This is a genomic window from Citrobacter sp. UYEF32 (genome assembly GCF_040546205.1).
GTDB lineage: Bacteria > Pseudomonadota > Gammaproteobacteria > Enterobacterales > Enterobacteriaceae > Phytobacter > Phytobacter diazotrophicus.
Genome location: NZ_JBEPNI010000003.1, coordinates 403,279 through 460,949, shown reverse-complemented (window position 1 = coordinate 460,949; position 57,671 = coordinate 403,279). Strand labels below are relative to the sequence as shown.

Annotated in this window: 54 protein-coding genes (2 of these 54 only partly in view); 41 read left to right on the top strand and 13 right to left on the bottom strand. The window is 52.7% G+C overall.

Annotation, left to right across the window (positions count from 1 at the left end):
* Positions 1-958 carry the 5' portion of an ABC transporter substrate-binding protein gene (locus ABIB59_RS10440; protein WP_172600714.1) on the bottom strand. It extends 32 nt beyond the left edge of the window, so the window shows 958 of its 990 coding nt (coding positions 1-958); the start codon lies at positions 956-958; its stop codon lies beyond the left edge, outside the window.
* A 256-nt stretch (positions 959-1,214) separates the two neighbouring features.
* On the opposite strand from ABIB59_RS10440, the gene ABIB59_RS10435 reads away from it, so the two are divergent.
* From ABIB59_RS10435 to ABIB59_RS10415, 5 genes are all read left to right on the top strand, one after another.
* On the top strand, positions 1,215-2,228 hold the full coding sequence (locus ABIB59_RS10435) for a malate/lactate/ureidoglycolate dehydrogenase (RefSeq protein ID WP_107222525.1): 1,014 nt from the start codon (positions 1,215-1,217) through the stop codon (positions 2,226-2,228).
* A 481-nt stretch (positions 2,229-2,709) separates the two neighbouring features.
* On the top strand, positions 2,710-3,918 hold the full coding sequence (locus ABIB59_RS10430) for a SpoIIE family protein phosphatase (protein WP_354035331.1): 1,209 nt from the start codon (positions 2,710-2,712) through the stop codon (positions 3,916-3,918).
* Positions 3,919-3,926: 8 nt separating this feature from the next.
* Positions 3,927-4,508, top strand: a complete 582-nt coding sequence (locus tag ABIB59_RS10425) for a SiaB family protein kinase (RefSeq protein WP_041852240.1) — start codon at positions 3,927-3,929, stop codon at positions 4,506-4,508.
* Positions 4,501-4,917, top strand: coding sequence for a DUF1987 domain-containing protein (locus ABIB59_RS10420; RefSeq protein WP_071193932.1), 417 nt, complete (start codon positions 4,501-4,503; stop codon positions 4,915-4,917). Before ABIB59_RS10425 ends, ABIB59_RS10420 begins: the two co-directional genes overlap by 8 nt.
* Complete coding sequence (locus ABIB59_RS10415) at positions 4,911-5,675, top strand: GGDEF domain-containing protein (protein WP_041852242.1); 765 nt, start codon at positions 4,911-4,913, stop codon at positions 5,673-5,675. Before ABIB59_RS10420 ends, ABIB59_RS10415 begins: the two co-directional genes overlap by 7 nt.
* A 38-nt stretch (positions 5,676-5,713) precedes the next feature.
* Here the strand turns inward: ABIB59_RS10415 and accB are convergent, their stop codons facing one another.
* Positions 5,714-6,175, bottom strand: coding sequence for an acetyl-CoA carboxylase biotin carboxyl carrier protein (accB, locus tag ABIB59_RS10410; protein WP_041852243.1), 462 nt, complete (start codon positions 6,173-6,175; stop codon positions 5,714-5,716).
* A gap of 585 nt (positions 6,176-6,760) precedes the next feature.
* Positions 6,761-7,363, bottom strand: a complete 603-nt coding sequence (locus ABIB59_RS10405; RefSeq protein ID WP_041852244.1) for a cupin domain-containing protein — start codon at positions 7,361-7,363, stop codon at positions 6,761-6,763.
* Between the two features lie 208 nt (positions 7,364-7,571).
* Here ABIB59_RS10405 and ABIB59_RS10400 point away from each other — a divergent pair, with 208 nt between their 5' ends.
* From ABIB59_RS10400 to ABIB59_RS10300, 21 genes are all read left to right on the top strand, one after another.
* On the top strand, positions 7,572-8,123 hold the full coding sequence (locus ABIB59_RS10400) for a chromate transporter (protein WP_041852245.1): 552 nt from the start codon (positions 7,572-7,574) through the stop codon (positions 8,121-8,123).
* Entirely contained in the window at positions 8,120-8,650 is a 531-nt protein-coding gene (locus tag ABIB59_RS10395) for a chromate transporter (protein ID WP_169039746.1), read from the top strand. The genes ABIB59_RS10400 and ABIB59_RS10395 overlap by 4 nt, the downstream gene beginning before the upstream one ends.
* A gap of 282 nt (positions 8,651-8,932) precedes the next feature.
* Positions 8,933-9,772 (top strand): ABC transporter ATP-binding protein, encoded by an 840-nt coding sequence (locus tag ABIB59_RS10390; protein ID WP_071193935.1) that lies wholly within the window; start codon positions 8,933-8,935, stop codon positions 9,770-9,772.
* Positions 9,762-10,643, top strand: a complete 882-nt coding sequence (locus ABIB59_RS10385; protein WP_354035327.1) for an ABC transporter permease — start codon at positions 9,762-9,764, stop codon at positions 10,641-10,643. Before ABIB59_RS10390 ends, ABIB59_RS10385 begins: the two co-directional genes overlap by 11 nt.
* A complete protein-coding gene (locus tag ABIB59_RS10380) occupies positions 10,640-11,713 on the top strand; it encodes an ABC transporter permease (RefSeq protein WP_223878727.1) in 1,074 nt (357 codons plus the stop codon). The genes ABIB59_RS10385 and ABIB59_RS10380 overlap by 4 nt, the downstream gene beginning before the upstream one ends.
* Positions 11,714-11,760: 47 nt before the next feature.
* Positions 11,761-12,777, top strand: a complete 1,017-nt coding sequence (locus ABIB59_RS10375; RefSeq protein ID WP_041852249.1) for an ABC transporter substrate-binding protein — start codon at positions 11,761-11,763, stop codon at positions 12,775-12,777.
* A 42-nt stretch (positions 12,778-12,819) separates the two neighbouring features.
* On the top strand, positions 12,820-13,467 hold the full coding sequence (locus tag ABIB59_RS10370) for a TetR family transcriptional regulator C-terminal domain-containing protein (RefSeq protein WP_125125149.1): 648 nt from the start codon (positions 12,820-12,822) through the stop codon (positions 13,465-13,467).
* A 234-nt stretch (positions 13,468-13,701) separates the two neighbouring features.
* The gene (locus ABIB59_RS10365) at positions 13,702-15,090 is read left to right on the top strand and encodes an NAD(P)-dependent oxidoreductase (protein ID WP_354035324.1); all 1,389 of its coding nucleotides are present in this window, start codon (positions 13,702-13,704) and stop codon (positions 15,088-15,090) included.
* Positions 15,083-16,387: an NAD-dependent dihydropyrimidine dehydrogenase subunit PreA gene (gene preA, locus ABIB59_RS10360; RefSeq protein ID WP_317078126.1), complete on the top strand. Its 1,305-nt coding sequence runs from the start codon at positions 15,083-15,085 to the stop codon at positions 16,385-16,387. Before ABIB59_RS10365 ends, preA begins: the two co-directional genes overlap by 8 nt.
* A gap of 189 nt (positions 16,388-16,576) precedes the next feature.
* Entirely contained in the window at positions 16,577-18,025 is a 1,449-nt protein-coding gene (hydA, locus tag ABIB59_RS10355; protein WP_354035322.1) for a dihydropyrimidinase, read from the top strand.
* A gap of 24 nt (positions 18,026-18,049) precedes the next feature.
* The gene (locus tag ABIB59_RS10350; RefSeq protein WP_334749389.1) at positions 18,050-19,336 is read left to right on the top strand and encodes a Zn-dependent hydrolase; all 1,287 of its coding nucleotides are present in this window, start codon (positions 18,050-18,052) and stop codon (positions 19,334-19,336) included.
* 291 nt (positions 19,337-19,627) lie between these two features.
* Positions 19,628-20,866 (top strand): EAL and HDOD domain-containing protein, encoded by a 1,239-nt coding sequence (locus ABIB59_RS10345; RefSeq protein WP_041852254.1) that lies wholly within the window; start codon positions 19,628-19,630, stop codon positions 20,864-20,866.
* Positions 20,867-21,477: 611 nt separating this feature from the next.
* Positions 21,478-21,933: a winged helix-turn-helix domain-containing protein gene (locus tag ABIB59_RS10340; RefSeq protein WP_165159024.1), complete on the top strand. Its 456-nt coding sequence runs from the start codon at positions 21,478-21,480 to the stop codon at positions 21,931-21,933.
* 87 nt (positions 21,934-22,020) lie between these two features.
* A complete protein-coding gene (locus tag ABIB59_RS10335; RefSeq protein WP_165159025.1) occupies positions 22,021-22,608 on the top strand; it encodes a fimbrial protein in 588 nt (195 codons plus the stop codon).
* A 63-nt stretch (positions 22,609-22,671) separates the two neighbouring features.
* On the top strand, positions 22,672-23,262 hold the full coding sequence (locus tag ABIB59_RS10330) for a fimbrial protein (protein ID WP_354035319.1): 591 nt from the start codon (positions 22,672-22,674) through the stop codon (positions 23,260-23,262).
* A gap of 65 nt (positions 23,263-23,327) precedes the next feature.
* A complete protein-coding gene (locus ABIB59_RS10325; protein WP_354035318.1) occupies positions 23,328-23,900 on the top strand; it encodes a fimbrial protein in 573 nt (190 codons plus the stop codon).
* A gap of 65 nt (positions 23,901-23,965) precedes the next feature.
* A complete protein-coding gene (locus ABIB59_RS10320) occupies positions 23,966-24,532 on the top strand; it encodes a fimbrial protein (RefSeq protein WP_165159027.1) in 567 nt (188 codons plus the stop codon).
* A 183-nt stretch (positions 24,533-24,715) separates the two neighbouring features.
* Positions 24,716-25,297 carry a fimbrial protein gene (locus ABIB59_RS10315; RefSeq protein WP_354035316.1) on the top strand — a complete coding sequence of 194 codons (582 nt, stop codon included), beginning with the start codon at positions 24,716-24,718 and terminating at the stop codon, positions 25,295-25,297.
* Positions 25,298-25,343: 46 nt separating this feature from the next.
* A complete protein-coding gene (locus tag ABIB59_RS10310) occupies positions 25,344-26,063 on the top strand; it encodes a fimbrial biogenesis chaperone (RefSeq protein WP_354035314.1) in 720 nt (239 codons plus the stop codon).
* Between the two features lie 87 nt (positions 26,064-26,150).
* The gene (locus ABIB59_RS10305) at positions 26,151-28,778 is read left to right on the top strand and encodes a fimbria/pilus outer membrane usher protein (RefSeq protein WP_354035312.1); all 2,628 of its coding nucleotides are present in this window, start codon (positions 26,151-26,153) and stop codon (positions 28,776-28,778) included.
* A 268-nt stretch (positions 28,779-29,046) separates the two neighbouring features.
* Entirely contained in the window at positions 29,047-29,289 is a 243-nt protein-coding gene (locus tag ABIB59_RS10300) for a biofilm development regulator YmgB/AriR family protein (RefSeq protein WP_041852260.1), read from the top strand.
* Between the two features lie 280 nt (positions 29,290-29,569).
* On the opposite strand, the gene ABIB59_RS10295 is transcribed toward ABIB59_RS10300, so the two are convergent.
* Positions 29,570-30,889, bottom strand: coding sequence for a sensor domain-containing diguanylate cyclase (locus tag ABIB59_RS10295; protein WP_071193948.1), 1,320 nt, complete (start codon positions 30,887-30,889; stop codon positions 29,570-29,572).
* Between the two features lie 260 nt (positions 30,890-31,149).
* Positions 31,150-32,601 (bottom strand): MFS transporter, encoded by a 1,452-nt coding sequence (locus tag ABIB59_RS10290; RefSeq protein WP_317078129.1) that lies wholly within the window; start codon positions 32,599-32,601, stop codon positions 31,150-31,152.
* A gap of 273 nt (positions 32,602-32,874) precedes the next feature.
* Between ABIB59_RS10290 and ABIB59_RS10285 the strand changes: the two genes are divergently transcribed.
* Both ABIB59_RS10285 and ABIB59_RS10280 read left to right on the top strand, forming a co-directional pair.
* Positions 32,875-33,567, top strand: coding sequence for a heavy metal response regulator transcription factor (locus ABIB59_RS10285; RefSeq protein ID WP_041852263.1), 693 nt, complete (start codon positions 32,875-32,877; stop codon positions 33,565-33,567).
* A gap of 9 nt (positions 33,568-33,576) precedes the next feature.
* Positions 33,577-35,016: a heavy metal sensor histidine kinase gene (locus ABIB59_RS10280; RefSeq protein WP_354035309.1), complete on the top strand. Its 1,440-nt coding sequence runs from the start codon at positions 33,577-33,579 to the stop codon at positions 35,014-35,016.
* Between the two features lie 41 nt (positions 35,017-35,057).
* Here ABIB59_RS10280 and ABIB59_RS10275 read toward each other — a convergent pair whose 3' ends face one another.
* The gene (locus ABIB59_RS10275; protein ID WP_354035307.1) at positions 35,058-35,312 is read right to left on the bottom strand and encodes a YdgH/BhsA/McbA family protein; all 255 of its coding nucleotides are present in this window, start codon (positions 35,310-35,312) and stop codon (positions 35,058-35,060) included.
* Between the two features lie 423 nt (positions 35,313-35,735).
* Between ABIB59_RS10275 and ABIB59_RS10270 the strand changes: the two genes are divergently transcribed.
* On the top strand, positions 35,736-36,077 hold the full coding sequence (locus tag ABIB59_RS10270) for a helix-turn-helix domain-containing protein (protein ID WP_041852265.1): 342 nt from the start codon (positions 35,736-35,738) through the stop codon (positions 36,075-36,077).
* A gap of 71 nt (positions 36,078-36,148) precedes the next feature.
* On the opposite strand, the gene ABIB59_RS10265 is transcribed toward ABIB59_RS10270, so the two are convergent.
* Together ABIB59_RS10265 and ABIB59_RS10260 are read right to left on the bottom strand one after the other, a co-directional pair.
* Positions 36,149-37,711 carry a methyl-accepting chemotaxis protein gene (locus ABIB59_RS10265; RefSeq protein ID WP_354035305.1) on the bottom strand — a complete coding sequence of 521 codons (1,563 nt, stop codon included), beginning with the start codon at positions 37,709-37,711 and terminating at the stop codon, positions 36,149-36,151.
* Positions 37,712-38,070: 359 nt separating this feature from the next.
* Positions 38,071-38,385: a PTS sugar transporter subunit IIB gene (locus tag ABIB59_RS10260; RefSeq protein ID WP_041852266.1), complete on the bottom strand. Its 315-nt coding sequence runs from the start codon at positions 38,383-38,385 to the stop codon at positions 38,071-38,073.
* Between the two features lie 378 nt (positions 38,386-38,763).
* On the opposite strand from ABIB59_RS10260, the gene ABIB59_RS10255 reads away from it, so the two are divergent.
* Positions 38,764-39,024 carry a DUF2534 family protein gene (locus ABIB59_RS10255; RefSeq protein WP_354035303.1) on the top strand — a complete coding sequence of 87 codons (261 nt, stop codon included), beginning with the start codon at positions 38,764-38,766 and terminating at the stop codon, positions 39,022-39,024.
* 145 nt (positions 39,025-39,169) lie between these two features.
* Here ABIB59_RS10255 and ABIB59_RS10250 read toward each other — a convergent pair whose 3' ends face one another.
* Positions 39,170-40,075, bottom strand: a complete 906-nt coding sequence (locus ABIB59_RS10250; RefSeq protein ID WP_071193951.1) for a LysR family transcriptional regulator — start codon at positions 40,073-40,075, stop codon at positions 39,170-39,172.
* Positions 40,076-40,177: 102 nt separating this feature from the next.
* On the opposite strand from ABIB59_RS10250, the gene ABIB59_RS10245 reads away from it, so the two are divergent.
* The 4 genes from ABIB59_RS10245 (at position 40,178) to ABIB59_RS10230 (ending at position 47,346) form a co-directional block, all read left to right on the top strand.
* Positions 40,178-41,248: an SDR family oxidoreductase gene (locus tag ABIB59_RS10245; RefSeq protein ID WP_354035301.1), complete on the top strand. Its 1,071-nt coding sequence runs from the start codon at positions 40,178-40,180 to the stop codon at positions 41,246-41,248.
* A gap of 642 nt (positions 41,249-41,890) precedes the next feature.
* The gene (locus ABIB59_RS10240) at positions 41,891-44,500 is read left to right on the top strand and encodes a bifunctional diguanylate cyclase/phosphodiesterase (protein ID WP_354035299.1); all 2,610 of its coding nucleotides are present in this window, start codon (positions 41,891-41,893) and stop codon (positions 44,498-44,500) included.
* Positions 44,501-44,778: 278 nt separating this feature from the next.
* Entirely contained in the window at positions 44,779-46,428 is a 1,650-nt protein-coding gene (locus tag ABIB59_RS10235; protein ID WP_354035297.1) for a methyl-accepting chemotaxis protein, read from the top strand.
* Positions 46,429-46,641: 213 nt separating this feature from the next.
* Entirely contained in the window at positions 46,642-47,346 is a 705-nt protein-coding gene (locus ABIB59_RS10230; protein WP_354035295.1) for a DUF2076 domain-containing protein, read from the top strand.
* 68 nt (positions 47,347-47,414) lie between these two features.
* Here ABIB59_RS10230 and ABIB59_RS10225 read toward each other — a convergent pair whose 3' ends face one another.
* Positions 47,415-47,957 (bottom strand): RNA polymerase sigma factor, encoded by a 543-nt coding sequence (locus ABIB59_RS10225; protein WP_354035293.1) that lies wholly within the window; start codon positions 47,955-47,957, stop codon positions 47,415-47,417.
* A gap of 5 nt (positions 47,958-47,962) precedes the next feature.
* Positions 47,963-48,349, bottom strand: coding sequence for a hypothetical protein (locus ABIB59_RS10220; RefSeq protein WP_041852289.1), 387 nt, complete (start codon positions 48,347-48,349; stop codon positions 47,963-47,965).
* A gap of 666 nt (positions 48,350-49,015) precedes the next feature.
* On the opposite strand from ABIB59_RS10220, the gene arnB reads away from it, so the two are divergent.
* Genes arnB through arnF form a run of 7 tightly spaced genes read left to right on the top strand, consistent with a single transcriptional unit; the run spans position 49,016 to position 56,392 of the window.
* Positions 49,016-50,155: a UDP-4-amino-4-deoxy-L-arabinose aminotransferase gene (arnB, locus tag ABIB59_RS10215; protein WP_354035290.1), complete on the top strand. Its 1,140-nt coding sequence runs from the start codon at positions 49,016-49,018 to the stop codon at positions 50,153-50,155.
* Positions 50,156-50,157: 2 nt separating this feature from the next.
* Positions 50,158-51,141 (top strand): undecaprenyl-phosphate 4-deoxy-4-formamido-L-arabinose transferase, encoded by a 984-nt coding sequence (gene arnC / locus ABIB59_RS10210; protein WP_041852291.1) that lies wholly within the window; start codon positions 50,158-50,160, stop codon positions 51,139-51,141.
* Entirely contained in the window at positions 51,138-53,120 is a 1,983-nt protein-coding gene (gene arnA, locus ABIB59_RS10205) for a bifunctional UDP-4-amino-4-deoxy-L-arabinose formyltransferase/UDP-glucuronic acid oxidase ArnA (RefSeq protein ID WP_317078137.1), read from the top strand. The genes arnC and arnA overlap by 4 nt, the downstream gene beginning before the upstream one ends.
* Positions 53,117-54,016, top strand: coding sequence for a 4-deoxy-4-formamido-L-arabinose-phosphoundecaprenol deformylase (gene arnD / locus ABIB59_RS10200; RefSeq protein ID WP_041852293.1), 900 nt, complete (start codon positions 53,117-53,119; stop codon positions 54,014-54,016). The genes arnA and arnD overlap by 4 nt, the downstream gene beginning before the upstream one ends.
* The gene (gene arnT, locus ABIB59_RS10195) at positions 54,013-55,674 is read left to right on the top strand and encodes a lipid IV(A) 4-amino-4-deoxy-L-arabinosyltransferase (RefSeq protein WP_041852294.1); all 1,662 of its coding nucleotides are present in this window, start codon (positions 54,013-54,015) and stop codon (positions 55,672-55,674) included. Before arnD ends, arnT begins: the two co-directional genes overlap by 4 nt.
* Positions 55,671-56,006 (top strand): 4-amino-4-deoxy-L-arabinose-phosphoundecaprenol flippase subunit ArnE, encoded by a 336-nt coding sequence (gene arnE / locus ABIB59_RS10190; protein WP_041852295.1) that lies wholly within the window; start codon positions 55,671-55,673, stop codon positions 56,004-56,006. The genes arnT and arnE overlap by 4 nt, the downstream gene beginning before the upstream one ends.
* A complete protein-coding gene (gene arnF / locus ABIB59_RS10185) occupies positions 56,003-56,392 on the top strand; it encodes a 4-amino-4-deoxy-L-arabinose-phosphoundecaprenol flippase subunit ArnF (RefSeq protein WP_041852296.1) in 390 nt (129 codons plus the stop codon). The genes arnE and arnF overlap by 4 nt, the downstream gene beginning before the upstream one ends.
* Here the strand turns inward: arnF and ABIB59_RS10180 are convergent, their stop codons facing one another.
* Positions 56,393-56,827, bottom strand: a complete 435-nt coding sequence (locus ABIB59_RS10180; protein ID WP_041852297.1) for an EamA family transporter — start codon at positions 56,825-56,827, stop codon at positions 56,393-56,395.
* Positions 56,828-56,905: 78 nt separating this feature from the next.
* Positions 56,906-57,671, bottom strand: the 3' portion of a protein-coding gene (locus tag ABIB59_RS10175; RefSeq protein ID WP_354035285.1) for an ABC transporter ATP-binding protein. 269 nt of this gene lie beyond the right edge of the window; only the last 766 of its 1,035 coding nucleotides appear in the window; the start codon falls outside the window, past its right edge; the stop codon is at positions 56,906-56,908.

Here is a 57,671-nt window from a genome sequence, read left to right as displayed (position 1 = left end):
AGAAATAGTCTTTCCAGGAGTCGGCTTTGTTTTTCAACACGCCCAGCTCATGAAGTTTTTCGGCGTATACACCCGTACGTTCAGGCGAGACGGTAAAGCTGATTTCCGGGTCATTAACAATTTTTTGTACCAGCGCCAGCGGCAGGCGAGATTTCTCTACCCGAATATAGGTTTCTGCGGCTGCATTTTTATCGGCATTAATAATTTTTGCCGCTTCGACCAGCGCACGATAAAACGCTTTATAGGTTTTTGGATTCTCATCATGGAATTTTTGCGTGGTGTACAACACGTTAAATGTCGCCTGTCCGCCAAGCACATCATAAGAGCTGAGAATTTTATGTACGTTGCTGTGTTCCAGCGCCTGATACTGGAATGGCGGGCTGGAGAAATGAGTTGTAATTTCCGAGCCACCGGCAATTAATGCGGCACTGGCATCCGGGTGTGGCAAGCTGACGCTTATATTATCGAAACGTTTGAAATCGGCGTTGCCATATAATTTGGCGGTTTCAATTTGCAAGGTTCGCGACTGGAATCCCACCCCTGCTGCGGGTACTGCGATACGGTCTTTATCGCTAAGATCTTTTATGGTTTTCACCGCCGGATTATTGCTGAGCAGGTAGTTAGGCATCGATCCTAATGAGGCAATCGCCTTCACATTTTGTTTGTCTTTGGTGCGATCCCACAGGGTCAGAAGCGGTGGAACCCCGGCAGATGCCACATCCAGCGCGCCGGAAAGTAGCGCTTCATTCATGCCTGTCGCCCCGGAAATGGTGCGCCAGTCAACCTCAATATCGAGCCCCTCTTTTTTCCCCTCTTTTTCGATAAGCTGTTGGTCACGCACCACATCAAGAATCAAATAACCAATACCAAACTGCTGTGCAATGCTGATTTTTCCTTCTGCCAGCGCCGATGCGCTAATACCGCTCAGCGCGACGGTCAACATTGCGCTGGCGATCATTTTCATTTTATTCATGTCCTTTCCCCGGAGGTTTCATAAGTCATATCCGGAAAATGATTGGCTGGCGGGGCATTAAAAAGGAAATGATTTTATTCGCAATGCTTAGCTAAAAATTCACAATAGAGATTTGCGGTGTTTTATGGAGATGAATAGTTAAAAAGTGGCAAAGCTAAGTTATTTTTGATGGTTATGTAAAAAAAGCATCCTCGCTATAGTCAAAATACACTCAATAACCCTGCTTGCGGTAAGATTAATTATGCCCGTATTAACCCACCAGCAATTGCGCACACTACTGGAACAGCATCTCGTGCGTGTAAATACCCCACCAGACATTGCCCGCCAGGTCGCTGACAACCTCGTCGACGCCTCGCTAAAAGGTCACGATTCACACGGCGTTACCCTGCTTCCACGCTATATCAGCGCCATTCTGGCGGGCGATTTACAACCGTCGGCGCAGTTGCGGCTGATTCGCGATGCTGGCCCCCTGCTCTCTTTTCATGGCGGCTACGGTTTTGGCCAGGTTCTCGGCAGGCAGGCGATGGCGGCGGGTATTGAACGCGCGCAGCAATATGGCGTCGCGCTGGTAAGCCTTGCAGATTCACACCATCTGGGGCGTATCGGCGCCTGGGCCGAACAGGTCGCCGCGGAGGGGCTGGTGTCGATCCATTTTGCTAATGTCGCCGCGCCGTCTGCGGTATTACCGTTTGAGGGACGCAACCCGCGCCTTGGCACCAATCCCTTCTGCGTGGGCGTGCCGGTCAGCGGGCGAGCGCCGGTGATTCTGGACTTCGCCACCAGCGCCATCGCCGGGAATAAAGCGCGCATTGCCTGGAATGAGGGGCGCGCCATTCCGCCAGGCTGTGCGGTGGATGCAGACGGTAATCCCACCACCGATCCGCGCTGGCTAATGGAGGAGCCATATGGCGCGCTGCTGGCCTTCGGCGGGCATAAGGGCGCAGGGCTGTCGCTGATTTGCAGCCTGTTGGGGGCCGCGCTAACCGGCGGCGAGACCGAGAGCCATCAGATCCCGCCACGCAAGGGCATCATCAATAATATGCTTTCTATTATTTTCGATCCTGCCCGGCTGGGCGCGGGCGAGAATTATGTTAAGGAGGTGATGGCTCAACTGGACTGGATGAAGCACGACCAGCAGGGGCACGATGTTCTGCTTCCCGGCGAACCGGAAGCCCGCGCCAGGCAACAGCGGCTGGAGAACGGAATCTACGTTGACGAGGTGAGCTGGAAACAGTTTGAGGCGCTGGGGCTGTAGGTTTTCCCGCAAAGGGACCTTTTCCCCTCACCCTAACCCTCTCCCCAGGTGCTAGGAAGCCGCTTTTCCCCCTCTCCCTAACCCTCTCCCCAAAGAGGAGAGGGGACCGATCGTGCTCGCATTTTTGTGGGGATTCCTCACCCCTTGAGGGAGGGGGAACAGCCGCAGACCCCTCCCCGCCACTTTTTTGAAAGTTGCACAAAATTTGGGGTTGATAACAAAGATGATAAAGATTATCTTTCTCATCACCGAGTAGTTGAGTAAATCGCTCAGGTATTCGGTACGACATTGCTCACATTGCTTCCAGTATTATTTGCCCGCACGTCACGTGCGGGCTTTTTTTTTGCCTCTGGCAAAGTGGCTGTGATTTGCCTTTAGGAACAATAATCTACCGTAATAATCATCTGTAATCCGCTGCAATGAAACCGTCACAATCAGGCTTTATCCTCAGATTATTCTTATCAAGGAAAACAGCAGGATCATGGATATACCTCTTTCATCGCGGCAGCTTACTGCGGGCGTGTTACGTATTGCCGTTCCGCACGTAACCCCCGAAGCAAATAATGTGCAGGTCATGTCGATGTTCTCCGAACATAAGTCACTGATTGGCTTACCCGTTCTTGAACAGAATCGCCCTATTGGCATGATTAACCGCCACATTTTTCTTTCGCAGATGAGCCGTCCGTTTTTCCATGAACTGTATGACCAGAAAAGCTGCATCGCGTTTATGGATAAAACGCCGCTCATTGTCGAGGCTGACGCAGGCCTGGATTACCTGGCCGAGCGCGTCATCGAAACGGGCGATAAAGCGATTACCGAGGGGTTTATCCTGACCGAAGATAACCAATACATCGGTATTGGCCTCGGTCTTGATCTGATTCGCACGGTATCGGATTTGCAGGCGAAACAGCATAGGCAAATCATGCAAAGCATTGAATATGCGCGCATCATTCAGGAGTCCATGCTCAGCCGCTCACGGCAAAACATTGAGCAAACGCTGAATGACTGGTGTCTGTACTGGCACCCACGTGATTGTGTCGGCGGCGATATTTACGCCTTTCAGCGCTGCGAAAACGGCTGGCTTCTGGTGCTGGCCGACTGTACCGGGCACGGCGTTCCCGGTGCGTTTATGACCTTTATTTTTTCGTCTGCGCTCGAAAAAGCGCTGACTCAGGCGCAGGCCCACGAGCCAGATCGCCTGCTCGCGTCAATCAACCATTATATAAAACAGACGTTGAGCCAGAGTCATCCCACCGCAGATATGGGCCAGTCCAACGACGGTTGTGACGCCATCGCCGTGTTTGTCGATACGCAAAATGAGCAGCTCATTTGGTCTAACGCGCGTATGCATGCCTTTATGCTCGGCGCGGACGACGAAGAGGTCGTTAATCTTGACGGCGATCGCAAAGGTATCGGCTATTCAGATACGGCCAAAGATTATCAGTGGCGTCGTCATCAGCGTCCGTTACGTCGCGGCGATCAGTTGTTGATCGTAACCGATGGCGTAACCGACCAGATTGGCGGTCCGCGGGAAATAATGTTTGGTAAGAAGCGTATTCAGTCATTGTTATTGCAGCAACGTGCGCTGCCAATGTCGTCCATTTCCGAGGCGCTACTCCTGGCGCTGACGAGCTGGCAGGGCAAGCAATCCGCGCGTGATGACATGACCTGGTTTGGTTTCCGTTGGTGATAAATTAAATGAAAATAAGCGACCTGCAGGTCAAAGAAGCGGTTTTGCTCCCCCTTTTCACTCTTCAGCGGCAAAGCGCTGTCGAGCTTTTTTACACGGGCTATTTTTCCCAACAGCACATTGTGTCGATGGGTGACGTGATGCGCACGTGGCTGGATAAACATGAAGCCTCCTCAGCGACGCGTCGCAAATTATTCTCTGTCTTTATCGAGATGGGGCAAAACATCGTTCGCTATTCATCGGATGAACGCTTTCTGTGCACGGGCCAGGATGAATTGCGCTATGGTTCACTGTGTTTTCACACCGACCAGGCAAATTATTACCTCGAAACCGCAAATCTGGTTGGCCCGGAAGAATCCTCTTTGCTAAAAACAAACCTCGAAGTCCTGCGCACAATGACACAGGCGGAAATCCGCAATGCCTGGAAACAGGGATTACGCAGTGAAGCGCCTGCCACAAGCAAGGGCGCGAACATTGGTTTGTTGACCATGGCGCGGGATACCAGTGAGCCACTGGAGTATCGCATTCATCCACTGGCGGCCAGTCCGTTGTCCGCCTTTCACCTAAAGGCAACGTTTTGCCATGACTGATATGACATTAACCTCTTCCATTGAGCAGCCCGCAACCCAGGCCACACCGGAAGTGAATTTTGATTTTTCAGCACATCGTCTGGTGCTTAAAGGTGAAGCCTATCCTGAAAATGCCGCGGCGTTCTTTCGTCCGCTGTTGCAGGCCATTGAGAACTGGCTGCAAGACAAACCGGCCACCGATGAACCGGTTCGTCTGCATGTCGCACTGAGCTATTTCAATAGCTCCAGCACCAAGCTGTTATTTGAACTGTTCGAGTGTCTGAATGGCTTTGCGAAAGGCGGTATCGCCTGCGAACTGCACTGGTACTATGACGAGGAAGACGATATTTCCGAAGAGTTCGGTCAGGAGTTACGTATCGACTTCCCATCCCTGGCGGTCTTTCTTATCCCGGATCTTGACGCATGCTAGATATTAATGAGCTTTTCAAGGAGGAATATTCCGTACTCGAAGAGGCTCGCCTGGCAGCGGCAGACGCCACGCTGCCCGCAGACGCCTGTCGTGAAAAACTGTGGAGCGTGGCGAAGCATTATCAACGCCTGATCCGCGAATCCTACCGCGTGATCAGCCGCAGCGACCGTGCGGAACGTGAACTGAACCGTATGAATGAGCAACTGCAAAAACTGGCGGCCCAGCTTGAGTATGAGGCCACGCACGACCCGCTCACCGCCGTCTTTAACCGCAGCGCCATCATCAACCACATCAATAAATCCCTGACGCAGGCAAACGTCGCTCTGATCCTGCTGGATATTGATCACTTCAAACGCATCAATGATGAATATGGTCACCCCACGGGTGACAGGGTGATTTGCGCGCTGGTATCGCGCATTCGCCGCGCGCTGCCGGAAAGTGCGTCCATTGGTCGCGTCGGCGGTGAAGAGTTTACGATTTTACTGCCGGAAGCCCGCATTGAAGATGCGATGATCATTGCCAGTTACATTCACTCTTCCCTGAATGCATCGCCGCTGGATGTCTTACCGCAACAACTGGTGACCGCCAGTTTCGGTGTCAGCCTTGGCATGAAAAACAGTGACTTTGAAAACCTGTACAGCGCCGCCGACGCCGCGCTTTATACAGCGAAAAAGCGCGGGCGTAACCAGGTTGCGCTGCATGAGGACTTTTTTCGCCAGGCCCCCCCGGTCCAGGCGAACATCGCACTCGTCCGTTAGGGTAGCAGGGCATCCTGATATGCCGGTCGTCAGTCGCGTTATTCGATGACGACCAGCGGCTCGTCAAACTCAACCGGCTGACCACTTTCCGCCAGAATCGCCTTCACTACCCCTGCTTTGTCCGCTTCGATCTGGTTCATCATTTTCATCGCTTCAACAATGCACAGGGTATCGCCCACATTCACTTTTTGGCCGACTTCACAGAACGCTTTGGCATCCGGGCTCGGCGTGCGATAGAAGGTCCCGACCATTGGGGAACGCACGATGTGACCACTGATTTGTGCGGCAGCAGACTCTGCCGCCACTGTGGTTACGACTGGCGCAACCGCGTTTGACTGTGCTGGTTGCGGCATGACGGGGAGGGTATACGTATGCTGTGTCGCAGGGGTAGCGACCGCGCGACTGATACGCACCGACCCTTCGCCTTCGGAAATTTCCAGTTCGGAGATGCCTGACGCTTCGACCAGTTTGATCAGTTGCTTGATTTTCTCAATATCCATAGGGGTTCTCAGTGGTTCAGTGCCGGATGTCGCGCAAGTGTAACGACGTGAATATGCAGTGTATAGAAGAGGTTATTGCAAAGCGCAACGATAAACAGGATCTCCGGCGATCGAAGGGGAATAACGAAATGCGCAGGGTGAAGAAAAACAGCGGCGCTAAAAACGATTAAGCCCTGGCAGATGCCAGGGCCTGGTGTTTTAAATCGAGCAAATACTTCAAGTTTATTTACCCTCCCGGCGCTTATCTCCGGCACTCACTATCTATTGTGGCGTTAGCTCTGTCTGGGGGTGAAGCCATAGTAGTCTATCGGAAAATTCCTGGCAATAAGCAGATCATACCAGCTTTTCAGAATTATGACGGCGATCATAATTTCCTAAAGGTTCCAAAAAAACCCGCTAAATGGCCAAAAAAAAGCCAGCTCTCACGAGCTGGCCGCAACATGTCCAAAACCTTTTATCCAACAATGTCTTTCAATAGAGAAGACCATCATTACATACACAGAGAGCTTTGCATTCCTAATGCGCTTTAAGCGTAGACCGCAAAGTTAGCCCTGCCATAAAACAAGAAAATTCCTGGCAACACGATTAAAGCCATTGCTCTAAAAGCAATCCCTGCGCGCCAAAAACCGGGTCGCTATGAGGAAATGTCGCACTGGCAATCGCGGCTAACCTTTGCGCATCGGCTGCATCACGGCAGAGATCGAAATCCTGCCCTGGTGGATACGCGCCGACGACGGAAAAATCCGCGCTACTGCCGAGATTACAGTGCCCCGTCCCGGCAGGTAATACCACCACATCGCCCGCCCGCACGGTCAATTCTTTACCGCCCGGACCGCCCAACATCAACCTGGCTTCACCGCCGACAAAACCCAGCACCTCATGCGCCGTGCTGTGGTAGTGGTGGTAATCAAACACCCCGTCCACCCATTGCGGCGGCCAGCCATTTTTCGCAAACAACTGCTGCGCGTCCTGGGCTGTTGCCCGCCCCGGAATCACCTGACGATACAGCAACACGGGCAACACAGGATTATTGGGTACCCACTCTTTTGGCGAAAGCAAGAAAGCCCCGGTCACGGGAGCCGAAGCTGCCGCGGACTGCCCCTTTTCAGCCGCCTCAAGCAGCCAGGGGGTCGTCAGCGCAGCGCCAGAGAGCATCTTCATAAAACAGCGACGATTCATATCAGCCATAGCACCTCCTGCATGTTGATCCATCTCCTTAGCGTAGATGAAATCCCACCATTCCTTCGCCCTCTTGCGATATCTGTCGCTGCGGATCCCGGCGGCGATCATTTTTCTGCCAATGAAATTCCTGTAATTTCATCAAGATTACAAATAGGTTATCGATCGCCAGGGATCCGGCCATTAAAGGTAGGTCGTTGTGCAAGAAAATAAGAAGATGTCCGCGTCGCCTGACGCGAAACCCACATTGGGGCAGCTCTGGCTGGCCTGTTTTATGTTAGGAGTGACCGGGTTTGGCGGGGTGTTGCCGCTTATGCACCGGGCGCTGGTGGAAAAAAAGCGCTGGTTATCAGAACAACGCTTTGCCGAACTGCTGGGGCTGTGTCAGTTTCTGCCTGGCGGAAATGCCGTGAATTTGTGTGTCGCCACCGGGGTGGAATTCCATGGCATAAAAGGGGGATTTATCGCGCTGGTGGGGTTACTGACCGCACCGCTGCTGGTTATCGTCTGTCTTGGCAATATCTGGCTGCTCTGGCATGACAACCCGCTGGTCGCCTCGGTCTTCGCCGGTATATCCGCCGCTGCCGCGGGGCTTATCATTGCTACTGGCCTGAAAATCCTGCGCTCAATGCCGCGTGCGCTGACATCGTGGCTTATTCTTGGCGGGATCATTGTTGCGATTGCCCTTTTCCGCCTGCCGTTGCTGCCAGTCTTACTGGTCGCCGTGCCGCTGAGTATTATGCTGAGCTACCGGAAACACACATCATGACAACGCTGTTTTCCCTCGCCTTCATTTTTTTACAGCTCTCGTTTTTAGCCCTGGGCGGCGGTAATGCCATTATCCCTGAGTTGCAACGCCAGGTGGTCGACGTGCACCACTGGATGACCTCACGGGAGTTCAGCGAACTGTTCGCTCTCGCCCAGGCCGCGCCTGGCCCCAATATGATGATTACCTCACTGGTCGGCTGGCGTGTGGCGGGTATCGCCGGGCTGATGGTGTCGACCGTTTGCCAGTTCGTCCCCTCCTCACTGATCGTGGTGGCGTGCGTGACCTTATGGAATAAGAACACCGACGAGAAAATGAAACGCGTATTAAACCATGCGTTAATCCCGCTGACGGTCGGGCTGGTTATCTCCGGCGGGGCGCTGGTCGCCGGAGCGGTGATCCATAATTATCTGCAACTCGCCACGATCGCGGTCTGTATTGTTCTGTTTTTGAAAACCCGCCTTTCGCCGCTGATTTTACTGGCCGCAGGCGGAATCGTCGGACTAATAGCCGCCCTATACGGGCTATAACCTCATCTGCCACACCGCCACATCCAGACTGTCACTCCCCCTTTGCGAAGGGGGCGTGTAACCTGCACACTACCGCTTCTTTTTTCACCGAATTCGCCCTGACTTCCCCACACCGCCTTGCCCCACGACCACGCACCAATGTCGACATTTGCACCAATTTAGCCATCAAAAAACCTTATTTTGCCGTCAAAAACCGCGAAAAACTGCCTTTTAACGCCTGGCACAAAAATGGCATAGAGAAACAAACTTAACCAGTTAGTCAAAAAACAGGGGAGGCCTGGAATGAGCCAGTTGATCTATGCAGAGGAATCTGCGGTCGTACCGTTAAAACCGGCAACCGCCACCGCAAGGCCTGCCATCAGGGTAAACCAGGCCAACGTGATTTATCCGGCAGCCGACCAGCCGGTACATGCGCTCAAAGACATTAACCTGACCATTCGCCAGGGGGAGTTTGTCTCGTTTATCGGCCCTTCCGGCTGTGGCAAAACCACGTTATTGCGTGCCATTGCAGACCTCGAACCCATCACCTCCGGCGAAGTGCTGGTTAACGATATGTCGCCTTCGGAGGCACGCCAGGCGGGGGCCTACGGCTATGTCTTCCAGGCCCCGGTCCTGTTGCCATGGCGCACCGTGCTGGCCAACGTCAAACTGCCGCTGCAAATCCAGGGCGTGCCGCCGGAGCGCTGCGACGAAATCGCCCGCGAGCAGTTGGCACGCGTCGGGCTAAAAGGCTTTGAGAAAAAATATCCGTGGCAGCTTTCCGGCGGCATGCAACAGCGCGTCTCCATTGCCCGTGCGCTGGGTTTTGAACCCAAAATTCTGATGATGGACGAACCCTTTGGCGCGCTGGATGAACTGACGCGCGACAACCTCAACCAGCAGTTACAACAACTGTGGTTTAACGAACAGCGCACGATGGTCTTTGTGACCCACTCCATTTCCGAGGCCGTCTACCTGTCGACCAAAATTGTGGTGATGTCGCCGCGTCCGGGCAGGATTGTGAAGGTAATTGACTCCCCGCTTCCCGCCGGGCGCTCCCTTGCCATTCGCGATACCCCCGCGTTTTTACAGCTCGCCGCCGATGTGCGCGAAGCACTGGTGGAGGGACATCATGACCATTAGTCAGCGTCTGCATCTGCACGTTCTGCCCGTCGGCAGCGTATTGCTGGTGGCGTTGATCCTCTGGTACGTGCTGGCTTTCGCCCTGAATGCTTCCGGGGTGATCGACCGTGTACTGACCCCGCGCGGCCCCTGGACAAGCACAGACCTGATTGCAGCCTCCCTCAATGCCACCCGCCCGCTGCTGCCTGCGCCGCATCAGTTGGTTATTGATATCTGGAACAGCATCACCCAGTGGCCGCTCACTTCGCCGCGCAACCTATTACTGCATACCTGGGTGACCGCCAGCGCCGCGCTGACCGGTTTCGCCATGGGCGTGGTGTTAGGCGTACTGCTGGCGGTGTGCATTGTCCATTCACGGACGCTCGATAAAGCGCTGATGCCGTGGATTGTCGCCTCGCAAACCATTCCGGTACTGGCGATTGCCCCCATCGTGCTGATTATTCTCGGCAGTCTGGGGGTAACGGGTCTGCTCCCCAAAGCAACCATCGCCATGTACCTGTGCTTTTTTCCGGTCACCATCGCCACCGTGCAGGGGCTGCGTTCGCCGCAAAAAATGGAGATGGAACTGGTGCATACCTATGCCGCCAGACGGGTCGATATCTTCTGGATGGTGCGTCTGCCCTCCTCGTTGCCCTATCTCTTTCCGGCCTTTCGCGTCGCCATTGCCAGTGGTCTGGTCGGCACGATGGTGGCGGAGCTGCCCACCGGCGCACAGGCCGGGCTGGGGGCAAGGCTGCTCACCGGCTCCTATTACGGCAACACCATTCAGATCTGGTCTGCGCTGGTGATGGCCTCCCTGCTGGGCCTGGCATTAACCGGGCTGGTAACCCTGACCGAACGGCTGGTGATGCGCCAGCGTAAGGGGGCATGATGAAAAAAAATACAACGCCAGGCACCCTGCTATTAGTCAGCGCCTTCATTGTTGCCGTTCTGTCGCTGATTCAGTTAAGCGGAGACAGCGATGCCGCTTATGGGCTTCGTTTCCATGCGCTGTTGCTTGTTGTCTGTTCGCTGCTGGCCTGTTCACAGACGGCATTACGTAGCGTGCTGTTCGCCGCTGCGCTCGCAGGCAGCGCACTCTGGCTTGCGCTGTTGCCGTTTAATGGCCTGAGCACCCTCGCCCTGGCGCTGCTTGCCGCCGTCAGCGTACAGCGACTGGCGAGCGCCCCGGTCCCGCCTGCCGCCGTCGCCGCGCTGCTCGGCATCTGGCTGCTGTGGTTCTGGCAGATTCTGGTCACCGGCTTTGCCGTTCCGCAGGTCATCCTGCCTGCGCCACTGGATATTCTCACGGCGTTAGTCGACGGCGTCTCGCTGCTGGCGGGTGACCTGGTACAGACGGTCCTCAAATCGGTGCTGGTGGGATATCTGCTGGGTTGTGGTTTAGGCATTGGCGTGGCGCTGCTTATCGACCGCTTACCCTTCCTGCAACGCGGGCTGCTGCCGGTCGCCAGCCTGACCAGCACCGTACCGCTGGTTGGCGTCGCGCCTATCGCGGTGATGTGGTTTGGTTTCGACTGGCCGTCAAAAGCTGCCGTGGTCATTCTGGTGACCTTTTTTCCGGCGCTGGTCAGCACGCTTGCCGGGCTGAAAGCAAGCGGCAAGCTTGAGCAAGAGCTGATGTATTGCTACGCCGCAACGCCCCACCAGCAGTTGCGCATGCTGCGCCTGCCCGCCGCACTGCCTTTTATTTTTAGCGCCCTGAAAGTGAACGCCACCCTGGCGCTGATTACCGCCATCGTCGCCGAATATTTTGGCTCACCGACCGCCGGGCTTGGTTTTCGTATTTCCACAGAATCGGCGCGCATGCATATGCCCATCGTGTGGTCAGCGATTGTGGTGTCGTCGCTGGCCGGTTCGCTGATTTACACCTTGCTGGTCCGGCTCGATCGCCGCGTAAATTTCTGGCATCCCTCGATTCGCGGGATGGCAACGGAAAAGTAAAACAACATAAAAACATGATGATGCACACTAACCCGAGGAGTTATCCCATGATGAAACGTTCCGCTTTTCGCCGGGGGTTGTTGCTGGCGGCAATGTCTGTGGCTTTTACCTTTTCAGCACACGCAGCAGAGAAAGTCACGCTGCAGTTGAAATGGGTACCGCAGGCGCAATTCGCTGGCTACTACGTGGCGCAGGAAAAAGGGTTTTATAAAGAGGAAGGACTGGATGTCACGATCAAACCCGGCGGTACGGATATCTCCCCGGTTCAGGTGATTGCTGGCAAATCCGCAGATGTCATCGTCAACTGGCTGCCGGATGCGCTGGCCTCACGCGAGGCGGGCGTGCCGCTGGTGAACATTGCCCAGGTTTATGATCGTTCCGGGATGATGCTGACCTGTAAAAAATCGAGCGGCATTAAAACGCCTGCCGACTTCAAAGGTAAAACGCTGGGCGTCTGGTACGGCGGCAATGAGTACCCCTTCTTCAACTGGATGAGCAAACTGAACCTGAAACCGGGCAAAGACATTACCATCCTCAAACAGGGCTTTAACGTTGATCCACTGTTGCAGGATCAGGCAGCCTGTATCTCCACCATGAACTACAACGAATACTGGCAGTTGATCGACGCAGGATTGAAAGAAGCGGATCTGATCACCTTCCCGTATGAGGATCAGGGCGTTTCTACCCTCGAAGATGGCCTGTATGTGCTGGATTCCAGCCTGAAAGACCCGGCGTTCGTCGCCAAAATGGCGAAGTTCCTCAAAGCCTCGTTCAAAGGCTGGGATTATGCGGTGAAACACCCACAAGAGGCGGCGAAAATCGTGGTTGCTGAAGATGCGTCCGGCGCCGCCACCGAAGAGGTACAAACTCGCCAGATGGAGAACGTGGCGAAGCTCATCACTAACGCCAACACACCGAAAATCGGCTATCTCGACCCGGCGGCCTACCGTCGCACCATTGATGTTTTACTGCACAGCGGTGGCGATACCCCGGTAATCAAAAAAGATCCGGGTGACAGCGCGATGACCCATACCGTCTGGGATGCCGCGGCGAAGCTGAAATAACCCCTCCCCCGCCAGGGAGGGCGGATTTCACTGGAGCCTGTCATGAACGAAAGCCTGCTGAGCGGCATTGCGGTCTCGCTGGAGAAAGGGCGTATTCGCCAGGATAACGAGGCGATCATTATGCCCGCAGCCGAACGGGTCTTCGCCCGTTATGGATTTCGCGGCACCACCATGCAACAGATTGCCGATGCCGCCGACCTGCCCAAAGCCAATCTGCACTACTATTTTGGCAATAAACAAACCCTTTATTTGCGCGTGCTGGAGTGCATTCTGCACGACTGGCTGGCGCCGCTGGAGGGGATCTCTGCCAGCGCCGATCCCAAAACCGCGCTGGAAGAGTATGTCCGTAAAAAGATCGGCTTTAGTTTCGCCCGCCCTGAAGCCTCCCGCCTGTTCGCCAATGAGATCCTGCAAGGCGCGCAGGTGGTTCACCCGCTGCTAAAGACCCAACTTCGACAACTGGTCGCGGAAAAGGCCCGCATCCTGGATGGCTGGATTGCGCTCGGCAAGCTCTCTGCGATGGACACCACCCACTTCTTTTTTACCGTCTGGTCGATGACCCAAACCTATGCGGATTTTGATATTCAGATTGCCGCCGTGCTGGGAGAGGACTCACACAGCAAGACGGCACAGCAACGGGCGACAGAACATGTTTTGCGTTGCGTCTGGCGGATCTGCGGCCTCGAATGAATCCTGCCGCAAAATGCAGCAATCAGCGTCAAATAAGGTGCGAAATGCACCAAAAAACAGCAGTAAAAGTCCGGTTATTTTATTCATGTTTCTCTGGGTCCCTGAATTTACGCATCATGCAGCAAACTTGTCGTAAATGGCACGTAATTAGCATGGTTATTACGCGAAAACTTAACCATCTGGTCAGGATTTTAACACGGGGAGAGATAACCCCACTGACAATTCAGGAGAAGCATGATGAGCAACGATTCAGGTAGCCACGCCCAGGGGATCCAGGCCGCACGGCTTGCTCCCGACGCGTATGCCCGCGAGTTTGCGGACTGCGCGCCCCCGTTAACGGCCACCCAGGCGGTGATTGAAGCAGAACGCTGTTACTACTGCTTTGACGCCCCCTGCTCCCGGGCCTGCCCGGCGGATATTGATGTGCCGAGCTTTATCCAGCGCATCGCCCAGAGCAACGATCGCGGTGCGGCAGAGGTCATTTTACGCGCCAATGTGTTAGGCGGGATCTGCAGCCGCGTCTGCCCTACCGAAACCTTGTGTGAACAGGCCTGCGTACGTAACGCTCAGGATGGTCGCCCACTTAATATTGGCCTGCTTCAGCGCCGCGCCACCGATCATTTTTTTGCTAACCCCGGTAAACCGTTGTTCGTTCGCGGGCCTGAAACTGGCAGGCGTGTTGCCGTGGTCGGCGCCGGTCCCGCCGGGCTTACCGTCGCTCATCATCTGGCGATAGCAGGCCACAGCGTGGATCTCTTTGATGCCCGCAGCAAAGCAGGCGGCCTGAATGAATACGGCCTTGCCAGCTACAAAGTGACCGACGATTTCGCCGCTCGCGAAGTAGCCTGGTTGCTCTCCATCGGCGGTATTACGCTGCACACGGGTCAAACACTGGGCGAAGATTTCAGCCTCGCGCAGTTACGGGCCAGCCACGATGCAGTATTTCTCGGCCTTGGGTTGGCGGGTGTTAACCAACTGGAAACCGGGGACGCAGAACCTGAAGGCGTTTGTGAAGCGGTAGATTTTATTGCCAGGTTGCGCCAGTGCGCGGATCTCAGCGAGCTCCCCGTTGGCCGCAAAGTGGTGGTGATTGGTGGCGGAATGACCGCCGTCGATGCCGCCGTTCAGGCGAAAAAGCTTGGCGCTCAGGAGGTCACGCTGGTCTATCGCCGTGGCGAAGCACAGATGAAAGCTTCAGAAAAAGAGCGCCAGTGGGCACAGCTTAATGGTGTAACGATACGCCTGTGGGCCGCCCCTCTGCGCTTCGAGCAGCACAATCGCCAACTGACCGGCGTGACGTTCAGCGTGGTGCGGCAAGGGGAAGTCAGCGATGAGACCTTCACGCTGGAAGCCGACATGGTGCTTAAAGCCATCGGTCAGACCTTCGACAGCACCCCTGTCGGGCAAGCCATCCAACTTAAACACGGGCGTATCGCCACCGACGAGTGCGGCCGCACCTCGCTGGCGGACGTCTGGGCCGGAGGTGACTGCTGTGCGGGCGGCCTTGACCTGACTGTCGATGCCGTACGCCAGGGCAAGCTCGCCGCCCGCTCTATCGCGCTGGCCCTCACTATCTCCGACGCCGCTAACGCCACCTCATTTCAGGAGCACTCTCATGGCTAGTCTGCATACCGATTTTCTGGGCATCAAAAGCCCCAATCCGTTCTGGCTGGCGTCTGCGCCGCCTACCGACAAAGAGTACAACGTGGAACGCGCCTTTCAGGCGGGCTGGGGCGGCGTGGTGTGGAAAACGCTCGGGCTGGATCCGCATGTGGTGAATGTCAGCGGGCCGCGCTACGGCACTCTACTCGGGACCGATCGGCGCGTTCTGGGGCTGAATAATATCGAGCTCATCACTGACCGTACGCTGGCCATCAACCTTGAAGAGATTACCCGCGTCAAAAAACGCTGGCCCGACCGGGCGGTAGTGGTGTCGATCATGGTGCCCTGCGAAGAAGAAGCGTGGAAAACCATTCTGCCGCAGGTAGAAGCCACGGGGGCAGACGGTATCGAGCTTAACTTCGGTTGCCCGCATGGCATGAGCGAGCGCGGGATGGGCGCGGCGGTCGGCCAGGTACCGGAATATATCGAAATGGTCACCCGCTGGTGCAAACAATATTGCAGCCTGCCGGTGATCGTCAAACTGACGCCGAATATCACCGATATTCGTTACCCGGCGAGAGCCGCGAAAGCGGGCGGCGCGGATGCCGTGTCGCTTATCAACACCATCAATTCGGTGATTGGCGTCGATCTCGACCAGATGTTGATGTCGCCGCATACCGGCAGCCAGGGTTCACACGGCGGCTATTGCGGCCCGGCGGTGAAGCCGATTGCGCTGAATATGGTCTCGGAAATTGGCCGCGACGCGCAAACCCGTGGACTGCCGATTTCCGGCATTGGCGGCATCTCCACCTGGCGCGATGCGGCGGAGTTTATCGCGCTGGGGTGCGCAACGGTGCAGGTCTGTACCGCCGCGATGGTTCATGGCTTCCAGATTGTGCGCGACATGATAAGCGGCCTTGAGAACTACATGGACCAGAAAGGATTCCGGACCCTCGAAGACTTTCGCGGCATGGCGCTGCCAAGCGTTACCGACTGGCGCTATCTCAATCTCAATCACGTAGATAAAGCGGTGATCGACCAGGCGTCGTGCATTAAGTGCGGGCGCTGTCATCTGGTGTGTGAGGACACGTCGCACCAGGCGATTTCCGCCACCACGGGTGACGAACGGCGTTTCGAAGTGCGCGAAGAGGATTGTGTCGGCTGCAACCTGTGTGCCTCGATTTGCCCGGTGGAGAACTGCATTTCACTGCGCAGTCTGCAACCCGGCGAAGTGGATAAGCGTACCGGCAAGGTGGTGACGGACCAGTATGCCAATTGGACGACGCACCCGAATAACCCGATGGCCGCCACGGCGTAGTTGACGGTGTGCGGCCTGCTCCCCCTCACCCCGACCCTCTCCCTCAAGGGAGAGGGAGAAAAGCAGGCCCGGCGCGAATCCTGTCACTCAGTGAGAGTGGGCTCGATCCAGTCCCCTCGCCCCTTTGGGGAGAGGGTTAGGGTGAGGGGAAAAGAACATAACTAACCAAAGCACTACAGGAGAAAACGAATGCGTAACCTGTTGATCAAAGGCGGAACCGTCGTCAACGCCGACCATCAGCGTCGTGCCGATGTGCTCTGTGTCGACGGCGTCATTGCGGCCGTCGGCGATGCATCCCAATGGGACATCCCCGCCACAACCGAAACCGTAGACGCGGGCGGGCTGTATGTCATGCCCGGCGGCATTGACCCGCACACCCATATGAATTTCCCGTTTATGGGCACCACTACGGTCGATGACTTCTACAGCGGCACCGCTGCCGCACTGGCGGGCGGCACAACCACTATCATCGATTTCGTCATCCCTAACCCACAGCAACCGCTGATGGACGCTTATCAGCAATGGCGCGGGTGGGCAGAAAAAGCGGCATCCGATTACAGCTTCCACGTCGCCATAACCTGGTGGGACGAAAGCGTACGCCAGGACATGGGCACGCTGGTCCAACAGGAAGGCGTTAACAGCTTCAAACACTTTATGGCCTACAAAAACGCCATCATGTGCGATGACGAAACCCTGATGAATAGCTTCCGCCGCTGCCTTGAACTGGGGGCGATGCCGACAGTGCACGCGGAAAACGGCGAGATGGTTTACCTGCTGCAACAAGAGATGCTCAAGCAAGGCATCACCGGGCCGGAAGCCCACCCCCTCTCCCGCCCGCCGGAAGTGGAAGGCGAAGCCGCCAACCGCGCCATCACGGTCGCCAGCATTATGGGGGTGCCAATTTACGTGGTACATGTCTCCTGCCGCGAATCCGCTGAAGCCATCGCCCGCGCGCGTGGTCGTGGGCAGCGCGTCTATGGCGAAGTTCTCGCCGGGCATTTAGTCATTGACGACAGCGTCTACCGCCATCCGGACTTTAGCTTTGCCGCCGCTCACGTCATGAGCCCGCCGTTTCGCGATAAATCCCACCAGTCAGCGCTGTGGCACGGCCTGCAATCCGGTCAGCTCCACACCACCGCCACCGACCACTGCACGTTTTGCGCCAACCAGAAAGCGGTGGGCCGCGATAATTTCACAAAAATTCCCAACGGCTGCGGCGGCGTGGAAGAACGAATGGCGGTCATCTGGGATGCGGGAGTCAACAGCGGACGCCTGACACCGAGCGAGTTCGTGGCGATTACCTCCGCCAATACCGCGCGCCTCTTCAATATTTATCCGCGTAAAGGCTGTGTGGCACAGGGTGCCGATGCAGACCTGGTGCTCTGGGACCCGGCGGGCAGCAAAACGCTCTCCGCCAGCACTCATCATTCGCGCAACGATTTTAATATTTTCGAAGGCCGCACGGTAACCGGCGTACCAGCTTTCACCATCAGCCAGGGCCAGTTGGTATGGGCTGATGGCGACCTGCGCGCCCGCGAAGGCGCGGGGCGCTATATCAAACGTCCGGCGTTCGGCCCGGATTTCAGCGCAGCGGCTGCATGGGAGCGCCAGCGCGCCCCGCAGGCCGTCGCCCGCTAATCACCTGACATTGAGGAAAGAATCATGAGCAGTGAAGTCATTTCACCAGATACGAACAGCATCGATATCAGTGACCTGCGGGTTGATGGCGAGCGTTTGTGGCAATCGTTAATGGACCTCGCGCAAATTGGCGCTACCCCCAAAGGCGGAGTCTGCCGCTTAACGCTGACCGACCTCGACCGTCAGGGTCGAGATTTGGTCGTCGGCTGGGGCAAAGCGGCTGGGTTGACGGTCGAAATAGATCAGATCGGTAATGTCTTCATGCGCCGCCCAGGCCGCAACAATGCTCTGAAGCCGATTGTCGCCGGTAGCCATATCGACACCCAGCCAACCGGGGGCAAGTTCGATGGCAACTTTGGCGTGCTCTCTGCGCTGGAGGTTATTCGAACCCTGAACGATCGCGGTATTGAAACCGAAGCGCCGGTAGAGATGGTTTTCTGGACTAACGAAGAAGGCTCACGCTTTGTGCCGGTCATGATGGGCTCCGGCGTCTTCGCGGGCATCTTCCCGCTGGAGACAGCCTATGCCGCAACCGACACCGAAGGAAAATCGGTGAAAGATGAGCTGTTCAAAATTGGTTATGCGGGCGACGTTGTACCGGGCGACCACCCTATCGGCGCCTATTTTGAAGCCCATATCGAGCAAGGCCCCATCCTTGAGGATCAGGACATCACCATCGGCGTGGTGCAGGCAGTGCTCGGTATTCGCTGGTATGACTGTACCGTCACGGGGATGGAGTCCCACGCCGGACCAACGCCCATGGCGATGCGCAAAGACGCCCTGCAAGTTGCCACACATATCATGCAGGAAGTAGTCAATATTGCCGGGCAATTTGCGCCTCACGGACGCGGGACCGTGGGCATGGTACAGGTGCATCCTAACAGCCGCAACGTCGTGCCCGGCAGTGTGAAATTCTCCATCGACTTTCGCAATATGACCGACGCCGAGGTGGACAAAATGGATGCGGCCTTAAAAGCCTACATTGCGCAGATTGAACAACAAACCGGGCTGAGCGTAGCGCTGCAACAGGTCTCCCACTACCCTGCCGCGCCTTTCCACCCGGATTGTAAAGAGGCCGTACGACGGGCAGCGCAAAAATTAGGCTACTCTTCTATGGATATTGTCTCAGGCGCCGGACATGACGCGGTGTATATGAGTATGCTCGCACCTGCTGGCATGATTTTTATTCCCTGCAAAGATGGCATCAGTCACAATGAGATAGAATATTCCGCGCCGGAACAGGTCACGGCCGGGGCAAATGTCTTGTTACACGCTATGCTGGAAAAAGCCGGAGTTGTCTCCCGGTCATAACCGGGTTCCCCTCATTAAAAACCCGGTTGCAGGCAATCGGGTTATTTTTTTAGCGAACTGAACATTTTTTCAGAAAACCGGTTCAATAATGCCCTGTAAACGTAGATGGGATTTGACTTAAGTCCCTAAGAAGTTTACAAAAGATACTGCCTTCTGTAAGACCCACATGCGTCTTTGCCATTTTCGTCCAGGCTTCCCTTTCATCGGTAAGAGAAAATGCTGGGGGATTAACCGGTTACATACCTGTTTAACCGGGTTTTGATATCTACAGGCATCTGTATGGAGTATCCAATGTTTTCTTTTGTCGCCCGCCAGGCGATTTTTGACGAAAATATGAACACAGTCGGTTATGAGCTGTTGTTCAGAGACAGCATGACGAACCGGTTTCCCGACGTTACTCCGGAATATGCCACTGCCCAAATTATCGTAGAACAATTTCTTGGTGCGCCGCTGGGCCGTCTCAAGGAATACAGCGCGATCTTCGTTAACTTCCCCTATGAACTGTTAATACAGGGCATGGCGGAGACCTTGCCCAAAGATCGCGTGATTGTGGAAATACTCGAAACGGCTGAACCCACGCCACGCCTGCTTAAGACCGTAAAACAGCTTTATCAGCACGGTTTTCGTATCGCCCTGGACGATTTCGAACTCGGCGATACATGGAACGATTTTCTGCCCTATGTCAGCATCATCAAATTTGATGTGCGCATGAGCACGCCGGAAGAGATCAAAGAGTACATTGAAAGCAAAGCCGAGCTGCTCAAGGGCACAGTCTTTCTGGCCGAGAAGGTTGAAACGCAGGAAGAGTATGAGTGCTACCGCAACCTCGGCTGCACCCTCTTTCAGGGGCACTTTTTCAGCAAGCCGGTCATTCACGCTAACAACAAGCTTATCCAGAATCAGTCCGTAACCTTAAAGCTGATGAAGGAAGTGAACACTGACTCACCGGACTTCGCCAGAATCGAAGCGCTGCTAAAACAGGACCTTGCGCTCTCTTTCAAGCTGATGCGTTATGCGCAGAACATCGTCTTCAACGCGCGCGGCATTAAAAACTTTCGCAGCCAGTCGCTCAAAGACATCATCTTTTATCTTGGCGCCAATGAGCTACGCCGGTTCGTGCTGGTGGCTTGCCTGACGTCGGTGAATGTCGGCAAGACCGATGAAATCTACCACCGCTGCCTGATTCGCGGAAAGTTCTGCGAGCTGGCTGCCGCCCGTTCCATCAGCCGTCATTCATCGGACGATGCCTTTATTGTGGGCCTGTTCTCGCAACTGGACGATATTTTCGAAATGCCGATGGCGGATTTGATTGGCCAGATTGACGTCTCGAGCAATGTAATGATGGCGCTTAAAGAGAAACGTGGCCCGCTCTATCCTTATCTGCACCTGGCGCAACTGTATGAAAACCATAAATGGGAAGATGTCAGCGCGCTGGGCCATCGGCTCGGCTTCAACCGCAGCGTGGTGGCTGAATTGATCACCACGGCAACACAGTGGGCAGATGATATCCCAACGGGAATTACCAGCTAACTTCCCCGGGTTTGTAAGCAGTTCGCATTGAAACATGTTTTACAAACCCACCTCTTTTCCACTCCCACAACGCTCGTTTCTATTTCATTAATAAATAGATGTACAACTTCTATTCACACTAATGGATCAAAAATGCTATTCACTCTGTTTTCGCTTCCTAATTATTACGGGAATCGCTATTCTTTACTGCCCCTGAAATATATTCAACACATCAATACATTGAATACCAATATAATCTCCATTTATTTACCCTATTTAATTATTAACGCAAACAAAACAATTCGAATTAAAATCCATTAATAGGCTAAAAAACAGGATAATTATTTTAGTATAAAAGGATGAAGATTTTGTGAGTTCAGACACGATTAAAATCAATCTCGCCATATAAAGCTTCACTTGTTACAAGATAAATAAAATTTTACACTAGAAAGAGTCAATAACTTAGTATTCCACCTTGATTCTATGGTTTAATGAAATAAAGTTGATTAACGAACGGAAAAATCAATAACATTCACCCCGTCAGCAACACAGAGAAGAATTATGATTAAGCAGGCAGGAGCGCCAGTCAGTCTTAATCAGCCCTTCCAGGATGAGAAGGAAGATTAAGGACAATGGTCAAACTCACAGTGTATGGATATCGTCTTGGCGAACGCAACGAAGTTGAGTTCCTGCCGTTTAAAAGATGTCTACTGCTCCCCGAAACACCGGGAAAAGCGGTTGAATACCTCAGACCAACCATGGCAAACCTGCTGGAGTACCTGTTGGCACATGCCGTTGGTGAAATTGTCCCGGATAAAACCCTGCAAATCCAGGTCTGGGAAAATAACGGGCTGAGCTGTTCCAGCCAGCGTTTGTGGCAGGTGATGCATAATCTGAAAAATAAATTGGCGCTGGTTGGTCTGCCGGATAACTTTATTATGCGTATTACCGGCAAAGGCTACATGATCGCTAACGAAATGGTGATGGAACTCTACTGTAAGCGCAGGCAGTTCTCTAAAAACGGCGCAGAGTATCCATTACAGCGTACAAAGACCTTTGAATCATCCATGAACAGAATGATTGAGTAGAAAACATCACAGCTTAAAATAAAACTATTACCCGAAAGTATCATCAATGATTAACTAATGGACAGGGTTAAATCAAAGGGAATATCGATGAAGAGCTTATTTTTAGCGCCGGTAGTCATAACAGCAATATCTTTGATAAACATTGCGAATGCCGCCACCAACGGTACGGTAAACTTTAGCGGTAAGCTCAACGATCAGACCTGCCAGGTTGTACTGAACAACGGAAGCAGTGCAAGCGGCATAGTGACATTACCAACAGTACCGAAAGAAAGTATTCCTAACAAGTATGATTCGACAGGTAAGACAGCGTTTACGTTAACATTATCTGGCTGCAAGGCCAGCTCAACTGAATTCGGCGTATTAGCCTATTTTCCGCCAACGGCGTATACAGATACAACAAATTCAGTTAATTATGGTGTCCTGAGAAATATTGAAACAGGCGCAACGGCGGCAGAGGGTGTCGCTCTTACAATAAATCAAATAATCGGGAGTAGCGAGAAGAGGATCAATGTGGGACTCCCCCTCACTAATCCAAACTATCGATACACCACCATTGCCGTCGGCACAACGTCAGCGACTCTAAGGTACAACGTAGCATATGTTAACGATACGACTGGGGCAATAAAAGCGGGTAAGGTTAAAGGCATAGCTGTTTACGAATTAGCGTATCAATAACCAGTAGAAAACGTATCTCTAATAATTAACTTACGGAATAGTAATATACCAAAGGGAATAGTGATGAAAAAATTACTTTTAGTGGCGTCTGTCACAGCAGCAATATCTCTGGTAAATACCGCCATTGCAGCTACCAGCGGTACGGTAAACTTTAACGGTAAACTCAACGACCAGACCTGTCAGGTTGTACTGAACAACAGTAGCAGTGCAAGCGGTACGGTGACATTGCCAACGGTGCCAAAAGAAAAGCTCGCCACGAGGTATGCTCAGGCTGGTAAGACACCGTTTACATTAAAGTTAACCGGCTGTAAGGCCAGCACAACATCATTTGGTGTATTGGCTTATTTCCCTAATAGTACATATATACAAACCACCTCTGCTTATGGCTTCCTGAAAAATATGGAAACCAGCTCAACGGCAGCCGATGGGGTTATGCTTACAATATATAAAAAAGACGGCACTACCGAGAAGCAGATCAATTTAGGAAAATCCATTACTGATTCCAGCTACCAATATACTACCGTTGCCGCCAATGCAACGTCTGCGACCCTTGAATACAACGTAAATTACATTAACTACCGTAGTACGGGCAGTTCTCCCGTAACAGCCGGTAAAGTCAAAGGTATCGCCATTTACGAATTAGCCTATCAATAACCAAAAGATAAAACGCATAACCGATGATCATTTAAAACGACAGGAACATATCGAAGAGAATATCGATGAAAAAATTACTTTTAGCGGCATCAGTCACTGCGGCAATATATCTGGTAAATGCTGCTAATGCAGCCACCAGCGGCACGGTAAATTTTAGCGGTAAACTCAACGACCAGACCTGCCAGGTTGCATTGAACAACAGTGGCAGTGCAAGCGGAACGGTAGAATTGCCCACAGTACCAAAAGAAAAACTGACTCCAGGAAGTGCAGCCGGTAAGACACCGTTTACATTAAAATTAACCGGTTGTAAAGCCAGCACAACAGCGTTTGGTGTAACTGCGTATTTTCCATCTAATCAATATTCAAGTGGAAACACAGGTACATTATTTAACCAAGAAGCAGGAGCAACAGCGGCCAGTTATGTCAATCTTCAGATACTTCAAAAAATTGGCGCGACCGAGACTGCGGTACAAATAGGAAAACCAGCCACTGATGCCAGTTACAAATACACCAGTGTGGCCGCCAATGCAACATCCGCGACATTGTACTATGCCGTACAGTATGTAAATACATATAGTGTCCCTGCAATAGCAGGTAAAGTTAAAGGCATCGCCATTTACGAATTAGCCTATCAATAACCAAAAGATAAAACGCATAACCGATGATCATTTAAAACGACAGGAACATATCGAAGAGGTTATCGATGAAAAAATTACTTTTAGTGGCATCAGTCACTGCGGCAATATCTCTGGTAAATGCCGGCAATGCCGCCACCAACGGTACGGTAAATTTTAGCGGCAAACTCAACGATCAGACCTGCCAGGTTACGCTGAATGATGGAAGCAGTGCGAGTGGTACTGTAACGCTTCGTACGGTATCTAAAACAGACCTGCCTAATCTTAATTCGACGGCGGGTAAAACCCCGTTTACGCTGAAATTAACCGGCTGTAAGGCCAGCACAACCGCATTTGGAGTAACAGCATATTTTCCTAATAATGAGAATATATACAATCAAAAACTGGTTAATAAGGAAACGGGGGCAACCGCTGCCACCGGCGTTAGCCTCCAGTTACTATACACACCAAATGGAACCGAAAAAACAATACCCTTAGGCTGGTCATTTGGTCAATATGATTATCAAACCATAGCTGCGAATACAACCTCAGCCACAATGAATTATGCCGTAAGATATATTAACACCGGTGGTTCTGGCTCAGTAAAATCCGGTAAAGTGACGGGTATTGCCATTTACGAGTTGTATTATAAATAATTTTTGCAGTACAAAACCATTCCATAAATACATAATTGGAAAGTAGGGAAAGCATTAGGTAGAAAAAGGATATCGCAGTTATTCATCCTGAAGTACTTAATAAGAAATTGATAATTACGCAGCGGTAATTATTGCTGATAATTATCATTCACAACGAGTAAGTTCATATCAAAGGGAATATTTATGAAAAAGATTCTGTTAGTCGCCTCTATTGCCTCCGCAATGTCTCTGGCGAATGTCGCAAATGCAGCAACTGGCGGTACCATTACCTTTACCGGTAAAGTCTCTGACCAGACCTGCCAGGTTGTACTGAATGGCGGCTCCAGTGCTACCGGCACCGTAACACTGCCAACTGTACCGAAAAGCGCGCTGGCTGCGACAAACAATACCGCTGGTCAAACTCCGTTCTCATTAGATCTGACCGGTTGTACTTCTGCCGCAACCGCGTTTGGCGTGACCGCGTACTTCCCGGATAACTCCACCAACATCGACACCACCACTTCAACGCTGAAAAACCTGGAAACAGGCGCAACAGCAGCAACCAACGTTGGCCTTGAACTGCTGCATGAGGCAGTAGCGGGCACTAAAACTGCAGTACCGTTGGGTAAAGCTATTAGCGATACTGGTTATAAATATACCTCCGTCCTTGCAAATTCCACTACGGCCAAGATGCAGTATCACGTGCAATACAAAAACAACGGTTCTGCAGCGGCGACAGCGGGTCTCGTGAAAGGTGTTGCCGTTTATGAGTTAGCTTACGAATAATTAAACACAGGGGGGGCTTCCCCCCTTTTTTCCAAAGGAACTGGATATGTCTTATTACGCCAAAATTATCTCCGTTGCACTAGGGGCAATATTGATGACGGGTCTCGGCAATATGGCCCTGGCCAGTATTGTGCTTGACGGCACCCGCGTAGTTTACCCAGCCGGAAAAAAAGAAGTCACGGTGACGGTATCCAATCAAAATAATAACCCGGTATTAATACAAAGCTGGATTGATAGCGGAAACCCGGATGATGCCGCCAGTCAAAACACCCCTTTTATTTTGACGCCGCCTATTAATCGCATTGACGCAGGTAAAGCGCAAACCTTGCGTATCAGTTACTTGGGCTCGGCGACAATGCCAACAGACCGCGAGTCTGTATTTTACTTAAACGTGCTGGAAGTCCCGGCAAAAGCTAAAGACATGGACGAGAAAAGTAAGCTTAATATTGCTTTTCGTTCACGTATAAAATTGTTCTACCGTCCGAATGATCTTCCTGGTTCAGCAGCGGACGCAATGGAAACGCTGCACTGGAAAATGAAAAGCGGCGGCGTAGAAGTGACCAATCCATCGAAATTCTACGTTTCCCTGGTCAATATTATATTTACCTCTGGCGGTAAAAAAATGGCCACCAAAGGCAAAATGATTGCGCCCGGCGCCACGGAGTTCCATGAAATTCAGGACAGCTCAATAACCAGTATCAATCAACTGAGTTATACCACGGTGAACGATTATGGCGGCTATAACGAATTTAAAGCCAAACCATAACACCCGCGACAAAAAATAATTAACGAAGAATGTTTTTATCACAAAAATAAAAATACATTCAGGGACGAAGACTTTTCGGGAGTTATTATGAAAATATCCACCGTACGCTATCATCCATTATTGTTTAAGGCTCGGTTATCGCCACTGGCTTTAATGTTAATGATGGCGTTTCCGGTCGGTATTGCGGAAGCGCAAGACGATAAACCCCGCGACTATGCACGACGCAACGTTGTGGAATTTGAATCCGACCTGTTACGTCTGGATAGCGGCAGTAAAGTCGATCTGAGCCGTTTCTCCTTTGGTTCCAGCGCCTCGCCCGGTATCTATCGGGTGAGTATCTTTATCAACGGCGCAGAAGCGGCCAATGAAGAGGTGGAATTCAAAGCCGACGACGACCGGCAAGTTTACCCGTGCCTGACACCGCGCCTGATTGAGCTTATCAACTTTAACGAAGACAATCTGCCGTCTGAAATGCGCCAGGCGCTCGCGACCCCGGCAACTTGCGCCAATCTGGAAAAAATTATTCCAGAGGCCAAGTTCGAATTTGACAGTAACAAGCAGGAGCTTTACATCGAGGTACCGCAGGTGTACGTCAACCGTATTGCCCGCGGTACGGTCAACCCGGAACTGTGGGATAGCGGCGTTCCGGCGCTCCTCTTCGGCTACTATGCAAACGCCTACGATTCAAAATACAGCAACGGTGGCAACAACCGTTCTGTCTATGCCTCGCTTAATGCCGGGTTAAATATCGGTGCCTGGTACTTCCGCCACAACGGCTCTTACAGTTGGCAGGATGGCATGGGCGGCGAATACCAGGTCTCCAATAGCTACTTACAGCGTGACATTAATGCTATTCGCGGCCGTGCGGTTGTTGGTGAATATAACACTACCGGGCAACTGTTCAGCTCATTGCCCTTCACAGGCGCGCAAATCGCCAGTGACGAACGTATGCTTCCGGAATCACAGCGCGGTTACGCACCGGATATTCGCGGTGTGGCCAAAACCAATGCCAAAGTCACCGTTAAACAGCTAGGCAATATTATCTATGAAACGACCGTCACCCCCGGTGCCTTCGTTATTAACGATCTCTACCCTGCAGGTTACGGCGGCGATCTGGAAGTCACCATACAGGAAGCCGACGGCAGCACTCAGCAATACACCATTGCCTACGCCTCTGTCGCTCAGTTGCTGCGCCCCGGCTCCCAGCGCTATAGCGTCACTGCGGGCAAATTGCGCAACGCTGGCGTCTCTGATGACCCCATGTTCTATGAAGCCACCTATACGCGCGGCCTGACGAATATTTTCACTGGCTATACCGGGGCACAAGTAAGCGAGCATTATCAGGCTTATCAGCTTGGGCTGGCGACAGGCAGCATAGCGGGGGCCATCAGCGTTGATGCCACCCATGCTATCAGCCAGTTGGGTAACCGGGCTGGCGGCAAGAAAACCGGCCAGAGCTACCGTATTAGCTACAGCAAACTGTTCAGTGAAACCAACAGTAACGTAACCCTTGCCGCCTACCGCTACTCAACGGCAGGCTATATGGAACTTTTAACCGCCTTACAAACCCGCGAAGTGGTGGCAAACGGCTACGATCCCAATAGCATCTGGCGCTCGAAAAACCGTTTTAACGTGAGCTTTAACCAGGGATTACCCGAAAAATGGGGCAGCCTGTTCGTCAGTGCCACGCTGGAAAACTATTGGAACAGTGACAAGAAGGGCTATAACAAACAGTACCAGATAGGCTACTCCAATAACTGGAAGCGGATGAATTACAGCATCAACGTTGGTCGCAGTAAAACCAACGACGGACGTGATCAGACATCCTGGTACTTTAACGTCTCTTTCCCTCTCTGGGAAAGCTGGGAAACGCAGGCGCCTTATTTCAGCCTGAACTACAACCAGGATAACAATGGCGGCAAGTCTGAGCAGGCCATGTTGTCTGGCTCTATGGGCAAAGACGGCAAATATAACTATAACCTTACCGCCTCACACGACCAGGGCGGCACATCAGGTAACATCAGCGGCGGTATGACAGGCAGCATAGCGACGGTGAATGGTGGTTATAGCACAGGCAGTGGTTACCACAGTATGTCGCTGGGTTTATCTGGCGCTCTGGTAGCACACTCCGGCGGGGTGACCTTTACCCCTTATAACAGTGACACCTATGCGCTGGTGGAAGCGAAAAACGCGAAAGGCGCCAAACTTAGCGGTTACGCAGGTACTAGCGTCGACAGCTTCGGTTATGCCCTCTTCCCGTCGTTGTCTGCGTATCAGATGAACCAGGTCGCCATTGACCCGGAAGGTTCGTCACTGGACGTAGAATTTGATAATACGGCGCAACGAATCGCGCCGCGTGCGGGCGCTGTAGTGAAAGTGAAATTCAACACCAACAAAGGGACACCGGTACTGATTGCCACCTCTTTTGGCGGCGAAAACTTACCTTTCGGGGCAGAGGTTCTTGATGAAAACAATACCTCTATCGGGGTCGTAAACCAGACCGGGGCAATCTATGCCCGCGTCAAGGAAGACAAAGGCACGCTGTTGGTCAAATGGGGCAATAGCACCGATGCAAGCTGTAAAGTGAACTATATGCTGGCGCCAACGAAGAGCGATGCCCAGACCAGCCATATCCAGCAGTTCACCAGTCCATGTCTGCCGGTGCAAGGCCCGATAACTAAAGATCCAAACACCGAACTGGCCAGCGCTCAGTAAACGAAAGCGCAGCAAACGGTTTTCGTCAAAGCATCCATAGTTGCCGCTATGGATGCTTTTCTTTTATTAACAATAAGTTATATATGCTTTCAACAACACCGCACTATATATAACTTCACGTTATATTAATAGATGAAAATTAACTGCATTTTTATAGTGTTCCCATTTGTAAAGATACCCTTCCCTGTCTACTTTTATCTGGCAAAACGAAACACTCCCGCCATCATCGGGAAAGTAATCAGCCTCTTTTTGACAGGTGCATTTGTTGATGAGCGTTCATGAAATGGATATTGAATCCCCCGCAGCCCCGCATCTGGACACTAACGATACCGGGCAGCAGATTATTGCCGGGATCCGTACAGCGCTATTGGCCCGTAAATCCATGGCCACAAATAAGGACATTATTCTGGAGTTGCTGGTCAGGCTGGAAACCGAAAAAGATATGGCAAAACTGGAAATTTACCGAAGTGCACTCGAACGCGTAGTGCATGCCACACCGGATGATATCTAAGCTCTGCGTCTCGTTTCCTCCACCTGCGGGTGGAGGTTTTTTCTACACTATTCCGGGTCTGACCACTCCCCTTTTCCCGCAACACGCAGAAGCCACACTTTTTATAAGAGATTAGTGCTCATCATCATTATCCATGAAAAATATTTATACATATGGCTTTTATAATCACGCTAATTATTTTTAAGAGGCTTTTGTAACGAATGGCCATATGGTCTCCCCTTCTGAAGCCATGGATTTATCTTCAGAAGGGGTATTTTTTGAACCGTTGATCGGTATCGACTCACCCTGCATGTGTCTCCGCAGCAACAACCCGATTACGTCCCTGCTTTTTCGCCGCGTACAGCGCAGTATCGGCTTTACCGATCAGCGCGCTGGCAATCATATGTTGCGGCTTGTCCTCAGAAAAGATGCTCTCACAATCGAGCGTTGCCACACCAATGCTGATCGTTAAGAAACCCATCGGGCTTGCGGCATGCGGCAATTTCAGCGCGTTGATTTGCTTACGCAGACGCTCGGCAATCGATAACGCAGCCGATTTATTGGTATCCGGTAATATCACCAGAAACTCTTCCCCACCATAGCGGCTGACATTGGCATCCGGGTGAACCAGGGAAGTAACCAGCGCCTTCGCCACGATTTGCAGGCATTCATCGCCCGCCTGATGTCCCTGGCTGTCGTTATAGAGTTTAAAAAAGTCGATATCCACCAGACAGATCGAGAGCGGAAAGTGGCCGTGATAAGAACGTGTGACTTCCGTCAGCAGGCACTCATCCATATACCGGCGATTAAACAAGCCGGTCAGGTGATCATGCTGAGCATGCCGCTGTAACACCAGGTTCGCGCCCGCCAGTTTTTGTTCAGCCTGACGACGCGCGGTGATATCCACCCAGGTAATCGACAGCCCCACAACATTACTGCTCGCATCTGTCACAGCAATAGATTGCGCATCGTAGCAGCGGTCATGCCAGATCATTTCACGACGGGGAATGGCCTCGCCCATGTCTGCCAGCGCAAAATCTTCCTCGAAAAGATGCCAGAACTCTGGCATATGCTCGGAAAGATAGCTCTCCGCAAGCTCATGCCCGTCATTATGCAGCAGATGGTTCATCGCTTTATTCGACATCACCAGGCGGCCATGACGGTCAATCATACACAGCGCCACGGGGGTGGTGTCGTAGATAGTTTCCAGTTGCAGTACGCGCTCGCCAAGGGTCGAGATATTACGATCCACACCCCGATAGCCGCGTAATTCACCGTTTTCATCAAAAAGGGGAACGCCGCTGGTTTCCAGTACCACAATGCGCCCATCGGCACGCTGGTTACGATTCACCAGACCTGAAAAAGCCCTTTTCTCTTGCACGATCTCCATAAAAGCGCGTCCAACGCGTTCGGCCTCGCCGGGGGGCATAAAATCGAATGGCGTCTTACCAATGACTTCACTCGGGGGATAACCGAGCAAGCTGGTGACCACATCGGAGGCCCAGGTATAACGTCCTTGCGCATCCACTTCCCATACCCAATCCGAATTTTGATTCAATAAATCATACAGATGCTGTACATCCACATCCTGGAGAGGCGACGGCTTTTTTTTATCGTTCATGAATGTTATCCGCATGTCCAAAAACCGCCCGGACAGCAAGGGCAAAGTGGTGTTGACGCCTGACTACACGTTTCAGCGAAGCGCTAAACTCACTATCATTGATACAGTAAATGTTAACGTTTTACTAATTCGCTGTAACGATAACAACGCAGAAAAAACTGAAACGGGCCCGGTCGCTAGCGAGATCTATGAAGCACCCGGTAAAGATTTTTCACTCACGATCAATGGATGCGCCTGCGAGGGGCTGTTTGCCCCTCTCTTTATTTCTTCGGTTTCTGCGAAACATTTCGCCCCGCCCCGCTTTCAAGGCGCGTCATGTCATACAGCCCAACCGCCGTAATAAGCGCAATCATCACAAACCCCAGCTTAAAGGCCATCCCCTGAATATCGCCATACCCCAGATTGTCGGTGATGAGCGCGCCTGCGCGAATACTCAGCGCCCCCAGCGTTACCCCCAGGCCGTTAGCCAGTTGCAACGAGGTACTAAAAAGGGTGTTCGCGGAGCTCATCTCTGCCGCCGGTACCTCGGCAAATGCCAGCGAACTGATGCCGGTAAACTGCATTGAGCGGCTCAACCCACCGATAAACAACAGCGCGAGGGTAAGCATCTGCGGTGAATTTGGCGCTAAAAAAGCGCAGAAAAACAGCGACAACACGCAGACAACACCGTTGCCAATCAACAGCTTTTTAAAACCGAAACGGTGAATCAGCGGCGTCGTGGCAGGCTTCATCGCCAGGTTACCGGCAAAGACCGCCAGCACCAGCGACCCGGCCTCAAACGCGCTCATCCCGAAGCCCACCTGAAACATCAGGGGCAACATAAAGGGCGCGGAACTGATAGTGGCGCGGAGAATAAACCCGCCGCGCATCGTAACGCGGAAAGAGTGTACCGACAGCGAACTCAGGCCAATCAGCGGCGCAGGCGCACGGCGCAAGTGATGAATACTCCACACCAGCGCCAGCAGACCAACGGCGAGCGTCGCCCCGGCGCTAACCATACTCATATGCTGCTGGCTCAACATCTCAAGCCCCGCCACCAGACACAGCATGGTCAGCCCTGTGGCGATAAAACCCACTACATCGAACGGACGTTTTTCATCAGCCGATAGTCCCGGCATCATTTTCAAGGCCAGAACGATAGCCACCAGCCCCAGCGGCACATTGAGGAAAAAGATCCAGTGCCAGCTCGCATAGGTGGTAATAAAGCCCCCCAGCGGCGGACCAATAATCGGCGCGACCAGCGCAGGCCAGGTCAAAGTGGCGATGGCTTTAATCAACTGTTCTTTCGGCGTGGTACGCAAAACAACGAGACGCCCTACCGGCACCATCATTGCGCCCCCCACCCCTTGCAGGATGCGCATCAGCACAAACCCGGTGACGTTATTTGTCAGGCCGCAAAGCAAAGATGCCACGGTAAAAATCAGCAGCGCCAGGCTAAAAACCGTCCGTGCGCCAAAGCGTTCCGCCACCCAGCCGCTGGCCGGAATCAGCATCGCCAGCGTCAACAAATAGGCGCTAATACCGATATTCAAATCGATAGCGGAAACACCAAAGGCTTTCGCCATGTCCGGCAGGGCAGTCGCAATCACCGTGCCATCAAGAAACTCCATAAAAAACGCGCTGGCGACCAGCAATGCCAACCCGGAAATCCGCCCGGAACGGGTCACTTTTTCCCGTGGCGTTTGCGTCTGGGTTGTCTCAGACGAGGCCATAACGTGTCCTCAACATGGATAACCTCTACTGTCTGGCAGAGGTCTGACAAGAATAGAAAGTTGTTATACCAAAAATGCAAACCGTCCGATAACCCAATTTATTGTTGATTGTCCGCAGATTGATATTTTGCAATTTATCGCTCTCCGTCTTCGTCGATTTCCTCTGGCGCAAGCTGACAAAAATGTCAGTAAAATGTCAGCCAGGTGTTGGCAATAACGCGATAAAATCCCCAGCATCATCACATTTGTCCTTTGCGACAAAGGAAGAGCACAATGCGACTTCTGCTGGTCGAAGACGAGGAAAAAACCTCGTCATATATTTATCGTGCGCTCAGCGAGCTGGGTTTTACCGTTGACGTCGCCGCCAGCGGTACAGAAGGTTTGCACCTGGCGGTTGAATTTGACTATGACGCCATCATTCTCGACGTCATGCTGCCAGGTCTTGACGGTTACAGCGTGCTAAAAGGGTTACGTGCCAGTAAAAACACACCGGTGCTGATGCTTTCTGCCCGTGGCTCCGTCGATGAACGGGTTAAAGGGCTGCGTCAGGGGGCAGACGATTATCTTCCCAAACCGTTTTCCCTGATTGAACTGGTCGCCCGTATTCAGGCCTTGTTGCGCCGCCGATCCAGTGATGGCGCTGACACCACGCAGTTGCAGATCCATGATTTACATCTCGACCTGCTCGCCCGTCGCGTCTCACGCGCCGGAGACCGTCTTGAGCTGACAGCCAAAGAGTTTGCCCTATTAAGCCTGCTCGCCCGCCATAAAGGTGAAATCCTCTCCAAAATGATGATTGCGGAACAGGTGTGGGATATGAATTTTGACAGCGATGCCAACGTTGTGGAGGTGGCGATTAAACGCCTGCGGGCCAAAGTGGACGCCCCCTACCCCGTAAAACTGCTGCATACCGTCCGGGGCATGGGATATGTCCTTGAAACCCGGCCCGAGAGCCCCGCTAAATAGAGTCAGTCTATGCTCAAACGTTCGATTTCAGGACGCCTTGCATTAATGTTTGCCCTCGCCTCCGTGCTTATCGTCTCGGCGATCGGTTTTCTGCTGCGCAGCACTCTGCATGAATCCTTACAAAAACAGATGCACAACGAGCTGCTTTTCAGGGAATCGCTGATGGAGCCGTGGCTGCTATCGCGCACCACGCTGCACAGTTGGCAAATGCTCGCCACCAAACTCGCCGATATGACCACGGCGGAAGGCGGACGCGTACAGTACTGGGTTCTCAGCGATGATCCCCGCTTTCAGGTGGGCGGCGAGCCACCGCAAGGGGTCAACTGGACGACACTCGCCGACGGATTTAGCGAAGCGCCGGGCGCCACGAAAGAGTCCTGTTCGCTCTTTATCCTGATCAAATTAATTCCGGCGCGGGGGGAACGTCCGGCGATCCGCTACGTGATTGCCATCGATTCCACGCCTTATATGGGCACGCTGGAAGAGTTCACCCGCACGCTGCTGCTGATCACCGCCCTTGGGGTGATACTGGTTGCCGTATTAGGTTTTATGATTGCACGGTTTGGAATGCGCCCGGTGAATACAATGAGCGAGCAGGCGCACAAACTTGCCCCCGGCGATCACGGACAGCGCCTCGACACCACAACCCTGCCGGATGAACTGCAAACGCTGGCGGAAGCATTCAACGGTGTGCTGGAACGCCAGGAAGTGGCCTGGCGGCAACTGGAAAGTTTCAACGCTGACGTCGCCCACGAGCTGCGCACACCGCTGACTAACCTGATAGGCCAGACACAACTGGGATTATCCCGCGAACGTTCCGTCAGTGATCTGGAAGATTTACTGGAATCCAATCTGGAAGAACTGGCGCGTATGACCTCGATTGTCAATGACATGCTCTTTCTCTCACATGCCCAGGCCGGGGAACATGCCACCCAGCTTACCGAGGTATCGCTGCGCGAGGAGGCGTGGAAAACCGCCGAATATGTCGAACCCTCCTTTGCCGAGAAGAACCTCACTATCAACGTGGAAGGCGATATCATTGCCTGTATCGACCGTCGGCTGTTCCACCGTTCACTGGCAAACCTGCTGGAAAACGGGGCTCGCCATGCAAAACCGAATACCACGGTCACCGTTTCCATTCGCCAGCGGCATGAGCATGCGATCATAGCCGTCGCCAACGTGGGTGAACCGATCGCCGCAGAACATCTGGATCGCCTGTTTGAGCGTTTTTATCGTATCGACTCGTCCCGCACGCGTAGCGATACGCATCATGGTCTGGGTTTATCCATTGTTCGTGCGGTCGCATTGATGCACCGTGGCGATGTGTTTGTTCGGAGTGAAAACGGCAGCAATACTTTTGGTCTGTCACTGGCAATCGGTAAAACAGATACTGTTGCGCCAGGTGACAAACCGGCGCTTGATGAGCAGACACAGTTCAAAAACGCCTGAACAGAAAAGCAAACAGGAGGCTAAGCCTCCTGTTTTTCGACTTATTTGTAGATAACCGCCACGCCGTGCATCTGGTTTTCGCCCCCGGCCGCCACGATGCGATACGAGCTTGCTCCCGCCGCTTCGGCTTTTTGCGCCAGCTCCTCATGCAAACCAGACAGCGTTGTCGTGCCCGATGCCGAGACCGAACCCATTTTTTGCAGACCGCTACCAGACTCTACAGGGACCGCCGCCAGCGCACCGGCGGAAAACAGGCCAACTATCATTGCGGTCATAATGCCTTTCGTCATCTTCATGTTTCCACCTCGCAAAGAGAATAGTCAGGAATATCCGCTGACATGAATGATTTTAGAAAGGCTGGCTGTCAATTCACTGACGCCAAAATAACAGATGCGTCAGATAACAAAAATATACATTTATTTTAATTTATCCTTTAAATATTCTTATTATCAGGGTTTGTTCGCACCTCTGAAATACGACAAATATAAGAATGGTTCGTCAGTATTTTCAGCATTTATTCATCGATCACCCGCCAGGGCTTGCCACCCGCCGCGTTGTTCACAAACCTGACAGGAATGTCATTTTCACGTCACGCTAACGACAGCCACGCTGATTTAAACTCAGCTTCCTGGGTAATACGTCGGGCAATTATGTTGCGCTTTTTCTTGCTGTTCAAAGAGACGACGCGCATTCATATTTAGCAAAGAGGGGCATATATTATGGCCATGCAAAAATCGGTTATCCTCGATATTCAGACATGGATTGATAATAATATTGACAAACCTTTACGGATTAATGATGTTGCCCACCGGGCAGGTTATTCCAAATGGCATTTACAGCGCCTCTTTCATCAGATTATTGATATTCCTTTAGGTGTGTATATTCGCAACAAAAAGCTGGAAGGCGCCGCCCACGACCTGAGCGTGACAAAGGAGTCGATCATCACCATCTCCACCCGCTACGGCTTCGACTCCCAGCAAACTTTTACCCGGGTTTTTACCCGCAAATACAGTATGCCGCCGGGCGCATGGCGTCGCTATCATCAATCGGGTGAGGAGTAGGTCCCTCACCCGCTATCGCGCCCGGATAAGGCGTTTACGCCACTATCCGGCCGCCCCCTGTATGGCCAAAGCTACACGGCTACGGTACGGAACACGCTCATCAGCGTGACCAGATGCTGCGCCTGATCGCGCAGATCTTCCGCCGCCGTACTTGACGCCCCCACCAGCGCCGCGTTTTGCTGCGTCACTTTATCCAGTTGGGTAATCGCTTCATTCACCTGTCCGACACCTGATTCCTGCTCACGCGTCGTCACGCCAATCTCGTCGATCATCCCCGCCACATGGTGCGACTGCCGCACCAGTTCGCCAATGGTCGCGCCCGCGTGATTCACCAGCGCCGTGCCATTATCCACACGCTCGATGCTATCCATAATCAGGGCCTTTATCTCTTTTGCCGCAGACGCCGACCGCTGGGCCAGCGAACGCACCTCGCCCGCCACCACCGCGAAACCCCGGCCCTGTTCCCCAGCACGCGCCGCCTCTACCGCGGCGTTCAGGGCGAGGATATTGGTCTGGAAGGTAATGCTGTCAATCACCGCAATGATCTCACTGATTTTGCGGGAACTTTGGCTGATCTCATCCATCGTACGCACGATATTCTCAATCGCCTCGCCCCCTTTTGCGGCAATTTCGCTGGCCGTTGCCGCCTGCTGATTGGTGACCCGCACCGTATCGGCATTCTGGCGAATCGCCTGGCCGATTTGTTCCATGGATGCGGCCGTCTGCTGCAAACTGGCCGCCTGCTGTTCGGTACGCTGGCTCAGGTCAGTACTGCCCTCCGCCACACCATTTGCCCCCGCCGAGATCGACTCACTGCTTTCCCGCACCTGGTTGACTATACCGCTCAGGCTTTGTCGCATCTCATCCATCCCTGCCAGCAAACTGGTGCTGTCATCAGGGGCAAGCATGATCCGGGTGGCCAGATTTCCCTGCGCAATTTCATGGACGACCTGCAGCGCATAAGCGGGTTCTCCCCCCAGTTGTCGCTTGATGTAGCGCGTGAAAAGCCAGGCAATGGCGATCCCAAGTAATGCCGCCACCGCAGCAATCATCAGCAGGGCGTCGCCAGCGGAGCGGGCGCTTGCGGTGGAGGCCGCCGCCGCTGAGGTCGTGCTGGCCTGCTGGGTCTGGATCATCGCGGAAATCTCTTCAAACAGGCGAATCTGTAACGGCTGCATCTTTTCGACCGCCAGCGACTGGGCATCCAGCATCTGGCCATTCTTCGCTAGCCCCACGGTCTGGCGCACAACATTCACGTACTCCACCTGTGTGGCTTTAAAATTGTTCAGCATGTTCTGTGCGTCAGTATCCTGCACATTCGCCTGCAACTGCGCCACCAGTTCGTCGTTGCGTTTAATCGACAGTTCGGTCAGTTTTTCCTCTTCCATCTGGCTCTTTTCATCATCCTGAAACACCATGATGAATGTCGCCTTGGTGGCGTTATTGAGATTGTCTTTTAATGCCTGCATCGACAGCAGATTAGTCAGATGGTACTTCTCGTAGAACTCAATATGTTGACTGGTGTTATTCAATTCAGCACGACCAAAAATCGCCACCAACAGACCGATAGCAATAATCGCGGCAAAGCCGGTGCCCAGTAGCGTACCCAGAGAGAAATGTCTTTTTACTCGCATATATCCCTCGATAAATGAATTCCGAAACCCCTTAACGGCGAAAACACACTCGTATCAGCCCCGAGAAGACAACTGCAAGCGCACGAATGCGTAATAGCGAACAGGGTTAATATACGTAGCGTAAAAAACCGGGGAAAATATGAAATAGCGATGGTTTGACCAGGTGGACAGGTTGCGCCAGAGCAGACACGATGAAATGCGTCATGCACAGAAAGAGGTACAGTCAGTATATTAAAAACTTATTTTTCATAAAGTTACAATAAATCAACTAAACGATAACATCAGCAACTCATGACGACATTGCTCGCTCATCCCTGAGCCCTTTTGCACGCCCTATTTGAAGATTTCTCAATAACTCATTAATCAACCAACTCCTCCATACGATCGATGGCAAATTTTAATATTTTCTCTGCATCAATGGCGGCATACGGATAGCCGGCAATAACCTCAATATGCTGACCTTCTTTAATCGCTTTTTTCAGTTCTTCTTTTTTATATTGAATATGCGGTGCCACCAGGAAACAATCAAAGGCAGGCGCCACACTGGCAAATGCCTCAGCCCCTATTCCGCTAATTTGAATCTGATACCGGTTTGCATCTGCAACATCCTGCATTTTTTTGGCCAGCGTTACCGCCGTGTTACCAAACAGGCAACATATTAATAACCTTTTCATGGTAGTGCCCTCCTGGAAGTTACCGATACGCTATGCCTGCCCTGGCTTAAAAAATGCGCCCTGCATCATGTTTACGAATATATTTGATTAACATTTAATCAATATGAGCAAATTCTCCGCATAAACACCTCTCCTCCTCCAGGTCGATCAGCGGTAACATCTGAGATGAGAATAAGATACACTTCCGATTTATAAACCGTATGATGGCCGTTTTTATACGCGCGTAGCGCCATCCTGGGGTCAGGCGGGGAAGCCCGCAGCATAGAAAGTGGAAAAGGCTCTCGCCGTAGCAGCGAAATAGTGCATCTGGTTAGCAGCCGTCGCCGGATGGATATTCATCATTACCTGCGGGCTGCACAGAACAATAAGGAGATTGACATGCTGGAAAAATTGCGTACCCGTGAGGGTAAAAAATTCCTTATCGCCGTCGCGATTGTTTTTGTGGTCGCCGTGTCGGTTATCTCAGAAGCCGCCTTCCAGGGCGTGGTGGATCAGTACAATTTGCCGATGGACGAGTGGTCGGTGTCGATGTTTGTGATTCAGGGCGCGTGGGTGTTTATCTACAGCCTGATGTTTACCATCATCGGTTCGCTGCCCTTCGCGTTTTGGTTCCTTGGACCAAAGGATGATCGCGGTTAGGTTCGGTGCTGGTTTCCCCGGATGGCGGCGTAAACGCCTTATCAGGGCTACCAAACATTCAGGCCGCACGAAATAGCCCCCTCTCCCTGTGGGAGAGGGCCGGAGTGAGGGCATCAGACCGCACAACAACCCGCCCTACCTCACTTCACCCGCCGATATCCAGCCCGCTCAGCGCACAGAGCAGCGCATCCACCTTTGGCAAGAGCTGCTTACGGCGCGGCCACACCAGCGTCAATGCCAGCCCGTCGGGCTGAACATGCGGCAAAATTATCTCCAGCTCCCCACGCGCAAGGGCATCGCGAATCAGCCATGTCGGCATCTGGGCAACGCCTAACCCGCTACGCACTGCCTGTAACTGGGCATCCACATCCCCCAGCGCCATATGGTAGGGCACGGTACGCCAGTCCGGATACCCATCCTCGGTGATAAGCTGCCACGGCTTACTGCTGCCATCAACGCGCTCGTACAAAATAGCCCTATGCTGCAACAGCGCCCCGACGCTTTCCGGGCGCCCCTCGCGCGCCAGATATGCGGGCGAAGCGCAGAACACCATCTTCTCTCGCCCCAGTTGCCGATACCCCAGCGATGCGGGCATCTCCGCCGTTTTGCCAATCCGCACCGCGACATCAATCCCTTCATCAAACAGATCCACGAAACGGTCAGAAAAGGTCATGCTGATATCTATCTCCGGATGCTGCTGGCAAAACGTAATCAATAACGGCATGACACACAGCCTGCCATAGGTATTCGGCACGGCCAGCCGCAGCCGCCCGGACGGAATACTGCGTTGCGCCGCCAGTACCGATTCCGCCTCCGCCAGCTCTTCCATTATGCGAATACAGGTCTGGTAATACGCATGCCCGGCGTCGGTCAGTTTCAGGCGTCGGGTTGTCCGCTCCAGCAACGTTGAGCCCAGCCGCGCCTCCAGCCGACTCACGCTTTTACTGATAGCAGAGCCGGTCACATGCAAGCGCTCCGCCGCCGCGGCAAAGCTCCCCCCTTCTATACTGGCAACAAAGGGGACAATGTCCTTCAGTCGTTGATCGTGCATTGATTCATGAACTCAGGTTAGGAATGATGTGAATTAATGCCAGAAATAAGAACAAAATTCTCGATTAGTCTACTCATAACGTTTACGCATGAGGAGAGTGAAATGCAAAAAGAGGCACTGATTGTCGGCATCAGCGGGGTGATTGGCCGCGCGCTGGCGCAAAAGCTGATGCAGGAAGGCTGGAAGGTCTCAGGGCTGTCGCGCGGGCGCGGCGCGGTGCCGGAAGGCTGCACCCGTCTGATCGCCGATTTGACGGACCCGCAGGCGGTGAATACGGCGCTGGCGGGCATAAAGCCCGACGCACTGTTTTTCAGCGTCTGGTCGCGTCAGGCAAATGAAAAAGAGAACATCCGCGTCAACGGCGCGATGGTCAAAAACGTGATTGAGGCACTGGGTGACCGCCTGAACGGCGCGCATGTCGCACTGGTTACCGGGTTAAAACACTACCTTGGTCCGTTCGAGGCCTATGGCAAAGGCGCCGTACCGGTTACACCTTTCCGTGAAGAGCAGGGTCGTCAGCCCGTGGATAATTTCTATTATGCTCAGGAAGATGAAATCTTTGCCGGCGCGGAAAAATACGGTTATCGCTGGAGTGTGCACCGTCCGCACACCATCATCGGTTATGCGGTTGGTAACGCAATGAACATGGGTCTGACGCTGGCAGTCTACGCCACCCTGTGCCGGGAAAAAGGCTGGCCGTTTATTTTCCCGGGCTCGCCGGAACAGTGGCATGGCGTCTCCGATGTCACTGATGCAAACCTGCTCGCCGAACAACTTGCCTGGGCGGCACAAAGCCCGAATGCGGCAAACGAAGATTTTAATGCGGTTAATGGCGATGTATTCCGCTGGAACTGGCTGTGGCCGCGCCTGGCCGCCTATTTTGGCATCGAGTCTGGCGGAAATCCGCAGACCATGATGCCGCTGGAAGGACGGATGCAGGAGGCAGCCGCCGCATGGCGCGAGATTGCCGCCCGCTACTCGCTTGCCGAGCCCGATATCAGCCGACTGGCCTCCTGGTGGCACACTGACGCGGACCTCGGTCGCCCAATGGAAGCCTTCACCGACATGAGCAAAAGCCGCAAGGCCGGGTTTACCGGCTACCGGGCCACACTGGATTCGTTTACCCACCTGTTTGATACGTTGAAGGCGGAAAAAATTATTCCGGATCGCTAATGTCTTGATGATGAAGCCAGGGGCGATCATCTTCGTCCCTGATTTTTATAATCTGTCGGTCGTGTTGCGCCGTGTGTTGAAAGGTATTTATCTCACGATAACAGGCCTTCCCCCGCCACATTGCCTTCTTGAAAATGACAATTGGAAGCATGAATAACAATGCGCATAGTTTCACTGGGGGTTTATAACATTTCTTTTTAAATCATCATAACGTATTCTTAAACAAGACAATACCACCCTCATTTTTGCATATTCAATACGGGTATCACGAAAAAAATAAACGCATTTCTTACGGTTTGAGACTAACCACTTGCAATTAACGTTATTATTTGATTACACCAAGACAGTCTCATTATGAAAACATCAAAACACCAAAATAAGAAAAACAATAAAATCATAAAGTTAAAAACGTTGCAAAATAACCACTACCAGATGATGTATTAAATTTCTTAACCTTAAGGTTATCTTAATATTAAAAACGACATTTTTGTTTTTCTTGCATAAAAAAATGATGTCTATCACAAACTTAGCCGAACGTATAAAAACACGCATTTTTATTTAAAGTTTAATTGTCCCTTGCCGTTAATACAGATGACTAGAAAAACATATTTTGCTAATTAAAACGCGTAGAAAAGGTGAAGTATGAACATTTTCGATGACCAGTACGCTCCTGCGTCTGCACCTGATACGCATCGCATCATGAAGCAGACCGTGACGCTGGTACTGATGCTTATGGGCTTCATTTTTTTAACGACAATATTTGCGCTCATTCAGACAGAAAATGATCTGGCGCGTAACACCCGCCACCAAACCCGACAACTGCTAATGAAAGCGCTCGACAATCGTCAGGAAAACCTTCGTTTGCATCTTGCCGATTACGCCGCGTGGAACGAAGCCTGGGATAATCTCCATCGCAAGATAGACTTAAGCTGGGCGTGGGATGAACAAAACCTGGGTAAATCACTGTATTCGAAATTCGGTTACGAAGGCGTGTTTGTACTCTCCCCTAAAGAAGAAACGCGCTACAGCGTCATTAGTGGCACTCTTAACCTGGTCCCTTTTGAGGACTGGCTGGGGAAAAACCTTAATACAGAATTAAGCACGGCACTGAAAGTGAACAACGGTACAGCCGTTTCGCGCGTCGTTTTTGCCAATAATGAATTAATCCTGATTTCAGCGGCCTGGATTACCACTGAGGATAGGGCTGTTCTTGCGAAAGCGCCTGCGGATCATTCGATTATGATCTTTGTTGATAAACTGACGCCTAAAAAACTCGCCGCTATGGGTGAGGAATATGCCATTAAGGATTTGCATCTCCTTGCGTCAAAACCCATACGCCGTCCACCACATACAGCGGGTTTGTTATGGCCAGTAACAGGGGGTGAAATCTATTTTGAATGGAACAATAAAAATCCCAGTGACACGCTGCTCACATGGGTACTCCCTCTTCTTGTTCTGCTGATGCTCACATCGGTCCTTCTGGCGCTCTCTCTTGTGCGCAAAGGGCTTTTAAAAGCAAGGCTGAATGACGAAAAAACATTCCTGCTGGAACAAAGCCGCCGGGCATTCGCCATTAGCGAGCGCCGTTTTCGTGACGTGGTGGAAACAACGACAGACTGGATCTGGGAAGCCGATGAACTCTTACAACTTACCTGGATATCTGTGCGCTTTCCGGTCATTACCGGTCACCGTATTGATGACTGGATAGGCCGTTCACTGCGGGCGTTTCTGTCACAGGACAACCCGGCACTGACCAAATGGCTGGATCTTCCTTATGCAGGTAATTTCCTCACCCTTAACCATTGCAGCTATTTTTCCGCCCAGGGAAACCAACGCTACTGTAATTTGACCCTGAAACGCGTCACCCTGATTGATGGCTCATTGGGGTTTCGTGGTACCGCAACAGATGTCACTCTGGAAGTGGAGGCCAGCGAACGCATTCAGTATTTGTCACATCATGACGAATTAACCGGCCTGCCTAACCGCGTCCGGATGAAAGAGTTCCTTGACGGCAGACTGCAATCAAAAAACGAATCGAAAAATGCGCTGGCGATGATCAGTCTCGATCTGAATGATTTCAAAACCATTAACGATGTCTACGGCCATACGGTGGGCGATCAGGTGCTCAGTGAAGCTTCTAACCGCCTGCGCCACTGCATGCGCAGCATTGATTTGGTTACACGCCAGGGCGGAGATGAATTTATTATTATTGCCGCAGACCTTAACCAGCGTGAAGATATTGAAGGTTTTTGCTCGCGGATTGTAGAGGAATTGAACCGTCCTTTTGATATCTGTGGTAACGAGATTATTATCGACGTCAGCATGGGCATTGCCCTGGCACCACAAGATGCCGTTACCGCAAGCGATCTCCTCCGCTATTCTGATATCGCGCTGTATAAAGCGAAAAATGACCCGCATGCCTATTGGGTTTTTTATGAACCTGATATGGCTGAACAAATTGTTCAACGCAGAGAACTGGAGCAAGAACTCCGTGAGGCAATAAAACAGGATCAGTTATTTCTTTTATATCAGCCTCGCTACGATATAAGTCAGCAGAAGATAACGTCACTCGAAGCACTTGTACGTTGGCAGCATCCGACGCATGGGCTTTTTATGCCTGACCAATTTATTCCTCTGGCTGAAGAGACCGGAATAATTATCTCGCTAACAGATTGGGTTCTGACAACAGCATGTCGCGAGGTGAGAGATAAATCAGCAGACCTGTCCCTGTCAGTAAATATATCGCCAGTTGAATTTAAGGCCAGCGACATTGTTCTTCGCGTCAAAGCAATACTGGCTAAAACGGGTTTTGACGCTTCGCGTCTCGAACTTGAAGTTACTGAAAACGCTACCCTGAGCAAGCCAGAAAATGCTTTAAAAATCATGCAACAATTAAAAAGCCTTGGTGTCAGACTCTTGATGGATGACTTTGGCACTGGCTATGCCTCACTCAATTATCTACGGAGTTTTCCTTTTGATGGCATCAAGCTCGATAAGTCTTTTATTATGGCGATGGGCGACTCTGAGAGTGCAAAAAATATTGTCGAGAAGATTATCGGGCTGGGTAAAGATTTTAACCTTGAGGTCACTGCCGAGGGGGTAGAAACGTTCACTCAGTTACAGCAACTTGAAGCGTTCGAGTGCGATATCGCACAGGGGTATTTTATTAGCCGCCCAACGACTCTTGATAAAATTGAACTTAACCAAAATTTTAAAAAGAAAAAATCAGCCATAACCGAAGAGGAATTTTAAATCATAGATTTGTGATCCTACGCCAGGATGCAATAACGACTTTAGCGTATATAAATTTTATGTTACCATCATTAACCTTACCAGAACATTATTTACAAGCACTAAACATAATATCTTTACCGATGTTTTACGCGTGTCGTAAACATCCCTTCGAAGGATAACGATTAGTCTGCGAAATTTAATTTTATGCGTTATTGCATAAGAACTTTAACACCAGGCCTGTTCAACCGGGCTGCTCGTCTGCAAATATATTTTATATTCAGTTACCGGGGGTAGCTATGCAAATTTTACGCGATATCACCATCAGGAAAATGATATTACTGATACTGGTTGTTTTCAGTATTATTTGGGGAATGGCTACCCTGCTTACTTTTTATAACTTTTCCACAATTGATCAGTTACTCACACAAAACGCGTCACAGAAGAATGCCTATGCCATGCTGGTTAAAGGCAATGACCAATATTTTCGTACCATGACGCGTATGTTACGGGCAATGGATTATCGCCAGACCGGCGATGAAGCAAACGCAGCCAAAACAATGGATTCTGCCGCAAAAGCGCTGGCAACCAGCCAGAATATGCTTGCGCAGTTTCGCGATGCGCAACATCCTGGCGTGAGCGATGACGTCATAAAAGCGATGATCAATGACTGGGACGCGTTGCTGACTAACGCCATTGTGCCTATGTACGATGCGGCGAAAAATAATCAGCCGGATAAATTCCGCGAGTTATTTCGTAAAACCTACCCACCTTTAAGCGTGCAGTTTGGTGCAACCGCTGAAAAATATACTCAGGCGATTCAGTCAGATGCCATTCTGGTGAAAACCAAAGACCAGATGTCCTATAACAAAATAGTGCTCATCAGCGCATTACTGGCAGGTCTGGTGACGCTCTTATTGACCGACCGTTATTTAGTAAATTACCTAGTTAAACCGCTTGGGATGTTAAAAAATCATCTTGAGTTGCTGACCGCAGGAAAATTAAGTAGCCAGCTTGAGACGTTTGGCCGTAACTGCGCCGGGCAGTTAATTCCCTATGTACAAAAAATGCAGGAAAGCCTGCATACAACGGTAAAAACCATCCAGGATAGTTCCGCCAGCATTTTTGCCAACACCAGTGAAATCCGCGGTGGTAATGAAGAATTGTCGAGCCGCACTGAGCAGCAGGCCGCAGCCTTGCAACAAACAGCAGCCAGCATGGAAGAGTTAACTTCTACCGTCAAAAACAACGCCCAGAACGTGCGTGAAGCTCTCAAACTGACTGAGGACGCACAAAAAACGGCGAAAAGAGGCGGTGACATCACCTCAACGGTGGTGAAAACCATGCACGGGATCACCGACAGTTCGCAAAAAATTTCCGATATCACCAGCGTGATTAACAGTATTTCGTTCCAGACCAACCTGCTGGCGCTGAACGCCGCAGTGGAAGCGGCTCGCGCTGGCGAGCAAGGGCGTGGCTTTGCGGTGGTCGCCAGCGAAGTACGCCTGCTGGCGCAACGCAGTGCGCAGGCGGCAAAAGAGATTGAAGCGTTGATTAGCGAATCGGTCAACCGAGTCAAAACCGGTGCGGAGCAGGTACAGGAGGCCGGTGACGCTATGTCCGTGATCATCCAGTCTGTCGCGCAGGTAAACAGCCTGATGGGCGAAATCTCCGTTGCCTCAGATGAACAAAGCCGTGGTATTGAACAAATCGGGCTGGCGATGACCGAGATGGATGGCGTGACGCAACAAAACGCCACGCTGGTACAGGAAGCCACCGCCAACGCGGTCTCTCTTGAGTCCGAAGCGGAAAGATTGAACAAGACCGTCGATCGCTTTGATCTGGGCAACGGTGTGGTTTCCGCCACACGCAGTGCGAAGAAAACCAGCGTGAAGACACAGCGCGTGCCTGTATCCACCCCAAGTAACGATAACTGGCAGACCTTCTAAGCACGGGTCACCTTCAGAGAAAATGGCCGGGTACACACCGGCCATTTTTATTTTAAGCTCCTCTCCCCTTCTTCTTTTCCCATCATTCTGCGTTTGCTTGTCATTTCGTATAACTTTGATCGGCTAAAATAACTCTTACAGGCGCGCGTAACCGATACCTGCACAGGCACGCACGCCATTGCCACAACTCCATGCACTCCTGAGGTTTTTGCTATGCAAAATGAAGAACAACGGCTTATTGAGGGGCTTTTCCAGCGTCTGAAACAGGCGGAACAGCAAAGCGGCGCACGGGATAGCCAGGCCGATCATATGATCGCTGAGTTTGTGCGCCAGCAGCCCTCTGCGCCTTACTATATGGCCCAGTCGATGCTGATTCAGGAAGCTGCGCTGAAACGCCTTCATGCACAGATTCAGGATCTCCAGAATGAAGTGGCCTCCCTGAAAAACAGCCAGCAAAACGGCGGCGGCAGTTTCCTGAGTAGCCTGTTTGGCGGTGGAAAAAGCCAGCCACAGCAGCCAGCCAACAACTGGAACAGCGCGCCGCAACAACAGCCGCCACAGCAACAGGCGGCGCCCACATATGCGCAGCCAGCAGCCCGCTCCGGTGGTTTTATGGCCGGTGCGCTGCAAACCGCAGCCGGGGTGGCCGGTGGGGTCGTGCTGGCCGATATGCTGACCAGTATGTTCCACCACTCCCAGCCACAAGAGATCGTGAACATTATTGAGCAGCCTGTCGAACAGGTCTCAGATGTCGCCGGTGATCGGAATTTCACCAACGATTTTCAGGATCAGGACAGCTTCACCAATGCCTCCGACCGCAGCTTCTTTGACCAGGGCAACGACGACAATAGCCGTTTCCTCGATCAGGATGATGACTACGATTTCGGCGGCAATAACGACGACGACAGCTTTATCTGATTAATCGCAATGATGATAATCCCCGCCACACCAGCCCGGTGCGGCGGGGATTTTTTGTCGGTATTTGACTAGGGCAGCATGATGTCGTGATAGAGCGCGGAAAGTCGCTCTCGCAGATAGCGTACCGCTTTGTGCTTACGCGACAGCAAGGTCTGTACGGGCAGCCCCGTCTCAGCGGAAAGGGCTTTGAAGCTGTAATTTTCCAGTTCGGTTTTTTCGAATACCTCGCGTTGGGCCGCAGGAAGCGCCGCCAGCGCGCTTTCCAGTTCATCCCAGAAAATCTCTCTTAAGCGTGCCTCTTCGGGTATCTGCACATCGCCAAAAAGCACATCATAGAGTTGATCATCAGCCTCCTCGTCGTCCGAAAATAACCACTCCCGCTTTTTGCGTCCGCGGTCGATCATTTCATTGCGCGCCGCGCGAAACAGCCAGGCGGAGACATTCTCAACCGGTTGTTCGACGTTGATCAATTGCAGCGTCACATCCTGCAAAATATCGTCCACGTCTTCTCGTTGCGGAATGCGGCGGCGGATAAAGGCTCTCAGCGTTGTCCGGCACGCTGAGAGCGCTTCAAGGAGCCGTACAGTTCGGGCGTTGTCGGCCTTATCCATTATGCTCACGCATTGTCCGACGGCTTCGGTGATTCATTCTCTGTTGGCATGTCAGGGCCACAGCGCCAGCCATCGCGCCCACCCCAACGGTGGCGTTTCTGGAAAAAGGCCTGTCTCTCTTCTTCGCTCATGTTCATCCACCGTTCATGCAATTGACGATGATCGCGCGCCATTCTGAACATCATCGGCCCCATGCCCATACCGCCAAACAGCACACGGCATAACACCAGCAGTCCAAGCGCGGTCCAGAAGCCGATGGTTTTCAGACCAAACAGACCCGGAATAATGGCGTTCCACAGGGTCATCACCACCAGCGTCATCACGACGGCAAAAACAATAAACATCACACCAAACTTACCGGGATGGCGTCGGTGGCTGCCAAATCTTCTCATGTTGTCTCTCCTTCATAGTGTTGTAATCGGGTAGACGAATGAGCGAGAAAAATATTGCTAAAAACTTATGATTTTTTTCAGGCGTCGGGAAAATGGAAACCAATAACAATTGTAATTAAATGATTTGAAATGATTTTCTATTGAAATGTTAGTGGTTAGATCGTGGCCGCGCAAAAAACAGCCATTTTTGTGATCCATATCACCTTAATGACGATTTGTTACAGCACTAAAAGTCAAATCTGACTATTCTCGTTTTTAAAGTAGCCCCATGTTTTCATTATTAACGCCCCCTAAATTTAGTGACAGCATAATGACAAAAGGATGACTATAAATATAAATTAAACAAAATTGAGATAGCGACAAAAAAATCTTTACGGTTGCTCAAGCCGCCGCTAAGTTATTTTACCCCTCTCGCACCAAAATAAACATAACACCATGATAAACATAATAAAAATAACAAAAACATCGCCTGCTAATATTTATTTCCTCAACGCCAGTTAAACAGAAACGATCTTAAGTGAACGTTAATGAAAATATGCAATCTCTTAAGGTTGAGTTAATAAATAAGCCTTAGCCTAGGCAAGTACTAAGTACTCTCAACGAAATGAGTCTGCTGCTTCCCTGGCTACAGTGCGAATTCATTGCCAGCAACGGTAAGGAAAAGTAATGCGTGAATTTTTACCCTTCTCACGTCCTTCTATGGGCGACGAAGAATTAACGGCGATTCAGGACGTTCTGAAGTCGGGTTGGATTACGACAGGTCCCAAAAACCAACAGTTGGAAGAAGCATTTTGCCAGTTGACGGGCAACCAGCATGCCATTGCCCTGAGTTCGGCAACAGCCGGTATGCATGTCACGTTAATGGCGATGGGCATTGGTGCCGGTGATGAGGTGATTACCCCCTCCATGACCTGGGTCTCCACCCTCAATATGATTGTGCTGCTCGGCGCAACCCCGGTCATGATCGATGTTGACCGTGACACGCTGATGGTTACCCCGCAGAGCATTGAGGCCGCGATTACATCAAAAACGAAGGCCATTATTCCCGTTCATTACGCCGGCGCGCCTGCCGATATCGATGCAATTCGCGCGTTGGGCGAAAAGTACAATATTCCCGTTATCGAAGATGCCGCGCATGCCGCTGGCACCTATTACAAAGGTCATCATGTCGGCTGTCGCGGTACGGCGATTTTCTCCTTCCACGCCATTAAAAATATGACCTGCGCCGAAGGCGGTCTGGTGGTAACGGATGATGAGCAACTGGCCCAGCGTATTCGCAGCCTGAAATTCCACGGTCTTGGCGTCGATGCCTACGATCGCCAGACACACGGTCGCGCACCGCAGGCGGAAGTGATCTCTCCTGGCTACAAATACAACCTGGCGGATATCAATGCCGCGCTGGCACTGGTGCAGCTCGGCAAGCTTCACGAAGCCAACCAGCGTCGTACCGATATAGCCCAGCGCTATTTACGCGAGCTGGCTGATACGCCGTTCCAGCCACTGACGGTTCCGGCCTGGCCGCACGTTCACGCCTGGCATCTGTTTATTATTCGCGTTGATGAAACACGCTGCGGCCTGACCCGTGACGCGCTGATGGAAGCTCTTAAAGCAGAGGGCATCGGTACGGGCCTGCACTTCCGCGCCGCCCATACGCAGAAATACTACCGCGAGAATTTCCCTGACGTTTCATTACCCAATACGGAGTGGAACAGCGCGCGTATCTGCTCGCTGCCGCTGTTCCCGGATATGACCGATGACGACACCAGCCGTGTTATCGCCGCACTTCATCAGTTGGCAGGGCAATAACGATGTTTGAAACCAGCCCCATTAATAAAGTATCCGTTGTGATCCCTGTGTTTAACGAACAGGACAGCCTGCCAGAACTGATTCGTCGTACGACCGCCGCCTGCGATCTGCTGGGTAAGGATTACGAAGTTCTGCTGGTTGATGACGGCAGTAGCGATGATTCCGCCAAAATGCTGGTCGAGGCCGCACAGGCCGACGGCAGCCATATCGTGGCCGTGTTGCTTAACCGCAACTATGGGCAGCACTCCGCAATCATGGCCGGTTTTAGCCATGTTACCGGCGATCTGATCATCACTCTGGATGCGGATTTACAGAACCCACCCGAAGAGATCCCTCGCCTGGTGGCAACCGCAGAAGAAGGTTATGACGTGGTGGGTACGGTTCGTCAGAACCGTCAGGACAGCCTGTTTCGCAAAACGGCATCACGCATGATCAACCACCTGATTCAGCGCACCACCGGTAAAGCGATGGGCGATTACGGCTGCATGTTGCGCGCCTATCGTCGTCATATTGTCGATGCGATGTTGCACTGCCACGAGCGCAGCACCTTTATTCCGATCCTCGCCAATATGTTCGCCCGCAGGGCCACAGAAATTCCCGTGCATCACGCGGAGCGCGAGTACGGTGATTCGAAATACAGCTTTATGCGTTTGATTAACCTGATGTATGACCTGGTGACCTGCCTGACCACCACGCCGCTGCGCATGCTGAGCGTGTTTGGCAGCGTTATCGCGCTGGTGGGTTTTGCGCTCTCCGTCGTTTTAGTCGTCATGCGTCTTGCTCTTGGGCCGCAGTGGGCTGCCGAAGGTGTGTTCACCCTTTTCGCCGTCCTGTTCACCTTTATTGGTGCGCAGTTCGTTGGCATGGGCTTACTCGGCGAGTACGTTGGCCGCATCTATAACGATGTCCGTGCCCGCCCCCGTTACTTTATTCAGCGTGTTATCCGTCAGGAAACCCCAAATTCTATTGAGGAAATTGAGTCATGAAAACCGTCGTCTTTGCGTATCACGATATGGGGTGCACGGGCATACAGGCACTGCTGGAAGCAGGCTTTGAAATTGCCGCCATTTTTACTCATGCCGACAATGCGGGGGAAAACCACTTTTTTAAATCCGTGGCGCGCCTCGCGGCTGAGCAGGAAATTCCAGTTTATGCCCCGGATGATGTGAACCACCCTCTGTGGGTTGAGCGCATTCGCGCGCTCGCGCCAGAGGTGATTTTCTCCTTCTACTACCGCAACCTGCTGTGCAACGACATTCTGAGCCTGCCGACAAAAGGCGCTTTCAACCTGCACGGTTCGCTGCTGCCGAAATACCGTGGTCGCGCACCGCTGAACTGGGTGCTGGTCAACGGCGAGAAAGAGACCGGCGTCACCCTGCACCGCATGACGCAACGTGCCGATGCAGGCGATATCGTGGCGCAACAGAGTGTGGCGATTAGCGACACTGACGTGGCGCTCTCCCTGCATCAAAAACTGTGTTCAGCCTCACAAAGCCTGCTGGGCGACGTGCTGCCGAAAATCCGCAGCGGCCAGACGCAGGAACGTGCACAGGATGAGTCTCAGGCCACCTATGTTGGCCGTCGTACCCCGGAAGATGGTCGTCTGAACTGGGAAAAACCGGCGCAGGAGCTGCATAACCTGGTGCGTGCGGTCAGCGATCCGTGGCCGGGCGCGTTTGGCTATGTGGGCACCAACAAATTTATCGTCTGGAAATCCCGCGTGCGTACCGATCTGGCGGCGGCGAAGCCGGGCACCGTGCTCTCCGTCGCCCCGCTGGTGGTGGCCTGTGGTGAAGGCGCGCTGGAAATCATTACCGGCCAGAGCGCAAACGGCGTTTACATGCAGGGTACTCAGCTTGCGCCGGCGATGGGTCTGGTACCGGGTGCGCTGCTCTCCAGCCGTCCGTTTGTTGCCGTGAAACGTCGTACCCGCGTGCTGATCCTGGGGGTAAACGGTTTTATCGGTAACCACCTGACCGAACGTCTGTTGCAGGATGATAATTACGAGATTTACGGTCTGGATATTGGTTCCGATGCGATCAGCCGTTTCCTTGACTGCCCGCGTTTTCACTTTGTGGAAGGCGACATCAGCATTCACTCCGAATGGATCGAATACCACATTAAGAAATGTGATGTCGTACTGCCGCTGGTGGCCATTGCGACCCCAATCGAGTACACCCGTAACCCGCTGCGCGTGTTCGAGCTGGACTTCGAAGAGAACCTGAAAATTATTCGTGACTGCGTGAAGTACAACAAACGCATCATCTTCCCGTCCACATCGGAAGTGTACGGCATGTGCACCGACGCGAATTTTGACGAAGACACCTCCAACCTGGTGGTGGGTCCGATTAATAAGCAGCGCTGGATCTACTCGGTATCCAAACAGTTGCTGGACCGCGTGATTTGGGCCTACGGCGACAAAACCGGCCTCAAATTCACCCTCTTCCGTCCGTTTAACTGGATGGGGCCGCGTCTGGATAACCTGAACGCCGCACGTATCGGCAGCTCCCGCGCCATCACCCAGTTGATCCTCAACCTGGTCGAAGGTTCGCCGATTAAGCTGATCGAAGGCGGTAAACAGAAACGCTGCTTTACCGATATCAGCGATGGTATTGAAGCCCTGTTCCGCATCATCGAAAACAAAGATGGCCGCTGTGACGGGCAGATCATCAACATCGGTAACCCGGACAACGAAGCAAGCATCAAAGAGCTGGCGGAAATGCTGCTCGACTGCTTCGAACGTCATCCGCTGCGCGACCGTTTCCCGCCATTTGCTGGCTTCCGCGAAGTAGAAAGCAGCGACTACTACGGCAAAGGCTACCAGGACGTTGAGCACCGTAAGCCGAGCATTCGCAACGCTAAACGCTGCCTTGACTGGCAGCCGACGGTAGAAATGCACCAGACCGTTGAAGAGACGCTGGACTTCTTTTTACGCACCGTTGAGGTCACGGAACAGAAGCCATGAGAAAAGTCGGCCTGCGCATAGACGTCGATACCTTCCGCGGCACCCGTAAGGGGGTGCCGTCGCTGCTGGACATGCTCAATCGCTACGGCGTTCGCGCAAGCTTCTTCTTTAGTGTGGGGCCGGACAATATGGGACGGCATCTTTGGCGGCTGGTTAAGCCGAAGTTCTTACTAAAGATGCTGCGCTCAAAAGCGGCCTCGCTGTATGGCTGGGATATTTTACTGGCGGGCACCGCGTGGCCCGGCAGGAATATCGGGCGCGCCAACGCGGATATTATCCGCAGCGCCGCCGCCAGCCACGAAGTGGGGCTGCATGCGTGGGATCACCACGCCTGGCAGACCTGGTGCGGCGTATGGGACAGCGATGAGTTGCTCCACCAAATCGCACTGGGTAAAGAAGAGCTGGAATCGATAATCGGCACGGATATTACCTGTTCAGCCGTGGCTGGCTGGCGTGCCGATCAACGGGTGATTAAGGCAAAAGAAGCTTTTGATTTTCGCTATAACAGCGACTGCCGGGGCAGCGCGCCCTTTTTACCGATAACGGGCGTCGGCCAGACGGGCACGGTGCAAATTCCGGTGACGCTGCCGACCTGGGATGAGGTTGTCGGGGGTGACGTGAGCGCCAGCGGGTTCAACGATTTCATCCTGACCCGCATGCTCGATGATCCCGGCGTACCAGTTTATACCATTCACGCCGAGGTTGAAGGGATCGCCCATCGCCTGGAGTTTGAAGATTTACTCCAGCGCGCCGCCGAGGCGAATATTCAGTTCTGCCCGCTGGGTGAACTGTTACCTGCCAATTTACGCACCTTGCCTACGGGCAAAGTGGTGCGAGGTGAAATTGCCGGCCGGGAAGGATGGCTGGGTTGTCAGCAAATGGAGAGAACGGAATGACGAAGTCGTCACGCTACGGTCTGGTTGTACTTGCCCTGTTTGTCCTCTACTACCTGATTCCTGTTGAATGGCGTTTACTCTGGCAGCCTGATGAAACGCGTTATGCAGAGATCAGCCGTGAAATGCTCAGCAGCGGAAACTGGACCGTGCCGCATTTTCTCGGCCTGCGTTATTTTGAAAAACCGATCGCCGGTTACTGGGTGAACTCCATATTCCAGTGGCTGTTCGGCGAAACCAACTTTGCCGTTCGCGCCGGGGTTATCTTTTCAACCGCGCTGGTTGCCGGGATGGTCTCATGGTTTGCCTGGCAGCTTTGGCGCGATAAACGCGTGGCGATGATGGCCGCCATCATTTTCATCACCATGCTGGAAGTCTACGGCATCGGCACCTATGCGGTACTCGACCCGATGATTGCCCTGTGGCTGGTTGCCGGGATGTGCACGTTCTGGATTGCCGTTCAGGCCAAAACCACCTCCGTAAAAGCGGCGGGCTACGTGCTGCTGGGCCTGACCTGCGGCATGGGCGTCATGACCAAAGGATTCCTGGCGCTGGCCGTGCCGGTTCTGAGCGTTTTACCCTGGGCAATCGCGCAGAAAAAATGGAAAGAGGTGCTGATTTGGGGCTGGCTTTCCATCGCCAGTTGCGTGCTGGTTGTCCTGCCGTGGGGGCTGGCGATTGCCCAACACGAGCCGGATTTCTGGCACTACTTCTTCTGGGTGGAGCATATTCAGCGTTTTGCCATGGCGGATGCGCAGCACAAAGCCCCGTTCTGGTACTACCTGCCATTTGTCTTACTGGGAAGTCTGCCCTGGCTGGGGCTGCTGCCCGGTTCGCTTCGTCTGGCATGGTTCACCCGTGAGAATAACCGCGCGACGCTCTACCTGCTGTGCTGGGTAGTGATGCCCTTTCTGTTTTTCAGTATCGCGAAAGGCAAACTGGTGACCTACATCCTGCCCTGCTTCGCGCCGCTGGCGATTTTGATGGCGGGTTATTCGGTGCAGGCCGCAGAGAGAGGCTACCGTGCTTTGCGCGTGAATGCCTGGCTCAACATTGGCTTTGGTCTGTTTGGCCTGGTTGCCGCGTTTATTGCCTCCCCCTGGGGACCACTGAAAAACCCGGTATGGACGACACTCGAAAGCTATAAAGTGTTTTGTGCCGCCATGGCCTTTTTTGTCTGGGCACTGGTGGGCTGGTACACCCTGCGCAATACCGAAAAAAGCTGGATGCTCTCGGCATTGTGTCCGGCCGGGCTTGCGCTGCTGGTTGGTTTCGCCATCCCTAACCGGGTGATGGAGTCAAAACAGCCGCAATTCGCGATCGGCATGGCAAAAGAGTCACTGGCATCCAGCCGCTATATACTCAGTGATAATGTCGGCATCGCCGCAGGCCTGGCGTGGGAACTCAAACGCAGCGATATTATTATGTTTGGCCAGACCGGTGAGCTGCAATATGGCCTCAGCTACCCGGATGCGAAAGACAAATTTATTGCTGAGAAAGATTTCAACGACTGGTTGGAACAGCATCGTCAGGAAGGCAAAGTCACGCTGGTGGTGTTGCTTTCACGCGGTGAAAGTGTGAATAGCCTGCCGATTCCTCCCCCGTCAAATGTGTTTGTTCAGGGGCGAATCGCACTTATTGAATATGCGCCACAACCATGATCTGGTTTCTGCTTATGCTGGCAAGCCTGCTGAGCTTTGCCGGACAGTTGTGCCAAAAGCAAGCGACGCGGCCTGCCCTCAGGGTGGGCCGCCGTCGTCATATCTTAACCTGGCTCGGGCTGGCGCTGGCCTGCCTCGGCCTGGGCATGATTTTTTGGCTGCTGGTCTTACAGAGCGTCCCCGTTGGCATCGCCTACCCGATGTTAAGCCTCAATTTTGTCTGGGTGACGCTGGCCGCCTGGGGGATCTGGCGTGAACCGGTTAACCTGCGCCACTGGCTTGGCGTGGGGTTAATTATTGTAGGCATTGTGGTTCTGGGTGGTGCAGCATGAAAGGTATTCTTCTGACGCTGGTCAGCGTGTTGTTAACCAGTGCGGCGCAGCTTGCAATGGGCTATGCCATGGCGGCCCTTCCGCCGGTGTCACAGTTTTATGCCTTTATCGGCGCGCTGTGGCCCGTTCATCTGGAAACAATGCTGCTGCTGGCCGGGCTTGCGGGTTATCTGGCCTCGATGTTTTTCTGGTATCTGGCGTTACACCATCTGGCATTGAGCAAAGCCTATGCCCTGCTGAGTCTCAGCTATATTCTGGTATGGTCAGCGTCCCTTATTTTGCCCGGCATGCGCGGCGTATTTTCCGTTCAGTCGCTAACGGGCGTGCTGATTATTATTGCGGGCGTCCTGGTTATTTTTCTGCCCGCACATAAAAAGCCCGGCTGATTATCGCCGCAGCGCCAGTAATAATACGCCTGCGGTAATCAGCAGCAGTCCCCCTGCTTCACGCAGCCCTGGCCGTTCGCCGAGAAAAATAAAAGCGAAAATCGCCACCATCACCACGCTCATTTTATCGACCGGGACAACTTTAAACGCTTCGCCGATCTTTAACGCCCGGAAATAACACACCCAGGATGCTCCCGTCGCCAGACCCGATAAGATCAGAAAAAGCCAGGTGCGTTTGCCAATCAGCAAGGGGTTCTGCCACTTACCGGTAAAGTAAATAAAAGCCGCCAGAATAACGATAATAATCCCGGTGCGGATTAAGGTCGCAAAATCGGAGTCTACATTTTGAATCCCGACTTTAGCGAAAATGGCGGTCAGCGCGGCAAAAAAGGCGGACAGCAGCGCCCAGATAAACCAGTTACTGAGTGAAAACATGCGCTCTCCCATTCATTATTACCATCAATATAGGCTCCTGCGGATAAAAGAGATTATGCCGCAAATCGGCGGGCTATTTTATGCCGCAAACACCCGCGCATGGCCTGTAATTTTGAGCGCAACCGGAGTGCCTGGCAATAATAATTGTGGGGTGACGGTATTAAGGGTGAGCGTTTGCGCACGATCCGTAAACCCCAGCGTCAGCGTCGAAAGATAACCGCCAAAATCGATATCCAGTACCGTCGCCTGCAACGCAGTTTCACCCGCTGACGCCGGGGTAATCATCAGTTGCTCCGGGCGCAGCATGATGCGCCGCACCCCCTGCGTCCTGTTGTCATCCACCGGCACATCGCCGACCAGACATCTGGCTTTGCCGTTGGCGACCTCTGCCGTCAGGATTAACGCATCCCCTAAAAAGAGCGCCGTCTCTTCATCGACCGGCTGCGAATAGACCGCCTGCGGCGTCCCCACCTGGGCAAACCGCCCGTGGCGAATGACGGCAATCTGCTCGGCAAAAGAGAGCGCTTCGTTCTGGTCGTGGGTGACCAGCACGGCAGCAACGCCCGCCTCAGAGAGAAGATCGGCGGTCGCTTTACGGGTTGTGGCGCGCAGCCCGGTATCCAGCGCCGAGAATGGTTCGTCCAGCAACATCAGCGCCGGTTGCTGCGCCAGCGCACGCGCCAGTGCCACGCGCTGCTGCTGGCCACCGGAGATTTCATGCGGCCAGTGGCGCGCCAGTTGCCTGTCCAGAGATACCCGATCCATCAGGGCCTCAACCTGCTTACGCCGTTCCTGGCGCGAGGCGCGGATCCCCCAGCCAATGTTTTCTTCAACCGTCAGATGC

Excerpts from the sequence above, each read along its gene's own strand:
- arnF (WP_041852296.1), top strand. The coding sequence starts at position 56,003 with ATGAAAGGTATTCTTCTGACGCTGGTCAGCGTGTTGTTAACCAGTGCG.
- arnE (WP_041852295.1), top strand. The coding sequence starts at position 55,671 with ATGATCTGGTTTCTGCTTATGCTGGCAAGCCTGCTGAGCTTTGCCGGA.
- ABIB59_RS10405 (WP_041852244.1), bottom strand. The coding sequence starts at position 7,363 with ATGGCTGATATGAATCGTCGCTGTTTTATGAAGATGCTCTCTGGCGCT.
- ABIB59_RS10395 (WP_169039746.1), top strand. The coding sequence starts at position 8,120 with ATGACAACGCTGTTTTCCCTCGCCTTCATTTTTTTACAGCTCTCGTTT.
- ABIB59_RS10300 (WP_041852260.1), top strand. The coding sequence starts at position 29,047 with ATGAGCGTTCATGAAATGGATATTGAATCCCCCGCAGCCCCGCATCTG.
- ABIB59_RS10330 (WP_354035319.1), top strand. The coding sequence starts at position 22,672 with ATGAAAAAATTACTTTTAGTGGCGTCTGTCACAGCAGCAATATCTCTG.
- arnB (WP_354035290.1), top strand. The coding sequence starts at position 49,016 with ATGCGTGAATTTTTACCCTTCTCACGTCCTTCTATGGGCGACGAAGAA.
- ABIB59_RS10430 (WP_354035331.1), top strand. The coding sequence starts at position 2,710 with ATGGATATACCTCTTTCATCGCGGCAGCTTACTGCGGGCGTGTTACGT.
- arnC (WP_041852291.1), top strand. The coding sequence starts at position 50,158 with ATGTTTGAAACCAGCCCCATTAATAAAGTATCCGTTGTGATCCCTGTG.
- ABIB59_RS10425 (WP_041852240.1), top strand. The coding sequence starts at position 3,927 with ATGAAAATAAGCGACCTGCAGGTCAAAGAAGCGGTTTTGCTCCCCCTT.
- ABIB59_RS10235 (WP_354035297.1), top strand. The coding sequence starts at position 44,779 with ATGCAAATTTTACGCGATATCACCATCAGGAAAATGATATTACTGATA.
- arnT (WP_041852294.1), top strand. The coding sequence starts at position 54,013 with ATGACGAAGTCGTCACGCTACGGTCTGGTTGTACTTGCCCTGTTTGTC.
- ABIB59_RS10275 (WP_354035307.1), bottom strand. The coding sequence starts at position 35,312 with ATGAAGATGACGAAAGGCATTATGACCGCAATGATAGTTGGCCTGTTT.
- ABIB59_RS10290 (WP_317078129.1), bottom strand. The coding sequence starts at position 32,601 with ATGGCCTCGTCTGAGACAACCCAGACGCAAACGCCACGGGAAAAAGTG.
- ABIB59_RS10375 (WP_041852249.1), top strand. The coding sequence starts at position 11,761 with ATGATGAAACGTTCCGCTTTTCGCCGGGGGTTGTTGCTGGCGGCAATG.
- ABIB59_RS10365 (WP_354035324.1), top strand. The coding sequence starts at position 13,702 with ATGATGAGCAACGATTCAGGTAGCCACGCCCAGGGGATCCAGGCCGCA.
- arnD (WP_041852293.1), top strand. The coding sequence starts at position 53,117 with ATGAGAAAAGTCGGCCTGCGCATAGACGTCGATACCTTCCGCGGCACC.
- ABIB59_RS10335 (WP_165159025.1), top strand. The coding sequence starts at position 22,021 with ATGAAGAGCTTATTTTTAGCGCCGGTAGTCATAACAGCAATATCTTTG.
- ABIB59_RS10390 (WP_071193935.1), top strand. The coding sequence starts at position 8,933 with ATGAGCCAGTTGATCTATGCAGAGGAATCTGCGGTCGTACCGTTAAAA.
- ABIB59_RS10350 (WP_334749389.1), top strand. The coding sequence starts at position 18,050 with ATGAGCAGTGAAGTCATTTCACCAGATACGAACAGCATCGATATCAGT.
- ABIB59_RS10255 (WP_354035303.1), top strand. The coding sequence starts at position 38,764 with ATGCTGGAAAAATTGCGTACCCGTGAGGGTAAAAAATTCCTTATCGCC.
- ABIB59_RS10270 (WP_041852265.1), top strand. The coding sequence starts at position 35,736 with ATGGCCATGCAAAAATCGGTTATCCTCGATATTCAGACATGGATTGAT.
- ABIB59_RS10345 (WP_041852254.1), top strand. The coding sequence starts at position 19,628 with ATGTTTTCTTTTGTCGCCCGCCAGGCGATTTTTGACGAAAATATGAAC.
- arnA (WP_317078137.1), top strand. The coding sequence starts at position 51,138 with ATGAAAACCGTCGTCTTTGCGTATCACGATATGGGGTGCACGGGCATA.
- preA (WP_317078126.1), top strand. The coding sequence starts at position 15,083 with ATGGCTAGTCTGCATACCGATTTTCTGGGCATCAAAAGCCCCAATCCG.
- ABIB59_RS10385 (WP_354035327.1), top strand. The coding sequence starts at position 9,762 with ATGACCATTAGTCAGCGTCTGCATCTGCACGTTCTGCCCGTCGGCAGC.
- ABIB59_RS10245 (WP_354035301.1), top strand. The coding sequence starts at position 40,178 with ATGCAAAAAGAGGCACTGATTGTCGGCATCAGCGGGGTGATTGGCCGC.
- ABIB59_RS10315 (WP_354035316.1), top strand. The coding sequence starts at position 24,716 with ATGAAAAAGATTCTGTTAGTCGCCTCTATTGCCTCCGCAATGTCTCTG.
- ABIB59_RS10380 (WP_223878727.1), top strand. The coding sequence starts at position 10,640 with ATGATGAAAAAAAATACAACGCCAGGCACCCTGCTATTAGTCAGCGCC.
- ABIB59_RS10295 (WP_071193948.1), bottom strand. The coding sequence starts at position 30,889 with ATGAACGATAAAAAAAAGCCGTCGCCTCTCCAGGATGTGGATGTACAG.
- ABIB59_RS10280 (WP_354035309.1), top strand. The coding sequence starts at position 33,577 with ATGCTCAAACGTTCGATTTCAGGACGCCTTGCATTAATGTTTGCCCTC.
- ABIB59_RS10305 (WP_354035312.1), top strand. The coding sequence starts at position 26,151 with ATGAAAATATCCACCGTACGCTATCATCCATTATTGTTTAAGGCTCGG.
- ABIB59_RS10230 (WP_354035295.1), top strand. The coding sequence starts at position 46,642 with ATGCAAAATGAAGAACAACGGCTTATTGAGGGGCTTTTCCAGCGTCTG.
- hydA (WP_354035322.1), top strand. The coding sequence starts at position 16,577 with ATGCGTAACCTGTTGATCAAAGGCGGAACCGTCGTCAACGCCGACCAT.
- ABIB59_RS10225 (WP_354035293.1), bottom strand. The coding sequence starts at position 47,957 with ATGGATAAGGCCGACAACGCCCGAACTGTACGGCTCCTTGAAGCGCTC.
- ABIB59_RS10240 (WP_354035299.1), top strand. The coding sequence starts at position 41,891 with ATGAACATTTTCGATGACCAGTACGCTCCTGCGTCTGCACCTGATACG.
- ABIB59_RS10420 (WP_071193932.1), top strand. The coding sequence starts at position 4,501 with ATGACTGATATGACATTAACCTCTTCCATTGAGCAGCCCGCAACCCAG.
- ABIB59_RS10400 (WP_041852245.1), top strand. The coding sequence starts at position 7,572 with ATGTCCGCGTCGCCTGACGCGAAACCCACATTGGGGCAGCTCTGGCTG.
- ABIB59_RS10310 (WP_354035314.1), top strand. The coding sequence starts at position 25,344 with ATGTCTTATTACGCCAAAATTATCTCCGTTGCACTAGGGGCAATATTG.
- ABIB59_RS10250 (WP_071193951.1), bottom strand. The coding sequence starts at position 40,075 with ATGCACGATCAACGACTGAAGGACATTGTCCCCTTTGTTGCCAGTATA.
- ABIB59_RS10340 (WP_165159024.1), top strand. The coding sequence starts at position 21,478 with ATGGTCAAACTCACAGTGTATGGATATCGTCTTGGCGAACGCAACGAA.
- ABIB59_RS10415 (WP_041852242.1), top strand. The coding sequence starts at position 4,911 with ATGCTAGATATTAATGAGCTTTTCAAGGAGGAATATTCCGTACTCGAA.
- accB (WP_041852243.1), bottom strand. The coding sequence starts at position 6,175 with ATGGATATTGAGAAAATCAAGCAACTGATCAAACTGGTCGAAGCGTCA.
- ABIB59_RS10265 (WP_354035305.1), bottom strand. The coding sequence starts at position 37,711 with ATGCGAGTAAAAAGACATTTCTCTCTGGGTACGCTACTGGGCACCGGC.
- ABIB59_RS10180 (WP_041852297.1), bottom strand. The coding sequence starts at position 56,827 with ATGTTTTCACTCAGTAACTGGTTTATCTGGGCGCTGCTGTCCGCCTTT.
- ABIB59_RS10220 (WP_041852289.1), bottom strand. The coding sequence starts at position 48,349 with ATGAGAAGATTTGGCAGCCACCGACGCCATCCCGGTAAGTTTGGTGTG.
- ABIB59_RS10325 (WP_354035318.1), top strand. The coding sequence starts at position 23,328 with ATGAAAAAATTACTTTTAGCGGCATCAGTCACTGCGGCAATATATCTG.
- ABIB59_RS10435 (WP_107222525.1), top strand. The coding sequence starts at position 1,215 with ATGCCCGTATTAACCCACCAGCAATTGCGCACACTACTGGAACAGCAT.
- ABIB59_RS10260 (WP_041852266.1), bottom strand. The coding sequence starts at position 38,385 with ATGAAAAGGTTATTAATATGTTGCCTGTTTGGTAACACGGCGGTAACG.
- ABIB59_RS10320 (WP_165159027.1), top strand. The coding sequence starts at position 23,966 with ATGAAAAAATTACTTTTAGTGGCATCAGTCACTGCGGCAATATCTCTG.
- ABIB59_RS10285 (WP_041852263.1), top strand. The coding sequence starts at position 32,875 with ATGCGACTTCTGCTGGTCGAAGACGAGGAAAAAACCTCGTCATATATT.
- ABIB59_RS10370 (WP_125125149.1), top strand. The coding sequence starts at position 12,820 with ATGAACGAAAGCCTGCTGAGCGGCATTGCGGTCTCGCTGGAGAAAGGG.